This window comes from Micromonospora sp. 067-2 (assembly GCF_046549295.1).
In the GTDB taxonomy this organism is placed as follows: domain Bacteria; phylum Actinomycetota; class Actinomycetes; order Mycobacteriales; family Micromonosporaceae; genus Micromonospora.
Window position 1 is genome coordinate 342,139 of the sequence record NZ_JAJPWB010000006.1, and the last position, 56,561, is coordinate 398,699.

Annotated in this window: 50 protein-coding genes and 5 tRNA genes (1 of these 55 running past the window's edge); 30 read left to right on the forward strand and 25 right to left on the reverse strand. The window is 72.9% G+C overall.

The genetic code is table 11. The annotated features are described in order from the left end of the window. Positions 1-71 precede the first annotated feature (71 nt). From ACLJN9_RS16920 to ACLJN9_RS16930, 3 genes are all read right to left on the reverse strand, one after another. A tRNA-Val gene (locus ACLJN9_RS16920) sits at positions 72-146 on the reverse strand. A 47-nt stretch (positions 147-193) separates the two neighbouring features. Beyond that, a tRNA-Gly gene (locus tag ACLJN9_RS16925) sits at positions 194-266 on the reverse strand. Positions 267-383: 117 nt separating this feature from the next. Continuing rightward, a complete protein-coding gene (locus ACLJN9_RS16930; protein ID WP_410812305.1) occupies positions 384-1,190 on the reverse strand; it encodes an isocitrate lyase/phosphoenolpyruvate mutase family protein in 807 nt (268 codons plus the stop codon). 71 nt (positions 1,191-1,261) lie between these two features. Between ACLJN9_RS16930 and ACLJN9_RS16935 the strand changes: the two genes are divergently transcribed. Next, positions 1,262-2,242, forward strand: coding sequence for a helix-turn-helix domain-containing protein (locus ACLJN9_RS16935; RefSeq protein ID WP_410812306.1), 981 nt, complete (start codon positions 1,262-1,264; stop codon positions 2,240-2,242). 147 nt (positions 2,243-2,389) lie between these two features. On the opposite strand, the gene ACLJN9_RS16940 is transcribed toward ACLJN9_RS16935, so the two are convergent. The 3 genes from ACLJN9_RS16940 to ACLJN9_RS16950 form a co-directional block, all read right to left on the reverse strand. Next, positions 2,390-2,464: transfer RNA gene (locus ACLJN9_RS16940), tRNA-Val, on the reverse strand. A gap of 13 nt (positions 2,465-2,477) precedes the next feature. Beyond that, a tRNA-Cys gene (locus ACLJN9_RS16945) sits at positions 2,478-2,548 on the reverse strand. A 34-nt stretch (positions 2,549-2,582) separates the two neighbouring features. Beyond that, a tRNA-Gly gene (locus tag ACLJN9_RS16950) sits at positions 2,583-2,655 on the reverse strand. 409 nt (positions 2,656-3,064) lie between these two features. Here ACLJN9_RS16950 and ACLJN9_RS16955 point away from each other — a divergent pair. The 3 genes from ACLJN9_RS16955 (at position 3,065) to ACLJN9_RS16965 (ending at position 7,511) form a co-directional block, all read left to right on the forward strand. Then, positions 3,065-3,667 (forward strand): TetR/AcrR family transcriptional regulator, encoded by a 603-nt coding sequence (locus tag ACLJN9_RS16955; protein ID WP_410812307.1) that lies wholly within the window; start codon positions 3,065-3,067, stop codon positions 3,665-3,667. A 78-nt stretch (positions 3,668-3,745) separates the two neighbouring features. Then, positions 3,746-4,327 (forward strand): TIGR03086 family metal-binding protein, encoded by a 582-nt coding sequence (locus tag ACLJN9_RS16960; RefSeq protein WP_410812308.1) that lies wholly within the window; start codon positions 3,746-3,748, stop codon positions 4,325-4,327. A 253-nt stretch (positions 4,328-4,580) separates the two neighbouring features. Then, complete coding sequence (locus ACLJN9_RS16965; RefSeq protein ID WP_410812309.1) at positions 4,581-7,511, forward strand: M36 family metallopeptidase; 2,931 nt, start codon at positions 4,581-4,583, stop codon at positions 7,509-7,511. Between the two features lie 52 nt (positions 7,512-7,563). On the opposite strand, the gene ACLJN9_RS16970 is transcribed toward ACLJN9_RS16965, so the two are convergent. Continuing rightward, positions 7,564-8,382: a hypothetical protein gene (locus ACLJN9_RS16970; RefSeq protein ID WP_410812310.1), complete on the reverse strand. Its 819-nt coding sequence runs from the start codon at positions 8,380-8,382 to the stop codon at positions 7,564-7,566. Between the two features lie 180 nt (positions 8,383-8,562). Between ACLJN9_RS16970 and ACLJN9_RS16975 the strand changes: the two genes are divergently transcribed. The 5 genes from ACLJN9_RS16975 (at position 8,563) to ACLJN9_RS16995 (ending at position 13,114) form a co-directional block, all read left to right on the forward strand. Continuing rightward, positions 8,563-9,231, forward strand: coding sequence for a class I SAM-dependent methyltransferase (locus ACLJN9_RS16975; RefSeq protein ID WP_410812311.1), 669 nt, complete (start codon positions 8,563-8,565; stop codon positions 9,229-9,231). Positions 9,232-9,240: 9 nt separating this feature from the next. After that, entirely contained in the window at positions 9,241-10,419 is a 1,179-nt protein-coding gene (locus ACLJN9_RS16980; RefSeq protein ID WP_410812313.1) for a cytochrome P450, read from the forward strand. 33 nt (positions 10,420-10,452) lie between these two features. Beyond that, on the forward strand, positions 10,453-11,295 hold the full coding sequence (locus ACLJN9_RS16985) for a polysaccharide deacetylase family protein (protein ID WP_410812314.1): 843 nt from the start codon (positions 10,453-10,455) through the stop codon (positions 11,293-11,295). 89 nt (positions 11,296-11,384) lie between these two features. Further along, on the forward strand, positions 11,385-12,317 hold the full coding sequence (locus ACLJN9_RS16990; RefSeq protein ID WP_410812315.1) for an ABC transporter ATP-binding protein: 933 nt from the start codon (positions 11,385-11,387) through the stop codon (positions 12,315-12,317). Further along, positions 12,314-13,114, forward strand: coding sequence for an ABC transporter permease (locus ACLJN9_RS16995; RefSeq protein WP_410812317.1), 801 nt, complete (start codon positions 12,314-12,316; stop codon positions 13,112-13,114). The genes ACLJN9_RS16990 and ACLJN9_RS16995 overlap by 4 nt, the downstream gene beginning before the upstream one ends. Before the next feature lie 30 nt (positions 13,115-13,144). On the opposite strand, the gene ACLJN9_RS17000 is transcribed toward ACLJN9_RS16995, so the two are convergent. From ACLJN9_RS17000 to ACLJN9_RS17015, 4 genes are read right to left on the reverse strand one after another with little or no spacing between them, the layout of a single operon-like run. Beyond that, positions 13,145-13,822, reverse strand: a complete 678-nt coding sequence (locus ACLJN9_RS17000; protein ID WP_410812318.1) for a response regulator — start codon at positions 13,820-13,822, stop codon at positions 13,145-13,147. Next, positions 13,822-15,480: a sensor histidine kinase gene (locus tag ACLJN9_RS17005; RefSeq protein ID WP_410812319.1), complete on the reverse strand. Its 1,659-nt coding sequence runs from the start codon at positions 15,478-15,480 to the stop codon at positions 13,822-13,824. The genes ACLJN9_RS17000 and ACLJN9_RS17005 overlap by 1 nt, the downstream gene beginning before the upstream one ends. A 54-nt stretch (positions 15,481-15,534) precedes the next feature. Then, positions 15,535-16,272 (reverse strand): dethiobiotin synthase, encoded by a 738-nt coding sequence (bioD, locus tag ACLJN9_RS17010; protein WP_410812320.1) that lies wholly within the window; start codon positions 16,270-16,272, stop codon positions 15,535-15,537. Continuing rightward, positions 16,269-17,405, reverse strand: a complete 1,137-nt coding sequence (locus ACLJN9_RS17015) for an 8-amino-7-oxononanoate synthase (protein WP_410812483.1) — start codon at positions 17,403-17,405, stop codon at positions 16,269-16,271. The genes bioD and ACLJN9_RS17015 overlap by 4 nt, the downstream gene beginning before the upstream one ends. Before the next feature lie 327 nt (positions 17,406-17,732). Between ACLJN9_RS17015 and bioB the strand changes: the two genes are divergently transcribed. From bioB to ACLJN9_RS17035, 4 genes are all read left to right on the forward strand, one after another. Then, the gene (bioB, locus tag ACLJN9_RS17020; protein WP_410812321.1) at positions 17,733-18,728 is read left to right on the forward strand and encodes a biotin synthase BioB; all 996 of its coding nucleotides are present in this window, start codon (positions 17,733-17,735) and stop codon (positions 18,726-18,728) included. Between the two features lie 86 nt (positions 18,729-18,814). Next, positions 18,815-19,000, forward strand: coding sequence for a hypothetical protein (locus ACLJN9_RS17025; RefSeq protein ID WP_410812322.1), 186 nt, complete (start codon positions 18,815-18,817; stop codon positions 18,998-19,000). Positions 19,001-19,004: 4 nt separating this feature from the next. Next, positions 19,005-19,511 carry a GNAT family N-acetyltransferase gene (locus ACLJN9_RS17030; protein ID WP_410812323.1) on the forward strand — a complete coding sequence of 169 codons (507 nt, stop codon included), beginning with the start codon at positions 19,005-19,007 and terminating at the stop codon, positions 19,509-19,511. 94 nt (positions 19,512-19,605) lie between these two features. Beyond that, positions 19,606-20,577: a hypothetical protein gene (locus ACLJN9_RS17035; protein ID WP_410812324.1), complete on the forward strand. Its 972-nt coding sequence runs from the start codon at positions 19,606-19,608 to the stop codon at positions 20,575-20,577. Between the two features lie 111 nt (positions 20,578-20,688). Here ACLJN9_RS17035 and ACLJN9_RS17040 read toward each other — a convergent pair whose 3' ends face one another. Beyond that, on the reverse strand, positions 20,689-23,592 hold the full coding sequence (locus ACLJN9_RS17040; protein ID WP_410812325.1) for a glycoside hydrolase family 9 protein: 2,904 nt from the start codon (positions 23,590-23,592) through the stop codon (positions 20,689-20,691). A 437-nt stretch (positions 23,593-24,029) separates the two neighbouring features. Between ACLJN9_RS17040 and ACLJN9_RS17045 the strand changes: the two genes are divergently transcribed. Further along, entirely contained in the window at positions 24,030-25,595 is a 1,566-nt protein-coding gene (locus ACLJN9_RS17045) for an aldehyde dehydrogenase family protein (protein ID WP_410812326.1), read from the forward strand. A 26-nt stretch (positions 25,596-25,621) separates the two neighbouring features. Here ACLJN9_RS17045 and ACLJN9_RS17050 read toward each other — a convergent pair whose 3' ends face one another. Together ACLJN9_RS17050 and ACLJN9_RS17055 are read right to left on the reverse strand one after the other, a co-directional pair. Continuing rightward, the gene (locus ACLJN9_RS17050) at positions 25,622-26,698 is read right to left on the reverse strand and encodes a GNAT family N-acetyltransferase (protein WP_410812327.1); all 1,077 of its coding nucleotides are present in this window, start codon (positions 26,696-26,698) and stop codon (positions 25,622-25,624) included. A 90-nt stretch (positions 26,699-26,788) separates the two neighbouring features. Further along, on the reverse strand, positions 26,789-27,493 hold the full coding sequence (locus ACLJN9_RS17055) for an amino acid-binding protein (protein WP_410812328.1): 705 nt from the start codon (positions 27,491-27,493) through the stop codon (positions 26,789-26,791). A gap of 145 nt (positions 27,494-27,638) precedes the next feature. On the opposite strand from ACLJN9_RS17055, the gene ACLJN9_RS17060 reads away from it, so the two are divergent. Next, on the forward strand, positions 27,639-28,718 hold the full coding sequence (locus ACLJN9_RS17060) for a phosphotransferase family protein (RefSeq protein WP_410812329.1): 1,080 nt from the start codon (positions 27,639-27,641) through the stop codon (positions 28,716-28,718). Further along, entirely contained in the window at positions 28,718-29,938 is a 1,221-nt protein-coding gene (locus ACLJN9_RS17065; protein WP_410812330.1) for an acyl-CoA dehydrogenase family protein, read from the forward strand. The genes ACLJN9_RS17060 and ACLJN9_RS17065 overlap by 1 nt, the downstream gene beginning before the upstream one ends. Before the next feature lie 378 nt (positions 29,939-30,316). Here ACLJN9_RS17065 and ACLJN9_RS17070 read toward each other — a convergent pair whose 3' ends face one another. From ACLJN9_RS17070 to ACLJN9_RS17095, 6 genes are all read right to left on the reverse strand, one after another. Then, positions 30,317-31,363 (reverse strand): LacI family DNA-binding transcriptional regulator, encoded by a 1,047-nt coding sequence (locus ACLJN9_RS17070; RefSeq protein ID WP_410812331.1) that lies wholly within the window; start codon positions 31,361-31,363, stop codon positions 30,317-30,319. Between the two features lie 82 nt (positions 31,364-31,445). Beyond that, positions 31,446-32,879: a GH1 family beta-glucosidase gene (locus ACLJN9_RS17075; RefSeq protein WP_410812332.1), complete on the reverse strand. Its 1,434-nt coding sequence runs from the start codon at positions 32,877-32,879 to the stop codon at positions 31,446-31,448. Positions 32,880-32,934: 55 nt separating this feature from the next. Continuing rightward, positions 32,935-33,777 carry a carbohydrate ABC transporter permease gene (locus ACLJN9_RS17080; protein ID WP_410812333.1) on the reverse strand — a complete coding sequence of 281 codons (843 nt, stop codon included), beginning with the start codon at positions 33,775-33,777 and terminating at the stop codon, positions 32,935-32,937. A gap of 10 nt (positions 33,778-33,787) precedes the next feature. Beyond that, on the reverse strand, positions 33,788-34,759 hold the full coding sequence (locus ACLJN9_RS17085) for a carbohydrate ABC transporter permease (RefSeq protein WP_410812334.1): 972 nt from the start codon (positions 34,757-34,759) through the stop codon (positions 33,788-33,790). A 152-nt stretch (positions 34,760-34,911) separates the two neighbouring features. Continuing rightward, positions 34,912-36,204 carry an ABC transporter substrate-binding protein gene (locus ACLJN9_RS17090; RefSeq protein WP_410812335.1) on the reverse strand — a complete coding sequence of 431 codons (1,293 nt, stop codon included), beginning with the start codon at positions 36,202-36,204 and terminating at the stop codon, positions 34,912-34,914. Between the two features lie 233 nt (positions 36,205-36,437). Continuing rightward, positions 36,438-37,001, reverse strand: coding sequence for a plasmid pRiA4b ORF-3 family protein (locus ACLJN9_RS17095; RefSeq protein ID WP_410812336.1), 564 nt, complete (start codon positions 36,999-37,001; stop codon positions 36,438-36,440). A gap of 151 nt (positions 37,002-37,152) precedes the next feature. On the opposite strand from ACLJN9_RS17095, the gene ACLJN9_RS17100 reads away from it, so the two are divergent. The 10 genes from ACLJN9_RS17100 (at position 37,153) to ACLJN9_RS17145 (ending at position 49,173) form a co-directional block, all read left to right on the forward strand. Then, complete coding sequence (locus tag ACLJN9_RS17100; protein ID WP_410812337.1) at positions 37,153-37,926, forward strand: pyrimidine reductase family protein; 774 nt, start codon at positions 37,153-37,155, stop codon at positions 37,924-37,926. A gap of 272 nt (positions 37,927-38,198) precedes the next feature. Next, a complete protein-coding gene (locus tag ACLJN9_RS17105; RefSeq protein WP_410812338.1) occupies positions 38,199-39,959 on the forward strand; it encodes an ATP-binding protein in 1,761 nt (586 codons plus the stop codon). Positions 39,960-39,990: 31 nt separating this feature from the next. Further along, positions 39,991-41,139 (forward strand): exonuclease SbcCD subunit D, encoded by a 1,149-nt coding sequence (locus ACLJN9_RS17110; protein ID WP_410812340.1) that lies wholly within the window; start codon positions 39,991-39,993, stop codon positions 41,137-41,139. Beyond that, the gene (locus tag ACLJN9_RS17115; RefSeq protein WP_410812341.1) at positions 41,139-43,613 is read left to right on the forward strand and encodes an AAA family ATPase; all 2,475 of its coding nucleotides are present in this window, start codon (positions 41,139-41,141) and stop codon (positions 43,611-43,613) included. Before ACLJN9_RS17110 ends, ACLJN9_RS17115 begins: the two co-directional genes overlap by 1 nt. A gap of 175 nt (positions 43,614-43,788) precedes the next feature. Next, positions 43,789-44,748, forward strand: coding sequence for a hypothetical protein (locus ACLJN9_RS17120; RefSeq protein WP_410812342.1), 960 nt, complete (start codon positions 43,789-43,791; stop codon positions 44,746-44,748). Positions 44,749-44,766: 18 nt separating this feature from the next. Continuing rightward, positions 44,767-45,624: a spermidine synthase gene (locus ACLJN9_RS17125; RefSeq protein WP_410812343.1), complete on the forward strand. Its 858-nt coding sequence runs from the start codon at positions 44,767-44,769 to the stop codon at positions 45,622-45,624. 126 nt (positions 45,625-45,750) lie between these two features. Further along, positions 45,751-46,443 carry a sigma-70 family RNA polymerase sigma factor gene (locus ACLJN9_RS17130; protein ID WP_410812345.1) on the forward strand — a complete coding sequence of 231 codons (693 nt, stop codon included), beginning with the start codon at positions 45,751-45,753 and terminating at the stop codon, positions 46,441-46,443. Continuing rightward, positions 46,440-47,222 (forward strand): anti-sigma factor family protein, encoded by a 783-nt coding sequence (locus ACLJN9_RS17135; protein ID WP_410812346.1) that lies wholly within the window; start codon positions 46,440-46,442, stop codon positions 47,220-47,222. The genes ACLJN9_RS17130 and ACLJN9_RS17135 overlap by 4 nt, the downstream gene beginning before the upstream one ends. Positions 47,223-47,429: 207 nt before the next feature. Then, positions 47,430-48,077 (forward strand): hypothetical protein, encoded by a 648-nt coding sequence (locus ACLJN9_RS17140; protein WP_410812347.1) that lies wholly within the window; start codon positions 47,430-47,432, stop codon positions 48,075-48,077. A gap of 175 nt (positions 48,078-48,252) precedes the next feature. Next, positions 48,253-49,173, forward strand: coding sequence for a DNA-3-methyladenine glycosylase family protein (locus ACLJN9_RS17145; RefSeq protein WP_410812348.1), 921 nt, complete (start codon positions 48,253-48,255; stop codon positions 49,171-49,173). An 11-nt stretch (positions 49,174-49,184) separates the two neighbouring features. Here the strand turns inward: ACLJN9_RS17145 and ACLJN9_RS17150 are convergent, their stop codons facing one another. Next, positions 49,185-49,688 (reverse strand): DUF1990 family protein, encoded by a 504-nt coding sequence (locus ACLJN9_RS17150; protein WP_410812349.1) that lies wholly within the window; start codon positions 49,686-49,688, stop codon positions 49,185-49,187. A gap of 95 nt (positions 49,689-49,783) precedes the next feature. Here ACLJN9_RS17150 and ACLJN9_RS17155 point away from each other — a divergent pair, with 95 nt between their 5' ends. Then, the gene (locus ACLJN9_RS17155; RefSeq protein ID WP_410812350.1) at positions 49,784-50,296 is read left to right on the forward strand and encodes a GNAT family N-acetyltransferase; all 513 of its coding nucleotides are present in this window, start codon (positions 49,784-49,786) and stop codon (positions 50,294-50,296) included. Here the strand turns inward: ACLJN9_RS17155 and ACLJN9_RS17160 are convergent. Further along, complete coding sequence (locus ACLJN9_RS17160) at positions 50,265-50,477, reverse strand: hypothetical protein (RefSeq protein WP_410812351.1); 213 nt, start codon at positions 50,475-50,477, stop codon at positions 50,265-50,267. The two genes, ACLJN9_RS17155 and ACLJN9_RS17160, sit on opposite strands and share 32 nt — an antisense overlap. A gap of 135 nt (positions 50,478-50,612) precedes the next feature. Here ACLJN9_RS17160 and ACLJN9_RS17165 point away from each other — a divergent pair, with 135 nt between their 5' ends. The 3 genes from ACLJN9_RS17165 (at position 50,613) to ACLJN9_RS17175 (ending at position 53,899) form a co-directional block, all read left to right on the forward strand. Beyond that, positions 50,613-51,728 (forward strand): ATP-dependent DNA ligase, encoded by a 1,116-nt coding sequence (locus ACLJN9_RS17165; protein WP_410812353.1) that lies wholly within the window; start codon positions 50,613-50,615, stop codon positions 51,726-51,728. 58 nt (positions 51,729-51,786) lie between these two features. Further along, positions 51,787-53,358 carry an alpha/beta hydrolase gene (locus tag ACLJN9_RS17170; RefSeq protein ID WP_410812485.1) on the forward strand — a complete coding sequence of 524 codons (1,572 nt, stop codon included), beginning with the start codon at positions 51,787-51,789 and terminating at the stop codon, positions 53,356-53,358. 88 nt (positions 53,359-53,446) lie between these two features. Then, a complete protein-coding gene (locus ACLJN9_RS17175; protein WP_410812355.1) occupies positions 53,447-53,899 on the forward strand; it encodes a GNAT family N-acetyltransferase in 453 nt (150 codons plus the stop codon). 850 nt (positions 53,900-54,749) lie between these two features. Here the strand turns inward: ACLJN9_RS17175 and ACLJN9_RS17180 are convergent. The 3 genes in view from ACLJN9_RS17180 to ACLJN9_RS17190 are tightly spaced (at most 11 nt apart) and all read right to left on the reverse strand, a layout consistent with a single transcriptional unit that may run on beyond the window. Continuing rightward, the gene (locus ACLJN9_RS17180; protein WP_410812487.1) at positions 54,750-55,475 is read right to left on the reverse strand and encodes an ABC transporter ATP-binding protein; all 726 of its coding nucleotides are present in this window, start codon (positions 55,473-55,475) and stop codon (positions 54,750-54,752) included. 11 nt (positions 55,476-55,486) lie between these two features. Further along, the gene (locus tag ACLJN9_RS17185) at positions 55,487-56,482 is read right to left on the reverse strand and encodes an ABC transporter ATP-binding protein (protein ID WP_410812356.1); all 996 of its coding nucleotides are present in this window, start codon (positions 56,480-56,482) and stop codon (positions 55,487-55,489) included. A 1-nt stretch (position 56,483) separates the two neighbouring features. Then, positions 56,484-56,561, reverse strand: partial view of a hypothetical protein gene (locus ACLJN9_RS17190; protein ID WP_410812357.1) — the 3' end only. Its footprint extends 2,628 nt past the window's final position; only the last 78 of its 2,706 coding nucleotides appear in the window; the start codon falls outside the window, past its right edge — the gene reads right to left on this strand; it ends in the stop codon at positions 56,484-56,486.

Sequence of the window (56,561 nt, forward strand, 5' to 3'; positions counted from 1 at the left end):
GGCCGCGCTGGGGCTTAGTCACCCAGCAATGGCAAGAGGCCACATCCATCGATGGGATGTGGCCTCTGAGCTGGTGGGCGATACTGGGTTTGAACCAGTGACCTCTTCCGTGTCAGGGAAGCGCGCTCCCACTGCGCCAATCGCCCGTGGTGGCCGCCCGTCCGGGCAGCCAGGCCCCGTGGGGCGGATTGCGAGCGGACGACGGGATTCGAACCCGCGACCCTCACCTTGGCAAGGTGATGCGCTACCAGCTGCGCTACGTCCGCACGCCCCCGGCAAGCGCCGGCGACGGGTGGAACTCTACCCGACGCCAAGATCGCCGAATGCCACACCCCGGGGCGGACGCGATTGCACTGGTCGGCACGTCGTCTGCCCCGTGCGGGTCAGCGCATCAGCGTGTTGAGGGTGCCGTAGTCGAGCGCGCCGGCCAGCGCCTCGTACGTTCCGGAGCGGAACGCCTCGTCGGCCGCGCGCCGGGCCACCGTGTAGGCGGCCTCGGCCACCGCCGAGCCCAGGCTCACGCGGGCCACCCCGAGCCGGGCCAGCTCCGGCACCGGCGGCGACCCCACGCCGGCCAGCACGTTCACCGGCGCCGCGATGGCGTCGACCAGCTTGCCGATGGTGGCCGGGTCGGCCACCCCGGGAACGAACACGCCGTCGGCACCGGCGGCCAGATAGGCCGACGCCCGGGCCACCGTCTCGTCGAGGTCCCCGGCCCCGCGCAGGAAGGTGTCGACGCGGGCGTTGACGAACAGCGGCACGTCGGCGGCGACCGCCGCGGCCCGGACCGCGGCGAGCCGGGCGCACTGGTCCTCGACCGGGCGCAGACCGGAGCCGCCGTCGTGCCGCGCGTCCTCGACGTTCACCCCGACCGCACCGGCCGCGAGCACCGCGCGGACGGTGTCACCCACGTCGGCCGCGGTGGCGCCGTACCCGGATTCGATGTCGGCGGTGACGGGCAGCGGCACCGCGGCGGCGACCCTCCGGATCAGGCCGACGGCGGCGTCGCGGCCCAGCACGTCGCCGTCCGGAGCGCCCAGGCTCCACGCCACGCCGGCGCTCGTGGTGGCCACCGCGCGGGCGCCGGCGGCGGCCACGATTCGGGCGCTCGCCACGTCCCAGGCGTTGACGAGGACCAGCGGCGTGCCGGGGCTGTGCAGGGAACGGAAGAGTTCAGCTTGTTCGGTCACGCGGCAAGTCTCCGCAGTCCGCGTTGTTGGCGATACTGTTTCAGTCCCAGCTGAAATCAACCGGGGGCTGCATGGTCGCCATCGGGCTGTCGTCGGGCGCCGTGGCCCGGATCCGCTTCGCCGTCTCCTGCCTGTGGGAGGTGGCCGCCAGCCTGCGCGTGCTGCGCGACCCCGGCGAGCACGCCGTCCACCTGTCGTGGGCGCGCCGGGTCCGGCCCCGGCTGGCCGAGGCCGGGCTGATCGACACGAATGTCGGGCTGCTCTGGCAGTTGGTGCCCGCGGCACCCGCCTACCTTCCGGACTTCCTCACTCCGCCACCCACCGGCCTCACCCCCGATTTGGCCGGCGAGCTGGCCGCGCTGCGCGCCACCCCGCCGAGCGTGGTTCGGGAGCAGCTCGACCTCGGCCCGGGTCGACACGTCGGTGTGCAGGCCGACCTGTACGCCGACCCCCGGGCCGGGCTGCGCCGGCTTGCCGGGGAGGTCGAGGAGTACTGGCGGATCGCCCTGGCACCGGACTGGCCCCGGATCCGGGTGCTGCTCGACGCCGAGGTGTCGGGCCGGGCCCGCCGGCTCGCCGAGGACGGCGCGGGCGGACTGCTCAACGACCTGCACGAACGGGTCCACTGGGAGGGTGACACGCTGCGGATCGTTCAGCGGCACTGCACCGCGCCCGACATGCCGGACGGCCCCGGCCTCGTGCTGGTGCCGTCGGTCTTCGTCTGGCCGTCGGTGCTGAGCGTCTTCGCCGGAGAGGTGCCACAGCTCGCCTATCCGGCGCGCGGGCTCGGCACGCTCTGGGAACGGGCGGCCGCGACCCCCGACGCGCTCGCGGCGGTCCTCGGGCGGGGTCGCGCCCAGTTGCTGACCGAGCTTGCCGCGCCGGTGAGCACCACCGAGTTGGCACGGCGTACCGGGATGTCCCCGGGTGGGGTGTCCCAGCACCTCACCGCGCTGCGCGCGGCCGGGCTGGTGACGACCCGCCGACAGGGTCGGATGCTGCTCAGCGCACGTACCGATCTGGCCGACGCGTTGGTGTCCGCCGCCGGCTGACGCGCCGTGGGTCGGTGCTGGCCGTGGCGAGCGGAACACCAGGTGTCTCTCGAGCGGTTCGGAGCAGCCACCACGTTCCACTCGTGTGCAACACCTGGCGGTGAAACGACGGAAGGCCCGTCACCCGGAGGTGACGAGCCTTCCTGCTGGTGGGCGATACTGGGTTTGAACCAGTGACCTCTTCCGTGTCAAGGAAGCGCGCTCCCACTGCGCCAATCGCCCGTGCTTGTTACCGAGGTGGGGACGGGATTTGAACCCGCGTACACGGCTTTGCAGGCCGTTGCCTCGCCTCTCGGCCACCCCACCGAGGTTGCCCCCGTCACACGTGGCGGCAGCTCCGAGCGGACGACGGGATTCGAACCCGCGACCCTCACCTTGGCAAGGTGATGCGCTACCAGCTGCGCTACGTCCGCACGCCCCCGGCGTTACCGGGTGACGGATGAGAACTTTAGCCGAGGCGGCGAACGACTGCCAACTCGGGGTCACCTCGGCGCGTCCCCGCCCGCGCCCGGCCGGCGTCGGGGCAACCACCACGACGGGCGGCGGGGTCCACACCACGACCGGCCGGCTTCCTAGGGGGCTGGCCTGGTAGCTCGGCGGCCGTCACACTCCGGCGTCGGCTCGGCGTCCCCGCCGCCCGCTGGCCGCAGCTGCCCGGGGGGCTTCGCGGCGGGTCGACGGGTGCCGACGGACCTCGAACAACACCCCCAGGAGAACGACGAACGCCACCCTCAGGAAGTGTCCGGCTTCCGACTGTCGCATCGCGGATCACACGGTGGCGGTAACTGTTCGTGTTCAGTCGGATGGGCTACGGTAACGGTCGTGACGAGACGTGCGGCCGAGATCCGCCTGGATGCCCTGCTGCGCACCGCCTGTGACGTGATCGTGGAACGCGGTCTGGCCAACACCCGGACGGCGGACGTGGCACAGGCCGCCGGCGTCAGTCAGGCGCTGGTCTTCTACCACTTCGCCACCAAGGAACGGTTGCTGGCGCAGGCGTTCGCGTACGCCGTCGAACAGGATCTGGCCCGGTTGGACGTGGTGACCCGTTCGTCGGCCCCGCCGCTGACCAAGCTCCGCCGGATCCTCAAGCTCTACACCCCGGCCGGGCGGGCCACCTCCTGGTCGATGTGGATCGACGGCTGGTCGGAGTCACTGCGTACCCCTGAACTGGAGAAGGTCTCGCGCCGGCTCGACCTGCGGTGGCGGCAGGACCTGGCCGCGGTCATCTCGGCCGGCGTCGCCGACGGCACCTTCCAGTGCGCCGACCCGGACGGGGCCGCCTGGCGGATCAGCGCGGTGATGGACGGCCTCGCCGTGCAGCTCGCCGTGCACGACCGGGTGATCTCCCGACGGCAGTTCGGCGAGTGGGTCCGGCTCGTCACCACCCGGGAACTCGGCCTGGACCCGAGCGACCTGGACTGACGGCGAGGCTGGCCGGGTCGGGAGGCCGGACGGGGCAAAACGGCTCGGCCCGCCGCGCCGGCCGGAACAATCGTTGCCATGGACCTGCTGGAGGCGTACCGCCGGAGCCTGGCCGAGTTCGTCGACCGGGTTGCCCAGGTCGGACCCGGTCAGTGGTCCGAACCGACGCCCTGCCCTGACTGGGACGTGCGCACGCTGGTCAACCATATGGTGAGCGAGGACCGGTGGAGCGTGCCGCTGCTCGCCGGCCGGACCCTCGACGAGGTCGGCAGCCGGTTCGACGGCGACGTGCTCGGTTCCGACCCGGCCACCGCGGCGCGGGAGGCGGCCGCCCAGGCCGAGATCGCCGCCATCCATCCCGGTGCGGTCGACCGCACCGTGCACCTCTCCGCCGGCGACACCCCGGCCGAGGAGTACCTGCGGCAACTCCTCGCCGAGCACCTGGTGCACGGCTGGGACGTCGCGGTGGCGATCGGGGTCGACCCGCGGCTGGACCCCGACGCGGTGAGCGCCTGCGCCCGATGGTTCGCCGGCCGGGTCGGCGACTACCGGCGCGGCGGCCTCATCCAGCCGCAGATGCGGGTGCCCGCCGACGCCGACGAGCAGGACCACCTGCTGGCGGCCTTCGGTCGCGACCCGGAGTGGGCGCCAGCTAGCTGAGCGTACGGGCGCCGACGGCGCCGTATCTCCCGGCGCGACCGGTCACATCTGGCTGCCCGGTGGCGTGCGAACAGCCGACGGCCGGTCACCGGTGACCGGATCGACCCCCGGCCGGGCTATCTCGATCCGTCGGCGCGTCCGAGGCCCAGGGCCTTGCCGCCACACCGGCCGACTGATATCCACAGATGCGCATGCGTCACCGCGCTGCATCGGTCGGCGGCCGCCGACCATCCCGCTCCCACGAGGAGGTCCCGTGCCACAACCGGAGTGGTCACCCCCGATGAGCCGGCGTCGACGCCGGCTCATCGCCATCCTGGCGACGACCGCGACGGTCGCCGCGCTGCTCCCCACCGGCGCGAGCACCGCGGCCCCGGTCGGCGGCGCCCCGTCCGCCGAACGCCGGTCCGGTCCGTTCGCCGAGGGGCACCAGCACGCCGACGTCGACAACCGCACCGGCACGGCGGCACCGGACGCACGGCAGCGCGGACTCGCCCGCGCAGCCGACCCCGACGTGCGGTGGAACCGGCTCGGCACCCCGCAGGCGCTCGGCCCCGGCCGTACCCCGCTCGCCACCGGGTTGCCCGCCGACCCCGAGGCCGCGGCCCGCGCCTACCTGGCCGCCAACCGCGACCTGTTCGGAATGGACACCGCCGCGGCGGCCAGCCTGGAGCGGGTGCTGGTCCGGCCGATCGGCAGCGGCGCCGTGGTCACCCTTCGGCAGCGCTTCGGTGACCTGCCGGCCGGGCCGGACGGCCTGGTCACCATCGCGGTCTCCGGCGGCGCGGTGCTCTCGGTCAGCTCCTCACTGGCCCGCGACAGCGGCGCACCCGCGCCGGCCACCCGCACCGCCGAGCAGGCGTACGCCTCGGCGCTCGCCGACGCCAAGCTGGACGCCGCCGCGGTGGTCAGTCACAGCGTGCGCGCGGTGGCCGTGCCCACCCCGCTGGACGGGCCGCGGGCCGCCCACGAGGTGACCCTGATCGGCGCCGACAGCGACCACCCGGCCGCGTTCACCACCTACGTGGACGGGATCACCGGGCAGGTGCTGGTCCGCGAGGACCTGGTCGACTTCGACTCGGACAACCCGAGCTGGGCGGTCTTCCCGGCCAGCCCGCCCCGCGACCTCGCCCCCGGGCCGGACCCCCGGGTGCGCTGGTGCGGCGACCCCGCGCCGGGCTGCCAGGCCGCCTTCCGCGACCCGGCCAGCGGCCAGCCGTGGGACGTCGACCTGGCCACCGGCACCCCGACGTTCACCTCGCGCGGCAACTCGGCCAACACGGTGCTCTCCTGGGGCGCGGGCAACCCGATCGTGCCGGCCACTCCCAGCCCGGACCGCCGCTACGAGTACCCGTTCACCGACCAGTGGCACCAGGCCCGGTGCAACCCGGAGGTGTTCACGTCTACGCAGCGCAACGACGCCGACGCCGCCATCGCCAATCTCTTCGCCATGCACAACCGGATGCACGACTGGGCGTACCAGTTGGGCTTCACCGAGTCGGCGTGGAACCTGCAGGCGGTCAACCTCACCCCGGCGGGTCTGGGCGGTGACGCCGAGCAGGGCCGCGCCCAGCAGGGCGCGCTGACCGGCAACCGGAACAACGCCAACCAGGGCACCCCGCGCGACGGGTTGCCGCCGACCACCAACATGTACCTGTGGCAGCCGCAGGCCGGCGGACCGTACCCGCCGTGCGTGGACGGCGACTACGACATGACGGTGATCGGTCACGAGTACACCCACGCCATCAGCAACCGGATGATCGCCGGCCCGGACAGCGGGATCGGCGGCCACCAGGGCGGGGCGATGGGCGAGTCGTGGAGCGATCTGCTCGCCGCCGAGTACCTCTTCCAGAACGGGCTACGGGCCCCCGGCGAGACGCCCTTCGTCATCGGCGGGTACGTCACCGGCAACCAGGTCAGCGGCATCCGCAACTACGACCTGAGCCGCAGCCCGTTGAACTACTCCGACGTCGGCTACAACACCGCTGGCCCCGCCGTGCACTCCGACGGGGAGATCTGGGGCGCCACCAACTTCCGGGTCCGCTCCGCCCTGGTCAAGCGGTACGGCCTCGGCACCCCGCAGCGTCAACTGGAGTGCGCGCAGGGGAAGGTCGCCGCCGACAAATGCCCCGGCAACCGGCGCTGGTCGCAGCTGGTCTTCGACTCGTTCCTCCTCCAGGCGGCCAGCCAGGTCAGCATGCTCGACATGCGGGACAACATGCTCACCGCCGATCTGCTCCGCTTCGGTGGCGCCAACCAGGACCTGATCTGGGCCGAGTTCGCCCGCTCCGGGATGGGCCGGGACGCCGCCACCAACGGCGCCGCCGACACCGACCCGACGCCGAGCTTCGCCTCACCACTCGGCGGCAACGCGACGCTCACCCTGCGCCCGCGAGGGGACAGCGCCGAGGCGCCGATCCGGGTGTACGTCGGCGCGTACGAGGCGCGGGCGACGCCGATCGCGGACACCGACCCGGCGACGCCGATCCCGGACACCGTCGAGCTGGTGGCCGGCACGTACGACCTGCTCGCGGTGGCGCCCGGCTTCGGGCACCAGCGGCTCAGCACGGTCGCCAAGGCCGATCAGGACGGGTACGTGGACCTGCGGTTGAGCCGCAACCTCGCGTCCACGACATCCGGTGCCACCGTCACCGGTGACGGGGTCAACCTGGACCGGGTCGCCGACGACACCGAGGCCACCAACTGGGCCTCGCTGGACGGGGTGACCGGTCGACAGCTCACCGTGGCGTTGCCCGGGGGCACCGCCCAGGTGGTCAAGCGGGTGAATGTCAGCGCCATGCTGCGCCCGGCGATCGTCGGGGACGCCGACACCGGCAGCCAGAACGCGCTCAGCGCGCTGCGCTCGTTCGCGGTGTCGGCCTGCAACGCGACGACCACCGACTGCGCGGACCCGACGCGCTGGCAACGGATCTACACCAGTGCGGGCGACGCGTTCCCCGGTGGGGCGTACCGGGCGTACAGCCGGGACATCAACCTCCGGACGTTCGCGGTGCCCACCACGCTCGCCACCCACCTACGGTTGGAGGTGCTGGCCAGCCAGTGCACCGGCGGCCCGTACTACGCCGGTGAGCAGGACGACGACCCGGCGACGACGACGGACTGCGCGACCGCCAGTCCGGCCCGGGCCCAGGTCAGGATCGCCGAGTTCCAGGCGTTCTCGAAGTGACACCGTCGGGGCCGGCGGTCCTCCGCCGGCCCCGACACCCCCGATTCCCCGATCAGCGGCGGGCCGGTCGCTCCCACAGCCGGTCCACCGGTGGGTCGTCGGCGTCGACGGTCGCGGCCCGGGTCAGGTGCCGCAGCCGCAGCAGCAACCCCATTCCGAGCGAGAGCAGCAGCCCGCCGAGCAGGAACGCGGCCTGCACCGCACCGAATCCACCGGACTGCGAGACCGGGCGGCCGGCCGCCGGCGGCACGGCGTCGATCGGTCGGTCGCCGACCGGCTCCGCGCTCTCGTCGCCGTCAGGCGTGCCGGCCGGGTCGCTGGGCTGCGCCGGTGTTCCGGTCGGCTCCGCGGACCGGCTCGGGGTGCCACCCACCCCCACCACCGAGCGGGTGGCGGTCTGCCGGGCGAGCAGGCGGGAGTTGGCGTCGTACGCCTCGGCGGCGAGAGTGATCCGTCCCTGGCCGACGTTGTCGGCGAAGGCCAACCGGTACCGGGCCGTGACCGTGCGGTCCGGGCAGAGCGTGCCCGGGTCGAGCTGCCGGTCGGTCAGCCGGGCGACGTCGCCGCCGGTCCGGATCTCCAGAGGGAAGTCCCCGCTGTCCTCCACCCGATCCATCTTCACCTGGTCGAGCTGGATGCCCTGCACGCTGAGCACCATCGACCAGCGCACCTTCACGCACCCGCCGCGCCGGTCGGTCCGGGAGACCACGGCGGACAGCGTGCGCGCCTGGTCGCCGGCGGTGAACCGGGCCGGCAGCCCGCTCAGCTCGGTGGTGAACGCCGCCTGAGCCGGACCGGCCATCGCCAGCTCCACCCCGCTCAGACAGGCCAGCACCACCCCTACCCGCAGCGCATACCGCCACACCGTCATCACCGCCGCCCTCCGTTCGGTCGCCTCCAGGCCACAACGCTAGGAGCGGGGCGTCGGCCCGACCAGACGGGTGTGTTCGCACCGGACAGCAAGGACAGGGCCGGTTTTCACCGACGGTGGTGAACCGGTCACCGCTCCCCCGCGACACGCCGGAAGTCGGCCGCTGGGACAATCAGTGCCGTGTCCGAGCTATCCAGTACGTTCGTCCGGCTGCACGCCCGGCTGGCCCCGGTCGCCTTCGTACCCGAGGTTCAGCTGCACCAGGCCGACGAACCGATCGGGCTGTGGGAGCTGACCGAGGGCGAGTTCTCCACCGACCGGCCGCCGCCGTTCTGGGCGTTCGCCTGGGCCGGCGGGCAGGCGCTCGCCCGCTACGTGACCGACCACCCGGAGCTGGTCGCCGGCCGCCGGGTGCTCGACCTCGCCTCCGGTTCCGGCCTGGTGGCCATCGCCGCCGCCCGCGCCGGCGCGGAGTCGGTCCGGGCCGTCGAGGTGGACGAGCTGGCGGTCGCGGCGGTCGCGCTCAACGCCGAGGCCAACGGGGTACGCGTCGACGCCGAGTTCGGCGACATCCTCGACGGCGACGCCGGGGACGCTGAGGTGGTGCTCGCCGGGGACGTCTTCTACAGCGAGGCGATGGCCCGCCGGGTCCTGCGGTTCCTGCTCCGCGCCGCCCGGGCCGGCGCACCGGCCCTGGTCGGTGACCCCGGCCGGGCGTTCCTGCCCCGGGACCGCTTCGACGAGATGGCGGCCTACGACGTGCCGGTGCCGGAGGCGCTGGAGAGCGTCCGGGTGAAGCGCACCACCGTCTGGAGGTTGCGGGCGGGGCTGCCGGGGGCCTCCAGCTAGCGTGTCCGGGTGCTGTTCCGCAGCTGGGCGCAGGTGGCCGACCCCGCATGGCCGGACGTGGCCCGGGTGCCGGACCACGTCGGCGGCACCCACCTGGTCGTCACCCGGCACGCGCTGGTCCGTCAGGTCCTCGCCGACCCGCTCACCTACCGGCCGGACAACGCGCTGGACGCGGTGACACCGATGCCGGTGACCGCGCTGCGGGTGCTCGCCGGGCACCGGTTCCGACTGCCACCGACCCTGGCCAACAACTCGGGCGCCAGCCATCCGCAGATCCGGGCGATCGTCGCGGACGCGTTGCACCCCGCCCGGGTCGCCGCGCAGCGGCCCTGGCTCACCGCGCTGGTCCGGGAACGGGTCGCCCGGCTCGGCGCCACGCTCGACGCCGGGAAACCGGTCGACCTGTACGCGGACCTCACCGCCGACCTGCCGCTGCTGGTGCTGGCCCGGCTGGTCGAGCTGCCGGACGCGCTCGTCGGAACGGTCAAGGAGTTCGCCCGCGCCGCGCTGGAGTTGTTCTGGGCACCGCTGGACGCTGACCGGCAGCTGGCACTGGCCGCCGAGGTGGGCCGGTTCCACCGCGTACTGCGCGACGTCGCGGCCAGCGGCGGCGGGCTGGCCGCCGACCTGCGCGCGGCCGGGCACGCGCCGGACGTGGTGGTCGGCGCGCTCTTCTTCCTGCTGGTGGCCGGGCAGGAGACGACCTCGCAGTTCCTCACCCTGCTGCTGCACCGGTTGGCCGGCGAGCCGGCGGTGCTTGCCGGCCTGCGCACCGGCGACGTCGCGGTGGCCGACGTGGTGGAGGAGGGACTGCGGCTGGAGCCGCCCATCGTGACCTGGCGGCGGGTCGCGGCGACGGACAGCACGCTGGGCGCAACCGTGGTGCCGGCGGGCACCAGCCTCGTGTTGTGGCTGGGCCGTGCCGGGCGGGACCCGGCGGTCGTCGAGGCGCCCGACGAGTTCCGCCCGGGCCAGCGCGGATCGCGTCGGCACCTGGCGTTCGGGGCGGGCGCCCACCGCTGCGTCGGCGATGTGCTGGCCCGGATGGAGGCGGCCGTGGTGGTGGCCGAGGCCACGCCGCTGCTGGACGGGGTGCGGGTGATCCGCCCGCCCTGGTGCCCGGACAATCTGACCTTCCGGATGCCGGACGCGTTCGTCGTCCGCCGTCATTCGGGAGCAGGGGGCTGACCAAACTGACCGCACCTCGGTAGGTTTCCGGGCGTGTCAGCGACCCCTACGCGTCGGATCCTCGCCGTCGTCCCACTTCTGGCCCTGCTCGCGCTGAGTGCCTGCACAGTCGGTCCCGCGTTGCACGCCCGACGGATCACCACGGACCAGCCGATTCCGTACGTCCCGTTCCCCACGCCGTCGACCTCGCCGTCCGCGACGGCGAGGCCCGCCCCCGGAAGCCTGGAGTGGTACCTGTCCCAGGTGCCGACCTTCCCCGACGCGCCACCGCCACAACCGGTGCACCTGCCGGCCACCGGTACGGCCGCGTTCTGGCACCGCCTGCCGACCGACCAGAAGGTCGCCTTCATCACCATCGACGACGGTGGGCTGGCCCGCCCGCCCGCGGTGATCGACTTCATCTGGGAGGCGCGCATCCCGGTCACGATGTTCCTGAACTCGCCAGCGGCGCAGGAGCACCCCGACTACTTCCGGCAGATCGAGGCGGTCGGCGGGATCGTCGAGAACCACACGATCACGCACACCTCGTTGGCCGGCCGGTCGTACGCCTACCAGAGGCAGGAGATCTGTGGCGCGGCCGACAGGCTGGAGGCGCTGTTCGGCAAGCGACCGACGCTGTTCCGCCCCCCGTTCGGCGACCATGACACCACCACGCTGCAGGCCGCACACGACTGCGGCTCGAAGGCGGTCCTGCACTGGTCCGAGACCGTCCACGAGGGCGTGGTGCGCTACCAGACCCCGGAGAAGGTGGTACGCCCCGGCGACGTGCTGCTCATGCACTTCCGGCCGGCGCTCATGGACGACCTGCTCGCGGCGCTGAAGGCGATCCACCGGGCCGGGCTCACCCCGGCACTGCTCACCGACTACATAAGGTGATCGCCCTGCCGCCGGCATGACGAAAGTCAGGGTCGGTCGGTGCCGTTCGGGCGCGGCGCAGCAATGAGCCGCGCGCCTAGCGTCAGCACATGATCACATTACGTGGGTTGACGAAACGGTTCGGGGCGACCGTCGCGGTCGACGCCCTGACCGTCGACGTCGCGCCCGGCCGGGTCACCGGCTTCCTCGGCCCGAACGGCGCCGGCAAGTCCACCACCATGCGCATGATCCTCGGCCTGGACCGGCCCACAGCCGGTCAGGCGCTCGTCGGCGGTCGGGCGTACCGGGAGCTGCGGCGGCCGCTGTACGAGGTGGGCGCACTACTCGACGCGCGGGCCATCCACCCCGCCCGGTCCGGCCGGGCGCACCTGCTCGCCATGGCCCGCAGCAACGGCATTCCGGCCCGCCGGGTGGACGAGGTGCTCGACAGCGTCGGCCTGGACGGGCGCGCAGCGGCCAAGCCCGGCCGGACCCTCTCCCTCGGCATGGGTCAGCGGCTCGGCATCGCCGGCGCGCTGCTCGGCGACCCGCCGGTGCTGATGTTCGACGAACCCGTCAACGGCCTCGACCCGGACGGGGTGCGCTGGGTCCGGCAGCTGATGCGCTCACTCGCCGAGCAGGGCCGGACCGTCTTCGTCTCCAGCCATCTGATGAGCGAGATGCAGCTCACCGCCGACCAACTCGTGGTGATCGGCCGCGGACGGCTGCTCGCCGACGCGCCGATCGACGACGTGATCGCCGGCAGCACGGTCGCCGTCCGGGTCCGCAGTCCGCACCCGGAGGGGCTGGCCGCCCTCGCCGCGCGCCTCGCCGCGACCGGCGCCACCGTCGAACCGGCCGGCCCCGACGAGCTGACCGTGACCGGGAGCACCGCGGATCGGATCGGCGACCTGGCGTACGAGTCGGGTCTCCGGTTGCACGAGCTGAGCCCGCACGCCGCGTCGCTGGAGAAGGCGTTCATGGAGTTGACCGCCGGCAGCGTCGAGTACGCCAGCGGCCCGAACGGGAGTGGAGCACGATGAGCACCGACACCAGACCGGACACCCGTCCCGCCCCGGCCGCCCTGCGCGGCGCGGTGGCCGCCGAGTGGACCAAACTGTTCTCGGTGCGTACCACCTGGTGGACGGCACTGGCCGCGCTGCTGCTGATGGTCGCGAGCGCCGGCCAGCTCGCCATCTACGCGGCCAACGACAACACCAACGACGACCCACTCGACGACCGCGGAATCGTCACCGTCGGCAGCGTGCTGATCGGCTCGGTCGAGCTGACCCAGTACGCCGTACTGGCGCTGGGCCTGTTGGCCATCACCGCGGAGTTCACCAGCGGCACCATCCGTACGACCCTGCAGTGCACCCCGTCGCGCGGTCGGGCGCTGCTGGCCAAGGCCGCGGTGGCCGGTGCCGTCACCTTCGCCCTCGGGCTGCTGCTCGGCACCGTCGGCGCCCTGGTCGCGCGGCCCGTGCTCGGCGAGTGGGGCAGCGCGCCCATCGCCGGCACGATCGGCGACATCGCAGCGGTGGCGACCTACCTGGCGCTGGTCGGTGTGTTCGCGCTGGGCCTCGGCACGGCACTACGCAGTGCGGTGCTCACCCTCACCGTGCTCTTCGCCACCCTGATGATCGTGCCGTTGTCGCTTCAGCAGCCGGACATCGCCGTGCTGAACCGGATCGCCGACGTGTTCCCCGGCGTGGCCGGTGGGCACTTCCTGGCCGGCGACACCGAGCCGTACCCGGGCGCGGTCGGGCTGCTGCTGCTCGCCGGCTGGGCCGGCGCGGCACTGCTGCTGGGCCGGGCCGCGCTCCGCCGCCGGGACGCCTGAGGAGGTCAGCGGGGGCCGACCGGCCCCCGCTCACCCCTCGACCAGCCCCGCCTCGTAGGCGATGATCGCCGCCTGCACCCGGTTACGCACGTCCAACCGGGTGAAGATGCTGGTCAGGTAGCTCTTCACGGTGCCCTCCACGAGGTGCAGCCGGCGAGCGATCTCGGCGTTGGACAGCCCCGCCCCGACCAGCGCCAGCACCTCCCGTTCCCGCTCGGTCAGCCCCGCCGCCCGGTCGCGTGCGGCGGGCCGGCGGGACAACCGCCCGGCACCCAGCTCGATCACCCGGCGGGCCACCCGCGGCGACAGGTACGCCCCACCGTCGGCGACCGCGTGCACCCCGGCGATCAGCTCGCGCGGATCGCCGGCCTTCAGCAGGAACCCGCTGGCGCCGTGACCGAGCGCCCGGACCACGTGGTCGTCCTCGCCGAAGGTCGTCAGCATGACCGTCGCCGTCTCCGGCGCCACCCCGCGGATCTCGGCGGCGGCGGCCAACCCGTCCAGCCGAGGCATCCGGATGTCCAGCAACGCCACCCGGGGGCGGTGCGCGCGGACCAGCTCCACCGCTGCCCGCCCGTCGCCGGCCTCGGCGACCACCTCGATGCCCGGGTCGGCGGCGAGGATGGCCCGGACGCCGGCCCGGATCATCGCCTCGTCGTCGGCGAGGACCACCCGGATCGGCGCGGCTGCCGAGGTGTGCGTGTCCATCAGGTGATCCGATCCTTGTCGACCAGTCGGCCGTCGGTGAAGCACAGCCGCCAGGTCGGCTGGGCGAGCGGGAAGTTGCCGTCGGTGTAGAACTCGCAGCCGGGCTCCTCCGCGCCGGTCGGCGGGGCGACCTGTCGGCGGGGTAACCCCGCCAGGTCGGCGCGCGCCGTGCCGGGCCGCATCCGATCGAACGCCTGCTCGTCCAGCACCGTGCCGGCCGTGGCGAACGGGTAGTAGACCAGCGACAGGGCCAGCGCCAGCCCGACCGGTGCGGCGAGCGCGGTCAGCAGGCTACGTCGTACCCGACGCCGGGCAGCACTCAACCGCCGCTCGGCATCGGCCGGCCACCCCACCGCGCCGCCGTCCGTGCCGTGGCCGAACGGATCGCCGCCGGTCACCTCGCCGGCGGCGGCGGACGCGGCCGGCCACGGCCCGGCGGCCGCTCCAGCGGCCGGCCACCGCCCGGCGACGGCTCCAGCGGCCGGCCACGGCCCGGCGGTGGCTCCGGCGGCCGGATCGGTCGCCAGCGGCAACCGGGCCCGTACCGCGAAGCCGCCGTCCGGGCGCGGGCCGGCGTCCAGGACGCCACCGGCCAGCCGGACCCGCTCGGCGAGGGCGAGCAGACCACTGCCGGAGGACGGCTTGCTGGGCAGCGGTCCGGCCGGTGGTGGTCCGTTGCGCACCTTCACCTCGACCCCGCCCTCGGAGGCAGCGAGGGTGACGGTGACCGGGGCGCCGGGGGCGTACCGGGCAGCATTGGTGAGCGCTTCGCGGACCACCCGGTGCGCGGCTGGGCCGGTCATGCCGGGCAGGTCGACGACACCGGGCGGCGCGTCCATCCGGATCGTCATGCCGGCCTCCCGAGCACCGTCCACGAGGTCGGCGACGGACTCCCCGGTCGGCCGCAACCCGGCGGAGCCACCCTCCTCCCGGAGCACACCGATGATGGCGTGCAGCCGTTCGGTGGCACCGGCCACGCTGGCCCGCAGCTCCCCCACCGCCGCCCGGTGCCTCGGGTCGAGGTCGTCGGCGAGCTCCAGCGCGGCGGCGCGCAACGCGATCAGACTGAGGTCGTGGCCGAGCGAGTCGTGCATCTCCTCGGCTATCCGGGCGCGCTCGCGCAGCCGGATCCGCGCGGCGGCACCGCGTTGCTCGCGCGCCAGCGCGTCGGCGTGCCGGCGACCGGCTTCGGCCAGATCCCGCTGCTGTCGGCGGTACCGGCCGACCAGCCACGGGAACACCCCGGCGAAGAGCAGCACCGAGGCGAGCAGGAACCAGGTGGCCGCTCCGGTGCCGAGCAGCCAGAGGTTCAGCACCGTGCCACCGACCGCGATCACGCCGAACAGGACGGCCGCCGGGGCTGCCCTGACGCTGCGCCGCCCGCTCAGGTAGCTGAACACCGGAATGGCGAAGACGAAGTTGCCGTCGACCAGCGACCCCAGCACCACCAGCGACAGGCCGACCAGCGGACGACGCCGGCCCAGCGCCACCGCCACCGCCAGCAGTACCAGTCCACCGAGCAGCAACGCCAGGCTGCGCCCGGAGTACGGCGGGGTCAGCTTCGCGAACCCGATCGGAGCAGCGAGCGCCGCCCAGAGCAGCGCGTCCGCCAGCACCGTCGGCCGCGTCACGCCCGACGGCCACCTCGGGATCCCCACGGCGGCCAGGCTACCCACGCCCGACGTGGTCGGACACCGACGAAAGTCAGGTGGTCAGGCGATCTCCTCGGCCCAGGCCCGCCAGTCGTCGAGCACCCCGTGCAGGGCCGGGGTGAGCCAGCCGGGGGCCGAGCGCCGGAACACGCCCGGGTCCATCGCACCCGCGCCGTCCGGCACGGCGCCGAGCAGGTTCGGCACCAGGTCGGTGAGGTTGGTCCAGTGCACCAGCTCCGGCGTCGACGGCCAGGCTCCGATCACCACGCCGGCCGGCACCGCCCGCCGGTCCAGCGCCTCCAGGGTCAACGCCGTGTGGTTGAGCGTGCCCAACCCGGCGCGCGCGACCACCACCGCGGGAGCGCCGAGCGACACCGCCAGATCGGCCAACGTCCACGGCTCGCCGGACGGGCGCAGCCCCATCGGGACCAGCAGCCCACCGGCGCCCTCGACCAGCACCAGGTCGTGCTTGTCGGTCTCGTCGCGGACGGCGTCCACGGCGGCGTACAGCTCCAACGGCGGCAGGTCGGCGACCCGGGCGGCGGCGAGCGGGGCGAGCGGGTCCGGGTAACTCGCCAGCGTGCGGCCGGTGAGCGGCGCGGCCAGCCGGGTGATCGCGTCCACGTCGCCGGGTTCACCGCTGGCCGTACCCGTCTGGCCGGGTTTGACCACGGCCACCCGCAGACCGGCGGCCTGCGCGGCGGCGGCGATCGCCGCGGTGACGACCGTCTTGCCAACCTCGGTGTCGGTGCCGGTCACGAGCACCGCGCCGCGCCACGCGCCGGTAACCGCGCTCATGGTGCGCACTCCACGATGACGTCCAGCGCCCGCTCGAAATCCGCCCGGGGCACCCCTGCGCCGACGGTGAGGCGCAGCCGGGAGCGGCTGTCCGGGGTGGACGGCGGCCGGAAGCAACCCACCGCGACGCCCCGGTCCCGGCAGTCGGCGGCCCAGGTGGTCGCCGCCTCGGGCCCGGGGGCGGTCACCGAGATCACTGCCGCGTCCGGCGCGGAGACGGTCAACCCGGCGGTACGCAACCGCGCGACCGCCAGCGCCACCCGGTCGGCCAGGTCGGCGCGCAGATGGTCGCCGGTCCGGGCCAGCCGCAGCGCGGCGTGCACGCCGGCGGCGACCGCCGGCGGCAGCGCGGTGTCGAAGATGAACGTGCGCCCGGTCTCGACCAGGTGCCGGACGAACTCGGCCGGGCCGGCGACCACCCCGCCCGCGCCGCCGAGCGCCTTGGACAGGGTGGCGGTGACGACCACGTCCGGTTCGCCGGCCAGCCCGGCGGCGGCCACCGCGCCGGCGCCGGCGGGACCGGTCACGCCGAGCGCGTGCGCGTCGTCGACCAGCAGGAGTGCGCCGTGGCGGCGGGCCACCGCGTGCACCTCGGCCAGCGGGGCGAGGTCGCCGTCGACCGAGAACACCGACTCGGTGACCACCACCGCCGGGCGGCCCGGGGCCTTGGCAAGGGCCGCGGCAACCGCGGTCACGTCCGCGTGCGGCGTCACCACGGTCTCGGCGCCGGAGATCCGGCAGCCGTCGATCAGGGACGCGTGGTTGTGCGCGTCGGAGACGAGCAGCGTCCGGGGCTGGACGACGGCCCGCAGCGCTCCGAGGTTGGCGAGGTAGCCGGAGGAGAAGACGAGGGACCTGTCGGTGCCCAGCCACTGCGCCAGCTCGACCTCTAGCGCGTCGTGGGCGTCGGTGGAGCCGCGCACCAGCCGCGAACCGGTGGCCCCCAGGCCGTACGCCGACAATGCCGCCGCGGCCGCGCCGACGACGTCCGGGTGCGTGGCCAGGCCCAGGTAGTCGTTGCCGGCCAGGTCGGTCATCCCGTCACCGGCGGGACGCGGGCGCAGCCGTCGGGTCAGCCCGGCCTTCGCCCGCAGCTCCGCGCGGCGGTCGAGCGCCGCCAGCCAGTCCGCCACCGTCACCCCTTCGCCGCCGTCCGGGCCGGTCACCCCGACACCCGCCGGGCGAAATTACCACCTGCCACCACCGGCCCGACGAGTCCATCCGGTGGCGCGCTTGACGTGAACCGCGCTTCAGCTTCGAGGCTGGCCCGATGCGACGACTGCTGCGTACCTTTCGAGCCCGGCGTGGTCGGGCGGTCACGCCCGACTGGCGGGCGGCTGCCCTGCTGCTCGCCGCCGCCGACCCGGCCCGACCACCCGGCGAGCGAACATTGCTCGCGGCGGAGTCGGCCGGCCGGCAGGCCGTTTCGGCTGACCGGGGGGCCTTGTAGGGTACGAGCCATGCCAGAGATCCTCGACCAGGCCCGAACCCAGGTCCTGGGTGACGGCGTCGGCCTCGACCAGGCCGGTGTCCTCGCCGTGCTGAATCTGCCCGACGAGCACCTGCCCGCCGCCCTGCAACTCGCCCACGACGTACGGATGCGGTGGTGCGGCCCGGAGGTCGAGGTCGAGGGCATCGTCTCGCTGAAGACCGGCGGCTGCCCGGAGGACTGCCACTTCTGCTCGCAGTCCGGCCTGTTCACCTCCCCGGTGCGCTCGGTCTTCCTGGACATCCCGTCGCTGGTCGAGGCGGCCAAGCAGACCGCGAAGACCGGAGCGACCGAGTTCTGCATCGTGGCCGCGGTCCGCGGCCCGGACGCCCGGCTCATGAAGCAGATGCGCGAGGGCGTCGCCGCCATCAGGGCCGAGGTCGACATCCAGGTCGCCGCGTCGCTGGGCATGCTCTCGCAGGAGCAGGTCGACGATCTCGTCGACATGGGCGTGCACCGCTACAACCACAACCTGGAGACCTGCCGGTCGTACTTCCCCAACGTGGTCACCACGCACTCCTGGGAGGAGCGCTGGGAGACGCTGCGGATGGTCCGCGACTCCGGCATGGAGGTGTGCTGCGGCGGCATCCTCGGCCTCGGCGAGACCGTCGAGCAGCGGGCGGAGTTCGCCGCGCAGCTCGCCGAGCTGAACCCGCACGAGGTGCCCCTGAACTTCCTCAACCCCCGACCCGGCACGCCCTTGGGCGACCGCCCGGTCGTGGAGGGCAAGGACGCGCTGCGGGCCATCGCCGCGTTCCGGCTGGCCATGCCGCGCACGATCCTGCGGTACGCGGGCGGTCGGGAGATCACCCTCGGTGACCTGGGCACGCGCGAGGGTCTGCTCGGTGGCATCAACGCGGTGATCGTCGGCAACTACCTGACCACGCTGGGTCGACCGGCGACCGCCGACCTGGACCTGCTCGACGAGCTGAAGATGCCGGTCAAGGCACTCTCTGCGACCCTGTGAGGCCGACGGTGACCGAACCGACACGGGTCGTTAGCGACGATCCCCCGGCCACTGTTTCGGCGGCGACCGCGGCGGACGGGTCGGGCGTGGCGACGCCCTGGTGCGATCGGTGCGGCGAGTCCGTCATCGACGGTCCGCACGCGCAGTGCGGGGCGGCACGGTCGCTGGAGCCGCCGCGCTACTGCGCGTCCTGCCGGCGCCGGTTGAAGGTGCAGGTGCTGCCGGTCGGCTGGTCGGCGGTCTGCGTCGAGCACGGTGAGACGCTAGGCTGAGCCGGTGCTGCGAGGGCGAGCGGTGACGTTGCGACCGGCGACGGATGCGGACGTGCCGGCCCTCGCGGCGATCCGGTCGCAACCCGAGGTCCGTCGGTGGTGGCGCGGCGGCGACGACCTTGCCGAGGCCGTCCGTGCCGATCTCGCCGACGACGAGACGAGGGTGTACGCCATCGAGCACGAAGGCCGGGTGGCCGGCGCGATCCAGTGGTACGACGAACCGGACCCGGACTACCGGCACGCCAGCCTCGACGTCTTTCTCGACCCGGCCGTACGCGGCGTCGGGCTCGGCGGGGACGCCATCCGCACCCTGACCCGGCATCTGATCGACGAGTACGGCCACCACCGGTTCACGATCGACCCGGCGGCCGCGAACACCGCCGCGATCCGCGCGTACGCGAAGGTGGGCTTCCGCCCGGTGGGCGTGCTGCGCCGTTACGAACGCGGCACGGACGGCCGCTGGCACGACGGCCTGCTGATGGACCTGCTCGCCGACGAACTCGCCGACTGATCCAGCCAGATCTTGGACAGTTGTCGTTCCGCGATGACGCCAACTGTCCAAGATCTGGCGGCGCGGTGCCGATTCGGCGAGAACACTTCCCAGGATGCTGCCCGCCGACGACGCCGACGCGTTCGAGTGGCTCGCCTTCGAGCAGTCGGGCGTGCTCACGACCCCACAGGCCACCCGCCTGCTCACCGAGGGGGTGGTCCGTGGCCGGATCCACTCCGGTCGGTGGCGGTCGATCTGCCGAGGAGTCCTGCTCACCGGCAACGGCCGACTCACCCGTGACCAACAGCTGTGGGTGGCGGTGCTGGCCGCCGGCCCGGACGCCGTGTTGGCCGGGGTCACCGCCGCTGCCGAGGCCGGGGTACGGGGACTGCGCCACGAGCCGCTGCACGTCCTGGTGCCGGCCGCCCGTCGTGCGGCGCGGACCAGCCTGCGTCGGCTGCCGATCGACATGCCGGCGGTCCTGGTGCACCGAACGACGATCCTGCCCGGGGCCCATCGTCAACTCGGCCGGCCGCCGCGCACCACGACGGCACGGGCCCTCGTGGACGCGGCGGGTTGGGCGACCGGCGTGGACGAGGCGCAGGGGTTGCTGGCCGCCGGTTGCCAGCAGCGTCGGGTGCTGCCCCAGGAACTGGACGCGGTGCTCGACGTCCTGCCCCGGGCATCCCGTCGACAGCTGATCCGGCAGACCGCCGGTGACATCGCGGGCGGTGCGCACGCGCTCTCTGAGATCGACTTTCTGCGGCTGTGTCGCCAGCACCGGCTGCCCGCTCCGGACCTGCAGGAGCATCGGGTCGACGCGGCGGGCCGGAACCGCTGGCTGGACGCGTACTGGCGGAAGTGGCGGGTACAGGCGGAGATCGACGGTGCGCACCACATGGACGCACGGCAGTGGGCAGCCGACATGCGCCGGCAGAACGACGTCTGGACCAGCGGAGACCGGATCCTGCGCTTCCCGGCCTGGCTGGTCCGCGCCCGTCCCGACGAGGTCGCCGAAACGGTCCGCAGAGCCCTGACCGCCGCCGGCTGGACCCCGCCCCCGCCCCGTCCTCGTCAGCCACGATGAATCTTGGACAGTTACCGTCCGCCGAAGACGGTAACTGTCCAAGATCTCGGCGCGGGACGCCGCAGCGGCGCGGACAGCGCGGCGCGGACAGCGATGCGGGGCAGGATCGGGTCAGGTGACGGTGCAGGGGGTGCTGTTGAGGGTGAAGGCGGCGGGTTTCGGGTTGCTGCCCGTGTGGGTGCCGTTGAAGCCGAAGCTCACCGACGCCCCCGGCGCGAGCGTGCCGTTGTAGGACAGGTTGGTCGCGGTGACCGCCGCGCCGGTCTGGCTGACCGTCGCCGACCAGCCCTGGCTGACGGTCTGTCCGGCGGGGAGGGTGAACCGCAGCGTCCAGCCGTCGACCGCGGTGGCGCCGGTGTTCGTGATCGTCACGGCGGCGGTGAAGCCGGTGCTCCAGTCGCTGGTGACGTACCCCACCGAGCACGTGCCGCCGACCGGCGGAGGCGCGGTGGTCACCGTGACCGGCGCGGACGCCGCGGAGGTGTTGCCGGCGGCGTCCACGGCCACCACGAAGAACTGGTACGCGGTGGACGCGGTCAGCCCGGACACCGCGAGCGTGGTGCCGGTCGGCGAGCCGACCAGCACGTCGGTGGCGCCGGCCTCCCGGTAGACGCGGTAGGAGGTGACGCCGACGTTGTCGGTCGACGCCGCCCAGGTCAGGGTGAGCCCGGTGGCGGTGGTCACCGACGCGACCGGTGTGCCGGGTGTGCCCGGCGCGGTGGTGTCGGCGGCACCGGCCGGCGGTGTGGTCACCGAGAGCATCGGTGAGGCCGCCGAGGTGTTGCCGGCGCCGTCGCGGGCCACGACGGTGAACTGGTACGTCCGCTCGGGCAGCAGCGGCGAGACGGTCAGCGATGTCCCGGTGACGGGCCGGATCACCACCACGTCGTTGCCGACCAGAAACTCGCGGACCTCGTAGCCGGCGAGTCCACTGCCGCCGCTGTCGGTGGATGCCGCCCAGGACAGGGTGACCGAGCGTGGCGTCAGGCCGGATGCGACGGGCCGGCCGGGCACGGTCGGCGCGGTGGTGTCCGGTACGGCCGGCCCCGGCTCGACACCCCAGACCCGGGTGCCGCCCGAGTACAGCGGTACGCGCGGGTTAGGCCCGGCGGTGGCCTGGTACGACGGGTCGTTGGTGGGATCCCAGGTGCCGCCCTCCGGCACCCCGATCTTGAACTGGACCTCCATCCGGTGCTGGGACTGCCCGGCCGGGGCGATGGTGTGGCCGGTGCAGTCCACCTCGACGTACCAGATGTCGCCGCTGAACTGCCGGGCGGTGGTCGGGGACGGGCAGCCCTGGGTGTAGCCGGGCGTGACCTGCACCGGTCCGGCCCCGTCGGGGCGGAAGTAGTAGCGGAACTTCGCGGTGGTCAGCGCCCGGGCCGGGAAGGCCGACCTGTTGTAGATGACGGCCTTCAGCCCGGTGGCCCGGGGCTCGGCCTGCATCACCGTGGTCTCCACGGTCAGCTCGTCGATGTCGGGCCGCTCGGCGACCGGGAAGCCGGCGAGCGGTGTGCCGCCGTACTCGGAGACCAGCCGGACCAGCGCGGACGTGAAGCCCGCGTTGTAGTCGGTGGCGACCTCGTTCATCACGTAGTCGCCCCGGCTGTCGGTGTACGCGTCGTTGGCCGCGGACGGCCCGCCGACGAGCGCGCCGTAGAGGGTGTGCCGGGTCTCCACGGGCACGGTCTGGCTGTCCCACCAGGAGCCGTGCGCGGTGCGGTGGTGCGGGTTGCGCGGGGAGTTGGCGCCGAACCCGATGACGTAGCTGGAGTGGCGCGGGTTGTCGCCGAGCGCGTAGTTGATCTGTCGGACGGCGAAGTCGTGGTAGCGCGCCTTGCGGGTGGCGTCGGTGGTCCTGTCGCTGTAGACCAGTGCGGCGAAGGAGGTGTTGGCGGCGTACCGCAGCGCACCCCAGGAGTCGAGCACCGCCATCCCGCCCGGCGAGTACGGCACCCGCTGCCCGTTCACGCCGACGGTCCAGTAGTCCAGCCAGCGGTTGGCGTCGTCGACGTACTTCTGCTTGCCGGTCAGGTTGGCCAGCAGCACGTACGCGCCGAACTGCTTGTTGTCCCAGGCGATGGTCCACCTGTAGGAGCGGGTGGTGGACTGGTTCTCGGTGCCCAGCTTGTCGTACTCGCTCTCGGCCCTGGCCAGGTAGCTGGCCTCGCCGGTGGCCCGGTGCAGCCAGATCGCGCCCCAGACCAGCTCGTCCTGCCAGCCGCTCCACGAGCGGTAGAAGCTGGTCGCGTCGGGAATGCACTCGTGGTACGCCTTCCGCACCGTGTCGGCGAAGGTGTAGAGCTGCCGTGCGTGGCCGAGCAGCCGGTCGGCGTAGGCCGCGTCGGTGGGCCGGAACACCATCGAGGAGGCGGCCATCGCGGCCGCCGTCTCCCCCGCCAGGTCCGCGCCGCCACAGCTCGCATCGATCTTGTACGCGGGCCGCGCCATCGGCAGCACCTCGGCCGGGCCCCACCACTTGTGGTCGTCGTCGCCCTTGCCGACCTGTCCGTAGAGGACGTTCGGCGCGGGGTGCGCCTTGATGAGGTAGTCGTTGACGAAGCGCAGGTTGTTCAGCAGGTGCGGCAGTTGCCCGGAGGCGGCGTAACCGCTGCGGTACTCGACCGCCCCCCAGGCGAGCATGGTGGCGCTGAACGCCATCGGGAAGCCGAACTTGACGTGGTCTCCGGCGTCGTACCAGCCGCCGGTGAGGTCCAGGCCCGCGTCGGCGCCGTCGGTGAGCGCACTGTCGCCGCGCCAGGAGACCCGGTTCCAGTCGGGTAGTCGGCCGGACTGCTGCGCCTCGTAGAAGAGCAACGACTTCTGCAGTGCCTCGGCGTAGTTGAAGGCCGGCGCGGCGGACGCGGGCCCGGACGGCGGGGCGGTGACCGCGAGGGACAGCCCGGTGAGCAGGGCGACGCCGGCGGTCAGCAGCCGGCGCGGCCAGGGCTGGTCGGCGACCAGTGACCTCCACCGGCGGGGGTGGCCGTGCGACGGCCGGGTCAGGTGACGCATGGCGGGCTCCTGTCGGAGGCGCCGCCGGCGGTCGCACCGACGCGGGACGGCGTCGGGCGGCACGGCCACCGGCGACAGTGGTGGCGGTGAGGGACCACGGCAGCCGTGGAAGCGCTCCCATGGATAGTCGCCAATGTAGTGCGGTGGCTTGCGATTGGGAAGTCCGGCAGGCCGACCAGATCGGTGGGTGTCCGCTCGCCGGATCGTGCGTCAGCCCGGCGGAGCTACATCACATCATCGACTGCCTTCAATTAATGACCGTTGGCGGCCGCAGCCCAGGCACGTCGACACCTGATCGACAACCGCCCGCTGGTGACCCGCCGACGGCCAGCCAGACAAACGTACTGTTGCTGACCCGCTACCCGGCGCGGGACAGTACCGATCATCAGTGGTGCCATCGACGCCACCGCTCCCCGGTCAACCCTGAGGAGAACGCGATGGCACTACGACTCGCCGAGGGCACCGCCTGGTCCGACGTCCTGGCCCGTGCGGTGGCCGCCACCCCGGAGGCGTTCGGCACCGAGGTCGACGGCGTCACCACCCTGCACAACCTGGTCGAGGCAGACTGGCGGGCCGTCGGCCGCCCCAGCCCGGTCCGTACCCCGGTGGACAACACCGTCGTGATCAACCTGCCCCGGCTCGACGCCGACACCGCCCGCTCCGCCGTGGCCCACGCCGCCGCCGCGCACCGGGCCTGGGCCCAGACCCCGCTCACCGAGCGCAGGGCCCGCGTCACCGACGCGCTGGACGCGCTCACCGCCCACCGCGACCTGCTCGCCCTGCTGCTGGTCTGGGAGATCGGCAAGCCGTGGCGGCTGGCCTGCGCCGACGTGGACCGGGCGTTGGACGGCGTGCGCTGGTACGCCGGCGAGATCGACCGGATGCTCGCCGACGGCCGCGAGCCATTGGCCGGACCGGTCAGCAACATCGCGTCCTGGAACTACCCGATGAGCGTGCTGGTGCACGCCGAACTGGTGCAGCTGCTGGCCGGCAACGCCGTCATCGCCAAGACCCCGTCCCAGGGCGGTGCGGTGTGCCTGACCGTCGCCCACGCGCTCATGCGCCGGGCCGGGCTGCCCGCCACGCTGGTCTCCGGCGGTGGCGAGGAACTGTCCGAGGTGCTGGTACGGGCACCGGAGATCGGCGCGGTGGCCTTCGTTGGCGGGCGCTCCAACGGCGGCAAGGTGGCCGCCGCGCTGCTCGACAGCGACAAGCGGCACTTCATCGAGCAGGAGGGCCTCAACGCCTGGGGCATCTGGAACTTCTCCCAGTGGGACCTGCTCGCCGCGCACCTGCGCAAGGGCTTCGAGTACGGCAAGCAGCGCTGCACCGCGTACCCCCGGTTCGTGGTGCAGCGTGACCTGGTCGACGAGTTCCTCGACATGTACCTGCCGGTCGTCCGGTCGGTCCGATTCGGACACCCGTTGGCCGTCGGCGAGAACTGGGCCGCCGGCGACCCGCTGCCCGAGCTGGACTTCGGGCCGCTGATCAGCGCCGCCAAGGCCGACGAGCTGCGCCGCAAGGTCGACGAGGCCGTCCGCGGCGGCGCGGTGCCACTGCACCGGGGCAAGCTGACCGGGGCACCGTTCCTGAACGGCCAGGACACCTCGGCGTACGTGGCGCCGTCGGTGCTGCTCGCCCCGCCCGGCCGGTCCCGGCTCATGCACGCCGAACCGTTCGGGCCGGTCGACACGATCGTCGTGGTGGACACCACCGACGAGCTGCTGGCCGCGATGAACGCCTCCAACGGCGCCCTTGTCGCGTCGCTGGCCTGCGACGACACCGACGAGGCCGGCAAGCTGGCGGTGGATCTCCAGGCGTTCAAGGTGGGCATCAACAAGCCGCGCTCCCGGGGCGACCGGGACGAGGCGTTCGGCGGCCGGGGCGCCTCCTGGAAGGGCGCGTTCGTGGGCGGTGACCTGCTGGTGCACGCGGTCACCGTCGGCGGCGACCGCCGGCTCTACGGCAACTTCCCCGACTACAGCAGCTACCCCACCACCTGAGCAGCGGCGACAGGGAAGGGCACCCGCTACGCACCAGGCGTCAGGGAGGTGCCCTTCCTCTCCGCCACCGCGGCCACGGCGAGCGGGACGGTGAGGGTGAGCAGGGCGCCGTCGCGTTCCGCGACATTGGGCCGGTCAAGCCGTCGCAGGGCACGCAGCATCGGGGTGTTCTCGGCCTGGACGTGCAGGACCAGCGCCCCGTAGCCGGCGCGTTCGGCGTGCCGGGCCAGCCGGCGCAGCAGCGCCGAGCCGAGCCCCCGCCGCTGCCAGTCGTCGCGCACCAGTAGCGCCACCTCGGCCTCGTCGCCCTCCCCGAGCAGGTTCGCCATTGCCACCACCGGCTCCCCGGCCGGGCTCGGGACGGTGCTCGTGGCGATCAGGGTCAACCCTCGGCTCGGCTCCAGCAGCCGGCGCAACCGGGCCGGCGGCGGCGTCGCCGCCCCGCCCAGGTAGCGCCGGTGACGGCTGCGCGCCGAGCATTCCTCGTGCAGCTCCTGCACCCCCGGCAGGTCGTCCGCGCAGGCCGGACGGACGGCCACCTCGGCACCGTCGGGCAACACCAGGGTGACCTGTTCCGCGGCCCGGCGGGCGACCGTGGCGGCCACCTCGGCCAGGGCCTGCGCCCGGGCGTACTCCGCCGGAGTGAAGGCCGGCGCGGCCCGCCGCAACGCGAACGAGCCGCCCGCCGGGTCGGCGAGCAGCATGCCGGCGCCGACGATCCCCCGATCGACGCCGACCGACGCGGGCCGCCAGCTGACCGAATCCGCGCCCAACAGGGTACGCAGCACCTCGCCGGTCGCGTCCGGGTCGCGCACCAGCCGGTTGGCCAACCCGAGCACCCGGGTCGGCTGGTCGGCCAGGCCGCGCGCCTCGCTGCGCGCCACCCAGCAGTCCCGGCCCCGACCCCGCTCGACGGCGGCGATGAGCTCGGCCTCGTCGAGCGCGTCCGGCGCGTCGACCAGGAAGTCGTCCACCGCGCCCTGCTCGGTCGGCTGCACCTGCACGGTGAGGATGTTGACCCCGCGCAGTGCGAGGCTCGCCGTGAGAACCGACAGGTAACCCGGCCGGTCGTCCACGGTGGCCCTGATCCGCCACAACGTCATGGTTTGCTCCCTTCCCCACCTACGAGCCTCGCTCCCGGCTGTTGCCGCCCGGTTGCTCGCCCGTGACGGCTCGGGAACTCCTCGGCCGTTTCAGGGGCCGGCGATCACCGGAGGCGCGCCGACCAGGTCCAGCCGGTCACCGAGGATCACCGCGCTGGCCCGGACGAGCTGGGTGAGCCGGTCCACCTCGGTGCTGTGGAACGCGGCGGCGGAGAGGGTCTCGCTGCGCTCCCGGGCCACCACCAGCACCAGGCCCGCCCGGCCGAACGGAGCGATGGCGTGGTGGGTGCCGTCGGGCGTGGTCATCGACCGGCCGCGCAGCGGAGTCACCTCCGGCAACTGCGGCGGTACGGGAGCACGCCAGCTGGCGTGCCCGACCGTCGCCCCGCCGGTGCCGCCGCCCCGGGAGGCCCAGTCCAGCGGCACCACGGCGCCGACGGCCCAGTCGGCCGCCAGCAACCCGGGCACCGCGTCGACGAGGGTGGCCAGCCCGTCGGCCGGGTTCGCCGCGACCTGAGCCAGCAGCTCCGCGTCCTGACCGGTGGTGGTGGGCGCGCCGATCGCCCGCCACACACCGTCCACCCGCACGCCCGGAATCGCCGCGAGGCCCGCCAGCAGCCGCTCCACCCGGGCCGCGCCCGGCCAGACCACCGTGAAGTCGTCCACCGCGCGGCCGCCGAGCCGCTCCAGGACGACCACCTGGACGATGTCCGCACCGGACACGCCCAGCGTGCGGGCGACCTGGCCGAGGGTGCCCGGACGGTCCGGCAGGGTGACCCGAACTCGCAGCAACATGTCTGTCCCTCCGCTCGGCGGGCCGGCATCGGCCGGCAGGCTGTCCCCAGCCTGGTCGTTGACCATTTCGTCCCTGTTGCAGAGCCATGTCCCGAGGGGAAAATCTGACCTTGACAACGGAAGCGGGCTGCCATCAACTAGTCGGATGACCGATCCGGCCGACGATGCGCTCCGGCCGGAGTCAGATCCGGCCTCCCCCGTCGGGCTGGACCTCGGCCGGCTCTCCGACTACCTGACCGCACACCAGCCCGCCCTGGCGGCCGGCCCGCTGCGAGCCCAGCTGATCGCGGGCGGCAAGTCCAACCTCACCTACCTGCTGCGTCTCGGCGACCGCGAGGTGGTGCTGCGCCGGCCTCCGCTGGGGCACGTCCTGGCCACCGCCCACGACATGGCACGCGAGTTCCGGGTCATCTCGGCGCTGGCGCCCACCGAGGTTCCGGTGCCCGGCGCGCTGCTGCTCTGCGCCGACCCGGAGGTGATCGGCGCGCCGTTCTACCTGATGGAACGCATGCCCGGCGAGGTGTTCCGCAGCCGTCAGCAGACCGACCCGCTGGGCGACGAGCGACGCCGGGCTCTCGCCATGGCGATGATGGACACCCTCGCCGCGCTGCACACCGTCGAGCCGGCCGCCGTCGGCCTGGGCGACTTCGGCCGCCCCGAGGGTTACCTGGCCCGGCAGGTCCGCCGCTGGGCCGGGCAGCTCGACCGCTCCCGCAGCCGCACCCTGCCCGGCATCGACGAGCTGCGTGACCTGCTCGCGGCCACCGCGCCGGAGGGCGCGAACGCCGGCCGGATCGTGCACGGCGACTACCGGCTCGACAACCTCCTCGCCTCGGCCGACCCGGTTGCCGTGCACGCCGTGCTCGACTGGGAAATGGCCACCCTCGGCGATCCCCTCGCGGACCTGGGGCTGCTGCTCACGTACTGGGACGTGCTGGGCGACAGCGAGACGGCCGCCGGCAACCCCGTCGCCGACGGGCTCGGCCCCCGCGCCGGCTTTCCCACCGGCGCCGAGCTGATCGACCGGTACGCCGGGCGCAGCGACATCGACGTCGGGCCGTTGCACTGGCACGTGGCGCTCGGCTGCTTCAAGCTCGCGGTGATCTGCGAGGGGATCCACTACCGCCACACGCTCGGGCAGACGCTCGGCGAGGGCTTCGACCGGATCGGCGAGATGGTGGCACCGCTGGTCGCGCACGGGCTGACCGCCGCCGGGGAGCGGTGATGGACTTCTCGTACGACACCCGGACCGAGGAGCTGCGCGCCGAGCTGACCCGGTTCCTGACCGAGCACGTCCACCCCGCCGAAGCGGTGCACACCGAGCAGGTGGCGGCAGGCGACCCGTGGTCGCGTACCCCCGTGATGGCCGAGCTGAAGGCGGAGGCCCGCAAGCGCGGCCTGTGGAACCTCTTCCTGCCCGACCCGCGCTACGGCGCCGGGCTGACCAACCTGCAGTACGCCCCGCTCGCCGAGCTGACCGGGCGTAGCCCACACCTGGCGCCGGAGGCGGTCAACTGCGCCGCGCCCGACACCGGCAACATGGAGCTGCTGGCCGAGTTCGGCTCGGACGCGCAGCGGGAGCGCTGGCTGATGCCGCTGCTGGAGGGCGAGATCCGCTCGGCGTTCTGCATGACCGAGCCGGACGTCGCATCCTCCGACGCCACCAACATCGCCACCCGGATCACCCGCGACGGCGACGAGTACGTGATCAACGGGCGCAAGTGGTGGTCGTCCGGTGCCATGGACCCGCGCTGCGAGATCTTCATCGTGATGGGCAAGACCGACCCGGGCGCCGACCGGCACCGCCAGCAGAGCATGGTGCTGGTCCCCCGGGACACCCCCGGCGTGACCGTGCGCCGGGGCATGACCGTCTTCGGCTACACCGACGGTACGCACGGCGGGCACGCCGAGATCGACTTCGTCGACGTCCGGGTGCCGGCCGACAACCTGATCGGTGCCGAGGGCAACGGTTTCGCGATCGCCCAGGCCCGGCTCGGCCCGGGCCGGATCCACCACTGCATGCGGCTGATCGGGATGGCCGAGCGGGCGCTGGAGCTGCTCTGCCGGCGCGCCAACGAGCGGATCGCGTTCGGCCGGCCCCTCGCGGAACAGGGCGTCGTCCGGGAGTGGATCGCCGAGTCGCGGGTCCGCATCGAGCAGGCCCGCCTGCTGGTGCTCAAGACTGCCTGGCTGATGGACACCGTCGGCAACAAGGGCGCGCACACCGAGATCCAGGCCATCAAGATCGGAACGCCGGCGATGGCCGAGTGGGTGATCGACAAGGCCATCCAGGGGTACGGCGGCGCCGGCGTCAGCCAGGACACTCCCCTGGCCGCCCTCTGGGCGCAGACCCGCACGCTACGTTTGGCCGACGGCCCCGACGAGGTCCACCGAGCCTCCCTCGCCAAACGCGAACTCCGCCGCTGGACCCAAACCCCCACCTGACCCCCGCGCAGGCCCACCTCCGGGCCCCTGCCGCCCGCCCGCGCACGCCCGCCTCCGCGCGCACGCCCGCCTCCGCGCGCACGCCCGCCTCCGCGCGCACGCCCGCCTCCGCGCGCACGCCCGCCTCCGCGCGGCGCGGCCCTGCGCAGCGCAGCGCCACGCCACGCCGCGCCGCGCCGCGCCGCGCAAGATCGTGCAACTTCCTGGTTGTAGTGGCCTCCACCTCGCGCGATGACCACTACAACCAGGATCGAGCGTGATCTTGCCCGTCGAGCGCAAACGATCACGAGCTTGGCCGCGTGGTTCGCCCGCTTTGTCCAGAGCAACCCCATGATCATGAGCTGGGGCGGGGCGGCACCGGTGCGAAAGGGGCGGTGGTCAGGCGGAGGTGCGGTGGACCAGCTGGGTGTCCAGGAGGATGTGCGGGGCGGGGAGGTCGTCGCCGCGGATCCGGGCGACCAGCAGCCGGGCCATCTGCCGGCCCATCTCCTCGACCGGCTGGAAGACCGTGGTCAGCGGCGGGTCCGCCTGTCGGGCGATCGGCGCGTCGTCGAAGCCGATCACCGCGACGTCCTCGGGCACCCGTCGGCCGGCCTCGCGCAGGGTCCGTAGCGCGCCGAACGCCATCAGGTCGGACGCGACGAAGACCGCGTCCAGGTCCGGGCAGGCGTCCAGCAGTCGGCGCATGCCGGCCGCGCCGCTGCCCTCGCTGAAGTCGCCGTACGTGATCAGGTCGGGGTTGACGCCGACTCCGGTGGTCTTGACGGCCTCGGTGTAGCCCTCCAACCGGGCCAGGCCGGCGCCCATGTCCTGGGGCCCGGCGATGGTGGCGATCCGACGTCGCCCACGGCCGGCGAGGTACTCCACGGCCTGCCGGGCGCCGCCGACGTTGTCCACGTCGACGAACCAGGCGGGCTGGGCGCCGGGTTGCAGCATCCGGGCGGGCCGGCCGCCGAGCACGGCGGGCAGGCCGCGCTCCTCCAGCAGGGTCGGCAGCGGGTCGGAGTCGTGCAACGACAGCAGCAGTACGCCGTCGACGTGCTGGTTGGTCAGATGGTGCTCGACGCGCTCCCGCTCCACCGGCGACTGGGCCATGGCCAGCCACAGCTGCATCGGCGTCTCCAGCAGCCCGGAGCTGATGCCCCGCACGATGCCGGCGAAGAACGGCTCGGTGAAGACCCGTTCACCGGATTCGGACACGACGAGCGCGACAGAGTCGGTCCGCTGGGTGACCAGCGCGCGGGCCGCGCGGTTGGGCACGTACCCCAGCTCTGCGATGGCCTGTTGGACCGCGGCCCGGGCCTCCGGGCTGACCTGGGGCGAGCCGTTGACCACGCGGGAGACCGTGCCCCGGCCGACGCCGGCGCGGGCCGCGACCGCATCGAGGGTCGGGCGCCCGAGCGACCGGGTGCGCTGCGTTGTCATCGTCTGCTCCTCCGACGGCGGGCGGACCTGGTGCCACCCGCCGGGGGTGGACACCAGGACCGTCCTGATGGCTGGCCCGAGCCTATTGTGCGGCCAGACCGTTGCGTCGGATCACCGAGGCGTACCACCTGGCGCTGGACTTGGGGATGCGGACCTGACTGTCGTAGTCGACGTGGATCATGCCGAATCGCTTGGTGTAACCCCAGGCCCACTCGAAATTATCCATCAGCGACCAGGCGAAGTATCCGCGCAGGGGCACCCCCGCGGTGATCGCCTCGTGCGCGGCGCGCAGGTGGGCGTCGAAGTAGGCCAGCCGGTCGACGTCGTCGACCTGCCCGTCGACCACGGTGTCGAGAAACGCGGAGCCGTTCTCGGTGACGTAGAGCGGCAGGTCGGTGTAGTCGTCGTGCACGCGGCGCAGGGTCTCGGTCAGGCCCGGGGCGTCGATCTCCCAGTTCATGTCGGTGACGGGGACGCCGCGCGTCACGAAGCGGACGTCCTCGCTGCCCGGCCAGCAGGAGGGCGCACGCCAGTACGGCTCCGGCTCGACGCCCTCGACGCCGGCGGCGACCACGTGCCGGCTGTAGTAGTTGACCCCCACCATGTCCAGGGGCGTGGAGATGGTCGCCAGGTCGCCGTCGCGCACGTGCGCGAAGTCGGTCACCGCGCTCAGGTCGGCCATCAGGTCGGCCGGGTACGAGCCGCGCAGCAGTGGGTCGAGGAAGAACCGGTTGGCCAGCGCGTCGATCCGCCGGGCGGCGTCGGCGTCGGCGGGGGCGTCGCTGGCCGGGTCGACCGGGTACAGGTTGACCGTCACGCCCACCTCGGCGCCGGGCCGGGCGGCCCGCAACGCCTGCACGGCCAGGCCGTGCCCGAGCATCAGGTGGTGTCCGGCGCGGACCGCGTCGGCACCGTCGGATCGGCCGGGTGCGTGCACGCCGGAGCCGTAGCCGAGGAACGCGGAGCACCACGGTTCGTTCAGTGTGGTCCAGTAGCGCACCCGGTCGCCGAGCGCGTCGGCCATCAGAGTCGTGTAGTCGGCGAAACGGGCGGCGGTGTCCCGCGCGGGCCAGCCGCCGGCGTCCTCCAACTCCTGGGGCAGGTCCCAGTGGTAGAGGGTGAGCCACGGCTCGATGCCGTTGGCCAGCAGCTCGTCGACCAGCCGTCGGTAGAAGTCCAGGCCCTGTGGGTTGGCGGCACCGCTGCCGCCGGGCTGCACCCGGGGCCAGGAGACCGAGAAACGGTACGACTTCAGGCCCAGCTCCGCCATCAGCGCGACGTCGCCGCCGAGCCGGTGGTAGTGGTCGCAGGCCACGTCGCCGGTGTGCCCGGCGACCACCCGGCCGTCGGTGTGGCTGAAGGTGTCCCAGATCGACGGCGTACGGCCGTCCTCGGCCGCGGCCCCCTCGATCTGGTACGCCGCGGTCGCGGCCCCCCAGAGGAAGCCGGGCGGAAAGGTCAGCCCGGGGCGCTCGTCGAGGACGTCGACGGCGGGCGGGCTGGCGGGGTTGCTCATTGGGCCATCCTTGTTCGCGACTGCGGGGCTCGCAAAACCGGCTCACTCCTCGCGCTCACGACTTGACGGCACCTTCCATGATCCCGCCGATGATCTGGCGGCCGAACACGATGAACACGATGACCAGCGGTACGGTACCGATGGCTGTCGCGGCGAACACCTGGGAGTAGTCGGTGTAGTAGGCGTACGACAGGAACGCCAGCGAGACCTGCAGGGTGGGGTTCTCCGGGGTGAGCACCGCGTAGGGCCACAGGTAGGAGTTCCACGTCTCCATGAAGGTGAGCAGGCCGAGCACGGCGGCGGCGGGCCGCAGCGCGGGCAGCACGATGTTCCAGTAGATCCGGAACGTGTTGGCGCCGTCGACCCGGCCGGCCTCGATGAGCTCGTCGGAGACCGCCTGGCTGGCGTACTGCCGCATCATGAAGACACCGAACGCGCTGACCAGGAACGGAACGGTCACCGCGTAGAGGGTGTCGTACCAGCCGAGGTCCTGGATCATTCCCCAGAGCGGGATGAGGCCGAGCTGGGTGGGGATCATCATGGTCACGATGATCGACAGCAGCAGCACGTTGCGACCCCGGAAGCGCAGCTTGGCGAACGCGAAGCCGGCCAGCGACCCGGTGATCACCACGGAGAGGGTGACCACCGAGGAGACGATCACGGAGTTGATCAGGCCGGTGACGAAGTTCGCCGCGTCGTTGTCGAGCACCCGGCCGAAGTTGTCACCGAACGCGCCGCCGGGTGTCATCGGCGGCGGTACGTCGTTGATGGCGTCCAGGCTGCGGGTGGCGATGACGACCATGTAGTAGAAGGGGTAGATCGAGAAGAGCACCGCGAGCACGAGTGCGCAGTAGGTCAGCGGGCTGGTGCGCCAGAGGCGCTGGGAGGCGGAGTTCACGGCTGTCTCCTCACTTCACCGTGCGGCGGACGAGCACGAAGTTGAGCAGCGAGACCAGTGCGATCATGATGAACATCGCCCAGGCCACGGCGGCGCCGTACCCCGCGGTGTTCAGGTTCTCGATGCCGAGCTCGTACATGTACATGGCGAGGGTCTGGAACTCCCGCTGGTCGCCACCGGTGATGTTGCCGTTGGCAAAGACCAGCGGCTCGGTGAAGAGCTGCAGCCCGCCGATGGTGGACAGGATCACCACGAAGACGAAGGTCGGGGTGAGCATCGGCAGGGTGATCCGCCAGAACTGCCTCCACTGGTTGGCCCCGTCGATCGACGCGGCCTCGTACAGGTCACGCGGGATGGCCTGCATGCCGGCCAGCAGGATCAGCGTGTTGTAGCCGGTCCAGCGCCAGTTGACCATCGACGCGACGGCGGTCCAGGAGCTCCACCGGTGCGCGTCCCAGTCGACCGGGTCGACGCCGACCATGCCGAGCAGCCAGTTGAACACGCCGAAGTCGCGCTGGAACAGCATCCCGAACACGATCGCCACCGCGGCGACCGAGACCACGTTCGGCATGAAGATCGCCATCCGGAACACCGTCCGGGCGCGCAGGAAGGTCCGGTTCAGCAGGTTCGCCAGGAACAGGGCGAGCAGCAACTGCGGGACGGTGGAGAGCAGGAAGATGCCGAAGGTGTTGACCGTGGCGTTCCAGAAGTACTCATCGGTGACCAGTGCGGTGTAGTTGTCGAACCCGATGAAGGTGTGGTCGCCGACCAGGTTCCAGTCGTGCAGCGACATCCAGGCGGTCCGTGCCATCGGGTAGAACCCGAAGACGCCGAAGACCACGAAGAACGGCGCGATGTAGAGGTAGGGCGAGAACGTCAGGTCCAGGCGGGTCAGGGAGTGCCCGCGGGACCGGCGCGGGGTGGACAGGTCATCCGGCGGCGCCGCGGGAGGCGGCGGCGCCGTCGTTGCCGACAGGCTCATGGGGTTTCCTTCGTTGGCGACGCAGGTCGCGAACCTGCGGGCCGAGTCCGACGCCGGGAGGCCGGCGCTGCGGGGTGGCACGCGGAACAGGACGCCACCGGTGGCGTCCGGACGGCTGCCCGGACGCCACCGTTGTGGAGAGGATCAACAGGTCAGAAGGCGCCCTGGGTCTTGGCGTCCTTGGCGAACTGTTCCCAGGCCTTGTCCTGTTTGGCCTGCCCGCCCTCGTACGACCGCAGGGCCGGCTCGAAGGCGTTCTCCTTGATGCCCTGGTGCTTCGGGCCGAGGTGCAGCGGCTGGATCTTCGCCACGCTCTCCCCGAAGATCTTGCCGGTCGGGGCGTTGTTGAAGTAGTCGTTCGTGTAGGCGAGGAAGTCCGCGTTCTTCAGCGCCTCGAGGTTGGTCGGCAGTGGGCCCTTGAGCTTGAACGCCGCCACCTGGCTCTGGGCGTTGGTGAGATACTCGGCGAGCTTCGCCGCCTCCTTCGGGTACCTGCTCTGCTCCGGCACGGCGAGCCAGGAGCCACCCCAGTTGCCCGCGCCGCCGGGGACAGCCGCCACGTCCCACTTGCCCTTGTTCTCCGGGCCGGAGTTCTCCTGCACGATGCCGAGCATCCAGGACGGGCAGAAGGTCGCCGCGAACGTGCCCTGCTTGAACCCGGCCGACCACTCCGGCGACCAGGTCGCCGTCTTCGCGGTGATGTTGGCGTCGGCCATGGCGACACCGGTGTCCCACGCCGCCTTCACGGACGCGCTGGTCTCGGCGACGACGTTGTCCTCCTTGTCGTAGAACAGGTCACCGCCCTTCTGGAACATGACGGCGCTGGAGGCGGTGGTGACCGAGTCGAGCAGCCCCTTGCCGGTGGCCGCGCGGTACTTCTTGCCGGTCTCGATGAAGCCGTTCCAGTCCGGCCAGAGCGCGGCGACCTGGTCCCGCTCGGTGGGCAGCTTGGCGGCCTCGAACAGGTCGCGGCGGTAGCAGACCGCGAGGCTGCCGACGTCGGTGGGCAGGCCGATCAGCCGGCCGTCCGGTGCCTTGCCCAGCTCGTACTTCCAGGGCAGGTAGTCCTTGCTGTGGTCGGCGACCAGTGGCTTGAGGTCGGTCCAGTTGGCCGGGTTGGCCTTGAACTCGTTGAGGATGCCCTCTTCGAGCGCGATCACGTCGGACGCGCCCTTGCCGGTGGCGAGCGCCCGGACGATCTTCGGGCGGTACTCGTTGAGCTGGGCCGTCTTGCGCAGCTCGACCTTGATACCGGTGTCCTTCTCGTACTGCTTGATGATCTCGTCGTAGCCGAACTCGCCGAAGGTGTCGACGACCAGCTTGGCCGGCTTCTCGCCGGCCGCCGGCTTGTCGTCGTCGTTGCCGCAGGCTGCGAGACCGCCGATTGCGGTGATCGCGGCCAGGGCAGCGGCCGCCAGGCGGGTACGCCGCGTGGTGACGCTCATTCGCTGACCCCTCTTTCCGGTGGTGAGGCTGGGTGTGTGGTGGGGGGTGTTGGCCGCGCCGGTCCGAGGAGCGCGGGTGACCCACACCACTCTCGGGAGCGCTCCCATGAGATTGCCGGCGGGTAACGAGGGTGTCAATAGGACGTTGGGAGCGTTCCCAGATCGTTACCGCCATCGACAGGGAGCACAGTCGTGCCCGCCGGAGCGGTGCAGCGGAGCCCGGTGGTGCGGAGTCAGCAGAAGCGGCGCAGGAGGGTGTCGGTGCGGCCCGCGTCGAACTCGAACGGGTCGAAAGTGGAGCCCACCCAGTCGCGCAGCTGCACGTGTCGCGGGTCGACGCGGTCCGCCGGAGCGCCCTGCTCGGCCAGCGCGACCAACAGCGCCTGGTAACCCGAAGGCCCGCCGATGCCCTCCGGCGGGCAGGCCCGCTCGCCGTCCAGACACACCGGGTACCGCTCGTCGACGTCGGCGGTCACCGCGTCCTCGACCACCAGGTCGTGCTCCCACCAGTCGCCGAAGTCGTAGATGTAGGAGAACCGGCTGCCCTTGCCGAGCACCGCGTCCAGCCGGACGTCCAGCTCGTCGTGCAACGCCAACTCCCCGTCCGGCTCGGGCTCCCCGTACGGCATCCCGTCGATCTCGAACGAGTGCAGGTGGCAGTCCCGCCAACCCATCGCGTGCTGCACCACCCGGTGCAGACGGTCCAGCGTGTAGCCAGCCGGGACGAGCACCCGACGCCACACCGGCGGGCGTACCCCGGTGAGGGACATCTTCAGCTGGAAGATCTGACGCGGCATGCTGTCCCTGTCCTCCCGCGGCTTAGGCTGCCAGCATGATCTGCCGAGCGTGCCGGGCCCGGCGGCACGACGACTGCCCGGGCCGGAACTGGTGCGACTGCCAGCACCGTACCGCCCGACCGACCCCTCCGGTCACTGGTCCGGCCAGCGAATGACCGTCGGAATTCCGATCCGGCGGCTCTGGCCCGAGCCGTCTGAGCTGCCGCTGGACGATGCCGCGCTGACCGCGCTCTACGGTCGCGCCGCGCGTCCCCGTCTGCGCGTCAACTTCGTCGCCAGCCTGGACGGCGCGGTCACCGTCGACGGCTACTCCGCCGGCCTGTCCAGCGAGCCGGACAAGCGGGTGTTCGGCCTGCTGCGGATGCTCTGCGACGCCCTCGTCGTGGCCGCCGGGACGCTGCGCCACGAGGGCTACCGGGCGGTCCGGCTCGACGAGCGGCGCCGCGCCTGGCGCCGCGAGCACGGGCTGGCCGAGTGTCCCACGCTGGTGGTCGTCTCCCGGTCGCTCGACCTGGACCCGGCGCAGGCCGCGTTCGCCGACGCGCCGGTCCGGCCGATCGTGCTCACCGGTGCCGGCGCCGACCCGCCGCACGGTCTGACCGACGTCGCCGAGGTGGTGCGCTGCGGCACCGACCGGGTCGACCTGGCGGCCGGGCTCGCCGAACTGCGTCGGCGTGGGTTGTCCCAACTGCTCTGCGAGGGCGGCCCGAAGCTGTTCGGCGCGCTCACCGCCGCCGACCTGGTCGACGAGCTGTGCCTCACCGTCGCGCCACTGCTCACCGGCCCCGGACCGGGCCGGATCACCGCGGGCGAGGCCACGCCGCCCCGACAGTTGCCGCTGCGGCACGTGCTCGCCGCCGACGACGGCGTCCTCATGCTGCGCCACGCGCGCGACGTCGCGGCACCGGGTGGGCTCACCCGGTGAGAACCGCCCCGGGAGACCGCGTCCGGTAGCTGGGCGACCCGGCGTCGGTGCTCCATGTTCGGGTAACGCGACAGCCGCCTCGAGAGTTGAGTGGTCGGCGCGGGGTTTCGCCGACCTGGCCACACACCGAAAGTGTCCGGATGGACACGGTGGGACAGGTGCCCGACGGAACGAGTGTCGTCCGCCGCGTCGCGTGGCGACCTGTCGTACTCCTCGGGCAGGATGCACCTCATGCGCGCCGACCGTGATGCCCGACCGACCCGAGCCGCCCGATGACCGACGCCGGCCCCGACGGCCTCGAGAGCCCGGGCGCGCCGGTCGGCCGGGTGCTGGGCACCGCCGACGCCACCCCGTTGCAGTTCTGGACGGCCGTGGCGCCGGGCAGTTACCTCCAGCTCGACGACGTGGTGGTCACGCGGCGTGAGCTGCCCAACCGGGAACCGGTGACGATCGCCGGGGTGGTCACCCAGGTCCGCGCCCGGCACGAGGGCGCCCAGTTCGACTCCGACGTCTTCGCCATCGCCGACGGCACGCTCCCCGCCCAGGTGCAGGAGGCTGCCGAGATCACCACCACCCGGGTCGACCCGGAGCTCTACGTGCCGCCGACGCCCGGGGCGGTGGTGCACCGGGCCGAGGGCGACGCCCGGGCGCGGGCGCTGCACTTTGACCGGATGGAACGGCGGATCCCGATGGGGATGGGTCGCGACGGGGTGCCGGTCTACCTCAACGCCGACTTCCTCGACGGCAGCCGGGGCGCGCACGTCTCCATCTCCGGCATCTCCGGCGTGGCCACCAAGACCAGCTTCGCCACCTTCCTGCTCTACTCGGTCTTCCGCTCCGGGGTGCTGGGCGGCGACGCGGTCAACGCCAAGGCGCTGATCTTCAACGTCAAGGGCGAGGACCTGCTCTTCCTCGATCACCCCAACACCCGGCTCGACGAGCCCACCCGCGCGGCGTACGCGAAGCTCGGGTTGACCGCCGGCGCCTTCCCCGACGTGCGGGTGTACGCCCCGCCCAGGGTCGGCGACGCGGCCGGCACGCCCGACGTGAGCAGCCGGCTCACCGGCGTCGACGCCTTCTACTGGACGTTGAGCGAGTTCTGCGCCGACCGCCTCCTGCCGTACGTCTTCGCCGACGCCGACGACGAGCGCCAGCAGTACACGATGGTGGTCCACTCGGTGGCCGCGCACCTGGCCCGTTACGCCCAGCCAGCCGACGGCGGGGTGAGCATCGACGGTGTCCGGCTCGGCTCCTACGGCGACCTGGTCGACCACATCGTCGACCAGCTCAACGACGACGAGACCCGCTCGGACTGGGCCGGCAGCGCCGTCGGCCTGGGCACGGTCAACGCGTTCGCCCGGCGGCTGATCGGCAGCAAGAAGGACCTCGGCCGGCTGATTCGCGGCGACCTGGCCACCCGCCGCCCGCACTCGATCAACACCAGCGAGTCCGCGCAGGTCACCGTGGTCGACCTGCACAACCTCCCGGACCGCGCCCAGCGCTTCGTGGTCGGTGTGACGCTCAAGAGCGAATTCGAGCGCAAGGAGAAGTCCGGCACCGCCAAGCCGTTGCTCTTCGTCGTCCTCGACGAGCTCAACAAGTACGCCCCCCGGGAGGGCTCCTCGCCCATCAAGGAGGTCCTTCTGGACATCGCCGAGCGGGGCCGCTCACTCGGGGTGATCCTGATCGGCGCCCAGCAGACGGCGAGCGAGGTGGAGCGGCGGATCGTCACCAACTCGGCGATCCGGGTGGTCGGCCGACTCGACCCGGCCGAGGCGTCCCGCCCGGAGTACGGCTTCCTGCCGCCCGCTCAGCGGCAGCGGGCACTGCTGGCCAAGCCGGGCACCATGTTCGTCAACCAACCGGACATCCCGGTGCCACTCTGCCTGGAGTTCCCGTTCCCGGCGTGGGCCACCCGGGTCTCCGAGGCGGGTCGGGCACCATCGGAGACGCTGCGTTCGATCACCCAGTCCGCCGACCCGTTCGCCGTGGTGGGCTCCGGCGGCGGCACCGACGACGACATCCCGTTCTGAGGGCCACCGTGACCGAAGGACCGGCACAGTCATGAAGATCCTGCACACCTCGGACTGGCACGTCGGCAAGGTGCTCAAGGGGCAGTCCCGGGCCGAGGAACACACTGCCGTGCTGGCCGGCGTGATCGACATCGCCCGCGCCGAGCAGCCGGATCTGGTGATCGTCGCCGGCGACCTCTACGACACCGCCGCGCCCACCTCGGAGGCGACCCGGCTGGTCACCCGGGCGCTCACCGCGCTGCGTCGCACCGGCGCGGACGTGGTAGCGATCGGCGGCAACCACGACAACGGCCCGGCACTGGACGCGCTGCGACCCTGGGCGGAGGCCGCCGGCATCACGCTGCGTGGCGGCGTACGGGAAAACCCGGACGAGCACGTGATCGACGGCGTGACGGCCAGCGGCGAGCGGTGGCAGCTTGCCGCGCTGCCGTTCCTCTCCCAGCGGTACGCGGTACGCGCGTTGGAGATGTACGAGCTGACCGCCGCGGAGGCCAACCAGACCTACGCCGATCACCTGGGCCGGGTGCTGGGCCGGCTCACCGAGGGTTTCACCGAGCCGGACCGGGTGCACCTGGTCACCGCGCACGTGACCGTGACCGGCGCCTCCACCGGTGGCGGTGAGCGGGACGCGCACACCGTGCTCGGCTACGCCGTGCCGGCGACCGTCTTCCCGGCCACCGCGCACTACGTGGCGCTGGGCCACCTGCACCGGGCACAGCGGGTGATCGGCCCCTGCCCGGTGCGCTACAGCGGCAGCCCGCTCGCGGTCGACTTCGGCGAGCAGGAGAACGTCCCCTCGGTGACGATCGTCGAGGTGAGCGCCAGCACCGCCGCCCGGGTCCGGGAGGTGCCCGTCACGGCGGCGAGTGCGCTGCGCACCGTGCGGGGCACCCTGGCGCAGCTCGCCGAGGTCGAGGCACCGGACGCCTGGCTGCGCGTATTCGTACGGGAGCAACCCCGCGCCGGCCTGCGCGAGGAGGTCCAGGATCTGCTCCCCCGGGCGCTGGAGATCCGGATCGACCCGGAGTTGCTCGCCGCGCCGGGCAACGGCGCGCGCATCGCGCAGCGGTCGGGGCGCTCGCCGCGCGAGTTGTTCGCCGACTACCTGGACAGCCGAGGGCACGCCGACGAGGGCGTCCGGGACCTCTTCGACGAACTCTTCGAGGAGATCGATCACTGATGCGTCCGATGCGCTTGGACATGGCCGGCTTCACGGTCTTCCGGGACGACACCACCGTCGACTTCACCGACGCCGACTTCTTCGCCCTGATCGGCCCGACCGGCTCCGGTAAGTCCACGGTGCTGGACGCCATCTGCTTCGCCCTCTACGGCATGGTGCCCCGGTGGGGTGGCCCTCGGGGGCTGGCCAACGCCCTCGCGCCGTCGGCGACCGAGGCCCGTGTGCGGCTGGTGTTCGAGTCCGGCGGCGCCCGCTACGTGGCGACCCGGGTGGTCCGTCGGGACGGTCGGGGCAACGTCAAGACCGCGAACGCCGGGTTGCAGCTCATGCCGGCCGGGTTCGACGTGTCGAAGCTGGACACCGGGTTGAGCCCGGACGATCTCGGTGAGGTGGTGGCTGGCACCCCCGCCGAGATGGAGCAGGCGGTGCTGGAGGCGGTCGGGCTGCCGTACGAGCAGTTCACCAGTTGCGTGGTGCTGCCGCAGGGGCAGTTCGCCGACTTCCTGCACGCCAAGCCGGCGACCCGCCAGCAGATCCTGGTCAACCTGCTCGGCCTCGGCGTCTACGAGGACGTGCAGAAACGGGCGACGGCACGTGCCGCGCAGGCCGAGGCGCGTCTGGACGCGGTCGACCAGCTGTTGGCCGGGCTGACCGGCGTGGACGACGAGGCACTGGCCGAGGCCGACGCCCGGGTCGACCGGATGGCCGAGCTGGCCGCCGCGGTGACCGCCGCCGTGCCGGAGCTGGCGGCGGCCCGAGCCACCGCGGGGCAGGCTGCGGGCGCGCTGACCGCGCTCGACGACGAGCTGACCGTGTTGACCGGGGTGCGGGCTCCGCGTGGCGTGGCAGAGGTGGCCCGTGCGGTGACCGCGGCGCGGGCCGAGGCCGAGGCGGCTGCCACCGGCGTGTCGCTGGCCGAGGAGCGCGAGGAGAAGCTCCGTGGCGAGCTGACCGCTGCCGGGGACGAGAGCGCGCTGCGACTGCTGCTGCGGGCGTACGACGATCGGGACCGCCTGACCGGCGAGGCCGGGACGGTCCGCGCGACGGTGGGTGCGGCGAACGACGAGCACAGCGCGGCGATGGCCGCGCTGACCGCCGCCCGCGCGGATGCCGAGAGGGCCGACGTCGAGCTGCAGGCGGCCGTGCGGGCCTACGAGGAGGCGAAGACCCTCGACCTGGCCGTCAGCCTGCGGGTGCACCTGCACCCCGGCGCCGCCTGCCCGGTCTGCGAGCAGCCGGTGGACGAGGTGCCGGCGGTGCCGGCCGACTCGGCGGTGGCCGCCGCCACGGCGGCCGGCAAGGCGGCCCGCGCCGCCACCGAGGCCGCCCAGACGGTCGTGCAGCAGCGGGACGCGGCGGCGCGGAACCTGGAACGGCTGCTGGTGCAGGCCCGGGCACGGCAGGAGCAGATGGACGCCCGGCTCGCCGACCTCGACGGGCAGCTCGTGGGCGCGGGCGAGCCGGCCGTGCTCCGCCGGGAGTTGGCCGAGCACGCCCGGCTGCGGCGCGCACTGGACGAGGCGGCGACGGCCGTCCGGGCCGGCCGGGACAAGGCCCGCCACACCCGTGCCGGGGTGGACGCCGCCGAGGATCGGCTGCGGGCGACCTGGCGGGGCTTCGACACCGCTCGTGACGGGCTGGCCCGGTTCGGCCCGCCCGCGACGGACCGGGACGACGTCGCCACGGCGTGGACGGCGCTGACCGGCTGGGCGAGCGCCGAGGCGGAACGCCGCCGTGCCGACCGGGCCGACCGGGCTGTGGTCGTCGCCCGGGCCGAGGCGGCGGCCGACGCCGTGCAGCAGCACATCGCGGGCACCTTCGCCGCCGCCGACGTGCCGGTCGGGGACGACCCGGTCCACGCCGCGACGGTGGCCCTCGAGCGGGCCGACGCCGACCGACGCCGGCTGCGGGAGCGCCGTGAGCAGGCCGGGACGCTGCGCGAGCAACGCGCCGGGCACGAGCGGGACGTGCAGGTGGCCCGCGCGCTCGCCGGGCACCTGCGGGCCAACAACTTCGAGCGGTGGCTGCTGGCCGAGGCGTTGGATCTGCTGGTCGACGGCGCGTCGGGGATCCTGCGGGAGCTGTCCTCCGGGCAGTACGAGCTGGTGCACGACAAGGGCGAGTTCTTCGTGGTCGACCACCACGACGCCGGCCTGCGCCGGGGCGTGCGCACCCTCTCCGGCGGGGAGACGTTCCAGGCGTCGCTGGCATTGGCGCTGGCGCTCTCCGAGCAGCTGGCCGGGATGTCGACCACGGCGGCGAGCCTGGAGTCGATCGTCCTGGACGAGGGCTTCGGCACGCTGGACGCCGCCACCCTGGACACGGTGGCCGCGACCCTGGAAAACCTGGCCGCCCGGGGTGACCGGATGGTCGGCGTCGTGACGCACGTGCCGGCGCTGGCCGAGCGGATCCCGGTCCGCTTCGAGGTCCGCAAGGACGCCCGCTCGGCGCGCGTCGAACGGACCGGCCGGTGAGCGCGAGGAGTGCAGCGCAGCGGAGCCCCGCAGTCGCGAACGGAAGGCAGGCACCGGTGAGCGCGAGGAGTGCAGCGCAGCGGAGCCCCGCAGTCGCGAACGGAAGGCAGGCACCGGTGAGCGCGAGGAGTGCAGCGCAGCGGAGCCCCGCAGTCGCGAACGGAAGGTCAGGCCGGTGAGCGACGCGGCGTTCTTCGTCGACTCGTGGGATCCGGCGTACGGGGCGTCGTTCGAGGCGTCCGCCGCCGGGCCGGCCGCGCCGAGCAGCGCCCAGGTCGACGCGGACGTGGAGCTGCCCGCCGTCGACTGGCGGGCGATCGGGGTACGGCCGGGAGTGCGGGCGCCCGACGTGGTGCTGCTCGTCGACGGGGTGCGGCGGATCGACGCGAGCATCTGGACGGCCGAGGCCGACGGCGGGTCGTTTCCGGGGCTGGCCGCCTCGTACGCGGCGGGGGTGGTGCGCTGCGACCTGGGTCGGGGTGCCGCGCAGTTGGCCGGTACCCGGGTCGGTCGGGGGCTGTTCACCGCGAGCCCGTCGGCGCAGGACGTGGTGGCGGAGGCGATCCGCTACCCGGTGCACCGGGTGGGCGGCACGGGTGAGCTGGCCAAGTTGCCGGCCGCCGTGCAGGGGCCGCTGACCGCGCTGGAGGTGGCGGTCTCCGACGCCGCCCGGGTCGACGGCGATCTGCTGGTGGTGGACGGCCCGTTGCGTAGCCGCCGTCAGTTGCCTCGCACGCTCGGCTACATCAAGACCCAGCACAGTCAGTACCTCGACGCCCGGTTGACCGCCGTGGTGACCGGCCTGGCGTCCGGAGAGCGTTCGCCGGTGTTCCGGCTCGGTACGGCCTGGGGTGGCTGGTCGTGGTATCTGCGGCTGCCGGTGGCCCTGGGTGCGCCGTGGGCGGGCATCGTGCGGGTGGAGTGTTCCGCCGATCTGCCCGTCGAGGCGGCGATCGAGCTGGCGGACCTGTCGCTGGCGACCCTTCCCCGGTTCGCCTCGACGCCATACAAGGATCCGCGCGCCCCGCAGAACCTGGTTCCGATCGCGGGTCTGGAGCGTCGGCTGCGGGCGCTGCTCGGCGACTCACGGTTGCTGCACCGGGCACTGACCTCCGCGGCCCGTGCCGCCCGCTGAGCGCGGATACTGGTCGCGATGGGACGCAAACGGGCGGGCGACCGGGTGGTCGAGCAGGTGGACACCGGGCAGGCCGAGCTGGTGCCCGCATCGGACCGGCCGGGCTCGTGGACGCTGCTGCTGGACGGCGCGCCGCAGTCGCACGTCGACCTGACCGACCCCACCCACCTGGAGTTCGAGTACGTCCGGCGGCTGGCCGCCGCACTGGACCTGATCGCGCCCGCCGGCGAGCCGCTGCGGGTGTTGCACCTCGGCGGCGGCGCGCTGACCCTGCCCCGATACGTCTCCGCCACCCGGCCCGGCTCCACCCAGCGCGTGTCGGAGGTGGACGGCGCGTTGGTGGAGCTGGTCCGCCGGGTGCTGCCCTGGCCGGCCGACGCCCGACTGCGGGTCCGGGTCGAGGACGCCCGGGCCGTGCTGGCCGCCACCCGGGACGCCAGCTACGACGTGGTGGTCGCTGACGTCTTCGCCGGCGCGCGTACGCCGGCCCACCTCACGTCGGTGGAGTACGCCGCCGAGGTGGCCCGGGTGCTGCGCCCGGAGGGCTGGTACCTGGCGAACCTGGCCGATGGTCCGCCGCTGCGGCACGCCCGCGGGCAGGTGGCGACGGTCCGCGCGGTGCTGCCGCAGGCGTGCCTGGTGGGGGACGCGGCGGTGCTGCGTGGCCGGCGGTACGGCAACCTGGTGCTGGTGGCGGGCCGGATCACGCCCCCGGTGCCCGAGCTGACCAGGCGGTCGGCCGGCGACTGGTTTCCTGGTCGCGTGGTGGCCGGCGACGACCTGGATCGCTTCGTCGGCGGCGTGCCGGTGGTGCGGGACGCCGACGCCACGGGCTCCGACCCGCCGCCGCCGGGGCTGTTCTCCGTACGCCGCTGACCGGTCCGTCCGACGGGCTGGCGGAACTTTTTTCGCGGTTTGTTGATCCGCCCGGGGTGGCGCTGCGTACCACCGGGCGGCCCACCTCGTGGGCCTGCGTTGGGAACGGACACCCCGGAGGTCTGCATGCATGCGGTGGCGGCCGGTTGGCACGGCGATGCGGTTCGCGCGGACTGGTTGTCCTCGCGGTCATCGTCGAGGCCGACGACGTCTGCCCGCGGGGTCGACGCCATGACGACGTCTCGCCAGAATGGTCCGGTGACGCCGCGACCGGCGCCCGGACGCCATCAGGCGACGTCAACCGAGGCGAGCCACTCCGACCAGTTGATCCGCCTGCTCTACGCCGAGCACGCCGGTCCGCTGCTGATGTTCGTCATGCGGCTCACCGGGGGGGACCGGCAGCGCGCGGAGGACATCGTCCAGGAGACGCTGTTGCGGGCCTGGCGCAACGCGCACCGCCTGGGTGTGCAGGGGCAGGGTTCGTTGCGGCCGTGGCTGGTCACGGTGGCCCGCCGCATCGCCATCGACGAGCATCGCAGCCAGGAGGCCCGGCCGCCGGAGACGTACGACCGGGACCTGACCGCGTTCGCCGAGGCGGACAGCACCGACCGGGTGCTGCGCACGATGACGGTTGCGGACGCGCTGCGTACGCTGAGCCAGTCGCACCGCGAGATCCTGATCTCGACGTACTTCCGGGGGCGGACGGTGCCGGAGGCCGCCGAGGAGCTGGGGCTTCCACTGGGCACCGCCAAGTCGCGGGTCTACTACGCGCTGCGCGCGCTTCGCACGGCTCTGCAGGAGCGGGGGGTGACAGAATGAGCCGGCCAGATCACATGGACGTCGCCGCGTACGCGCTCGGCGTACTCGATGAGCAGGACACCGAGCGTTTCGAGGAGCATCTCGCGACCTGCTGGGCGTGCGCGGCCGAGCTGGAGACGATGGTGCCGGTCGTCGGGCTGCTCTCCGGCATCGACGGCGAGACGATGATGGCGTTGGAGCAGACCGCCACCGATCCCGCACTGCTGGACCGGACGCTGGTCGCGGTTCGGGCGGACCGGCGGCGCACCCGGTTTCGCCAGCTGCTCGCCACGGCGGCGGCGGTGGTGGTGTTCGGTGGCCTGACCGGGTTCGGCTTCGTCAGCGTGACCGACGACGGTTCGCCCGGGGTACTCGCCGAGTCGACGCCGAGCGCGCCGGCGATCGACCCGCCGACGAGTGTGCCGACTGCGGCGCCGACCGGCCCCGGGGTCGGCGGCAACGAGGAGGAGGGCGACCAACGCGACGCCACCGACCCGACCACCGGCGTGCAGACGACGATGTTCATGGTCAACCGGGACTACGGCACCCGGATCAACTTCAACCTGCGGAAGCTGCCCGGACCGCGGATCTGCCGGCTGCTGGTGGTGCGTAAGAACGGCTCCACCGAGGTGATCTCGACCTGGTCGGTGCCGCCGGGCGGTTACGGCACCAACACCCGGCCGCAGGGTCTCGAGCTGAGCGCCTCGACGTCGGCCCTGGTGGGCGACATCAAGCAGCTCCAGGTGCAGTCGGTGGACGGCAACGGGGTGGCCAGCCCGCTGGTCACCGTGCCGATGTAAGAATCGTCCCCCGCGTCGGCGCCGACCATTGTCACAATGGCCGGCGCCGATCTGTCGTGGTATCGAATTTCCTTCCGTGCTGTGCCCTACGGACAGGCACCCGGATCGGTTCAACCAACTCAAGTGAAATTGACCACTGTTACTACTTCAACCTTGACAGCCTGCCCGCCGTACCTATGGGTGAACTGCCAAGAATGAGGAGGGCACGTGGCACAGATGAAGCGGACCGTCATCGTCGCGAGCGCGATGGTCGCACTTACGGCCTGCGCTCCCGCGGGTTACGACGGGGCGAACTCGAGCGCGGCCGAGCCGGTCGCCGTCGCCGCGGCCGAGCCCACCGCGTCGGCTGAACCCGAGGCCTCGGCGTCCGCGGAGGCTCCGGTCGCCGATGCGCCGGCAGCGGACGCCGACCTGACCGAGCAGTTGATCAGCAAGAAGGTCGCCCGGATGGGCAACGTGGTCACCGACCAGGACGGCTGGATCCTGTACCGCTTCGACAAGGACACCGCCGACCCGTCCGCGTCGAACTGCGTCGACAAGTGCGCCCAGGTGTGGCCGCCGGCGCTGACCGACGGCAATGCGCAGCTGACCAACCTCTCCGACGACAAGGTCGGCAGTGTGACCCGGCAGGACGGTACCCGCCAGCTCACCATCGGCGGTTGGCCGGTCTACCGCTACATCGGCGACAAGAAGCCCGGCCAGTGGAAGGGCCAGGCCGTCGGCGGCACCTGGTTCGTGGTCGACCAGAACGGCAAGAAGAACCTGACCTGCCTGCCGACCAGCACGCCGAAGGCGGTCGCACCACCGGCGGACAGCGGCTCGAACGACGCCGGCGGCTCGGGTTACTCGTACTGAGCTCCGCTCGTCACGAAAGCACGGTGGTCGGTCGCAGCCGGGGAGGGCGCGACCGGCCACCGCCGTACGCGGGACGTCGGCACACCGGTGGTGCCGGCGTCCCGCCCCTGGCCAGGGCAGGGATGGCGGTACGGCGGACACCGGCTGCACCGGGGCACCTGGCAGAGTGGCAGGGGTGACCAACACCGAGCCCGCCGCGACCCGGGTGCTGCACCCGCCGGCCGGCTACCGGCTGGCCGCGTCGGTCCGCGCGCTGACGTTCAGCCCGTACGACCCGTGCGCCCGCATCGCCGCGGGCGCCTTCTGGTGGGCCACCCGCACCCCGGACGGGCCCGCCACACTGGCGCTGCGGCCGGCCGGCGGTGACCTGGTCGCCGAGGGCTACGGGCCGGGGGCCGCGCACGTGCTGGCCCGGGCGGACGGGATCGCCGGGCTCCGCGACGACCTGACCGGGTTCACCGAGTTGGCCGCGGCGCATCCTCTGGTCGCCCGGCTGGCCCGGGAGCACCGGGGCCTGCGGATGCCGGCCACCGGGCAGGTTTTTCCCCGGCTGCTGCGGGCGGTCTTCGAACAGAAGGTCACCGGCAAGGAGGCGTACCGGGCGTACGCGGCGATGGTGCGACACTTCCGCGAGCCGGCACCCGGTCCACTGCAGCCGCTGCTGCTACCGCCCGAGGCCGCCGCTATCGCCGCCACCCCGTACTGGGTGTTCCACCCGTTCGGGGTGGAACAGCGCCGGGCCGACACGTTGTGCCGCGTCGCCGCGCTCGCCGACCGGTTGGACCGCTGCACCGATGCCACCGAGGCCACCCGCCGGCTGACCGCTGTCGCCGGCATCGGGCCGTGGACCGCCGCCGAGGTGGTCCGGATCGCCTTCGGGGACCCGGACGCGGTCAGCGTCGGCGACTTCCACATTCCGAACACCGTGGCCTGGGCCCTCGCCGGCGAGCCGCGGGGCGACGACGCCCGGATGCTGGCCCTGCTGGAGCCGTTCCGGGGCCACCGCGGGCGGGTCTGTCTGCTGTTGGAGGCCGCCGGCATCCAGGCGCCGAAGTACGGCCCCCGAGCGCCGATCCGCTCGTTCGCCCGGTTCTGAGCGGCCGGGAGTCAGCGGCCGGCGCAGAGCCGGCGCAGGGTGCGGCCGAGCCACCAGGCGTACGCGTGCTGCACGACCCGGACGGCGGGCCCGCCGGCTCGGGTGAACCAGCGGTCCGGGCGGCTGAACGCGCGTACCTCGAACCAGACCGCGCCGGTGTCGTCGCGGCCGACCACGAACGCCTCCTCGCCCCGCTCCGGGTGACCGGGCAACGTCCCGTAGCCGAAGCCGGCGAGCCCCGGCGACTCCTCGCTCCAGACCACCCGGCAGGGCCCCCAGAGGCGGGCCGCCCCGATCCCCAGCCCGGCGGTCACCAGCACACCCTCGGTGGCCCGTGCGGCGTCGGTGCGTATCCGGACCCCGGCGGCGCGGTGCAGACGCCAGCTCAGCACCGCCTCGGCCGCGGTGTCGAAACAGCCGGCCGGCAGCGGGTACCGGTGTCGCAGGTGGTGGTACCCGCCGGGCAGCGGTCCGTGCCGGGTCCGGCCCACCTCCGGGTACGTCAGCTCGGCCACTGCTTCCCCTCCCCCTCGTGCGGACAGGGCCAGGGTACGGCCGCCACGGCCGGGCCGCCGGGCGACGACGGCGGCGGCTGTGATGTGCTGCAGTGATGAGCGTCGAGGCGAGCATCGTTCCGGCCGGCGTCGCGGACGCTGGCGAGATCCTCACCGTGCAGCGCGCCGCCTACCTGACCGAGGCGCAGCACTACAGCGATCCGTTCCTGCCGCCGTTGACCGAGACGCTGGACGAGCTGCGGGCGGTGCTGACCGGCCCGACCACCGTGCTGGCCGCTCGGCTGGGGCACCGGCTGGTCGGCTCGGTGCGCGCCCAGCTGGACGGCGACGTCGCGCACGTGGGGCGGCTCTCGGTCGCCCCGGACCAGCAGGGGCGGGGCGTCGGGGGACGGCTGCTCGCCGCGATCGAGGCGGCCTGCGCCGGCCGGGCGGCCCGCTTCACCCTGTTCACCGGCGCCGACAGCGTCGCAAACCTGCGGTTGTACCAGCGGCACGGCTACCAGATCGTCGCGCACCGGCCGGATGGGCACGGCATCCGGCTGGCGGTCCTGGAGAAGGCGGCGGAGGCCGCCCGAATCAGGCGGCTTCGCGCAGGTCGGCCAGGCTGAGCGGGGTACGCCGACGCAGCAGCTCGGCCAGCTCGGGCACCGACCCGACCTCGCCCAGCACGTTCTTTCCGCCGCCGAACCGCTCGGGATAGCGGCGGATCAGGCGGTACCGGTAGCGGCCCCGGATCAGCTCGACGCTGACCCGCCACCGCCCGCAGCAGTCACAGACCCACTCGGACATCTCGCGAAACTAGCTCTGACCTGCGGTTGTCTGATTCGCCCGCTCAGGACGAGCGGCGCGCCGGCGGACACGCAGCCCCGGCACCGACGGTGATCTGCCTCACGACTGTCGGCACCGTCTGGTTGACTGGTCGCCGTGGACCTGCCGATCAACCCTCCGGTCGAGCCGATGTTGGCAAAGAGCGTCCCCAAGCTGCCCACCACGCCCGGGGTGACCTACGAGCCCAAGTGGGACGGGTTCCGGTGCATCGTGTTCCGCGACGGCGACGAGGTCGAGCTGGCCAGCCGGGGCGGCAAGTCGATGACCCGCTACTTCCCCGAGGTGGTCGAGCAGGCCCGCCGGCAGCTGCCCGAGCGGTGCGCGGTCGACGGGGAGCTCATCGTGATCCGGCGGGACGGGCCGAGCGGGCAACCGCGGCTGGATTTCGAGCTGCTGGCGCAGCGCATCCACCCGGCCGCCTCCCGCGTGAAGCTGCTGGCCGAGACCACTCCGGCCGACTTCGTGGCCTTCGACCTGCTGGCCGTCGGCGACGAGGCCCTGGTCGACAAGCCCTACCCGCACCGCCGGGAGCGCCTGGTCGAGGCCCTGGCCGGGGTGCGGCCGCCCGTGCACGTCACCCAGGTCACCACCGACCCCGAGACCGCGCGCCGCTGGTTCGACGTCTTCGAGGGCGCCGGGCTGGACGGGTTGATCGTCAAGCCGGCGGACCTGCCCTACGAGCCGGGCAAGCGGCTGATGTTCAAGGTCAAGCACGCGCGCACCGCGGACGCGGTGGTCGCCGGCTTCCGCTGGCACAAGTCCGGCCCGGTGGTCGGCTCGCTGCTGCTGGGCCTCTACGACGACGCGGGTGTGCTGCACCACGTGGGCGTGAGCGCCTCGTTCAGCATGACCCGGCGGGCCGAGCTGCTCGACGAGCTGGCGCCGTATCGGGACACCGGCGGCGAGCACCCGTGGGTGCACGGCGACCATGAGCGCGGCCAACGCATCCCGGGCGGGGTGAGCCGGTGGACCGGCACCAAGAACCTGGAGTGGGAGCCGCTGCGCCCGGAGCTGGTCGTCGAGGTGGGCTACGACGCGATGGAGGGCGAACGTTTCCGGCACACCGCCCAGTTCGTCCGGTGGCGGCCCGACCGCGATCCCCGTTCCTGCGGCTACGACCAGCTCGACCGTCCGATCCGCTTCGACGTGGACCAGGTGCTGCGGGGCGACCCGGCGGCCACCGTGGTCCGGGACTCCACCGGCCCGGCGTAGCCTGGCCGTCGACCCGACTCCGGAGGACCACGTGACCCGCACCGCCGACCAACCTCGGATGGCGACCAGTCGCCGGGTCCGTCGTACGATCGTCGCCTTCGCCGTGGCCGCGCTGCTCACCGCGGGCTGCACTCTGCCGGCGTTCGCCCCACGCACCGAAGTGGAGGGTGCGGCGGCGCCGACCGGCAGCTCGCCGACCTGGCGGGCCTGCCCGGAGGTGGCTGACGAACTGGTCGGGCGGAGCGCACCGGACATGCGCTACGAGTGCGCCAAGATCGCCGTGCCGCGCGACTGGGGCACCGGTGGCGGGGCGACCGCCGGCCCGGGCGCGGGGCAGACCTTCGAGATCGCCCTGCTGCGGGCCCGGTCCACCAAACAGCGGGACCGGCTCGGCTCGCTGGTCGTCAACCCGGGCGGCCCCGGCGGCTCCGGCGTCGACACCGCCGTCTACCTCTCCTTCGGTTCCCAGTTCGGCGGGCTGCCCGCCGCGATCACGCAACGCTTCGACATCGTCGGCTTCGACCCGCGCGGCGTGTCCCGGTCCAGCCCGGTCAGGTGCATCTCCGACGCCGACCTGGATGCCAGCTTCGGCTACGACCCGGATCCGACCAGCCAGTCGGGGTTCGACGGCTTCGTGGGGCTGAGTCAGCGGATCGGGCGCGGCTGCGGCGACCGGTACGGCGACCAGTTGCCGCTCTACGCGACCGAGCAGGCCGCTCGGGACATGGACGCGGTCCGCGCCGCCGTCGGCGACGACAAGCTCACCTACCTGGGCTACTCGTACGGCACCCTGCTCGGCGCCACCTACGCCCAGCTCTATCCGCAGCGGGTGCGGGCGCTGGTGCTCGACGGCGCGGTCGATCCGAAGCAGGGGCTGGTGGCCGGCTCGGAGAGCCAGGCCCGCGGCTTCGAGCGGGCCTTCGACAACTTCACCCGCTGGTGCGCCGCGACCGCCGACCGCTGCCCGATCGCACCGGACGCGCGCGCGGCCGTCACCACGGCCATCGACAAGGCCAAGGTCTCCCCGGTACGCGGCGCGAACGGGCGGGAGGCGACCGCCGGCTGGATCTTCTACGCGGTCATTTCGTCGCTCTACACCGAGTCCGGCTGGCAGGAGCTGGCCGGTGCGATCGACCGGCTGGCCGACGGCGACCCGAAGGACGTGTTCCGGCTCGCCGACGCGTACGCCGGCCGGGAGAGCGACGGGCACTACTCGAACCTGTTCGACGCCAACCTCGCCATCAACTGTGCTGACGAGACCGAGAAGCCGAGCCGGGCGCAGATCCGCCAGTTGCAGTCGCAGTGGCGCACGAAATATCCCCTGTTCGGGCCGGCGCTGGCGGTCGGCCTGCTGAGTTGCGTCGAGTGGCCGGGCGCACGGGACCCGTACCCGACCGGTCAGGCCAACGGCGCGCCGCCGATCGTGGTGGTGGGCACCACCGGCGACCCGGCGACTCCGTACGAGCAGACCCCGCGGCTCGCCTCGATGCTGGGCGTCGGCCGGGTGCTCACCTGGGAGGGCGAGGGGCACACCGCGTACCCGCAGACCTCCTGCATCACCGTCGCGGTCGACGCCTACCTGATCGACCTGACCGTTCCCAGGGAGGGGCTCCGCTGCCCGGCCAAGTGACCGGCCGGGTCGGCGGCAGCGGCTAGCAGCTCGATTCCCTGCCGTGGCACCGACCCATGCGTGGCAGTCGCTGTGCCACGCTCACCGAATGACCGATGTGATCTACCGGGAGGCGGCCCGGCAGGACCTGCCTGCCCTTCTCGCCCTGCTCGCCGACGACGTCCTGGGCAAGGCCCGCGATGTCACCGAGGTTGACGATGCCTACGAGAGGGCGTTCGCGGCCATCACCGCCGATCCGCGCAACCAGCTGATCGTGGCCGAGCAGGACGACGAACTGGTCGGTTGCCTACAGATCACCTACATCCCGGGCCTCGGTCGGCACGGCTCCGAGCGGTCTCTGATCGAGTCGGTCCGGGTCCGCTCCGACCGACGCGGCCAGGGGCTGGGCCGGGACCTGATGACCTGGGCCATCGAACAGGCCCGGCAGCGCGGCTGCGCATTGGTGCAGCTCACCACCGACAAGTCCCGCCACGACGCCCACCGCTTCTACCTGGGCCTCGGCTTCGTGGCCAGCCACGAGGGAATGAAGCTCCCGCTCTGACCGCCAGCGGCCGAAGAATGAACGCTGACTCCGACGTTGGGCGGCACCGTCCCACCACTGCTCAGGCGCCCCGGGGCGAATGTCGCCAACGAGCCGGCGGTCGAGCGGGACCATTCCGCTAACCCATTCTGGAGCTGGAGTCGTCGACGAGCCGGCCCGCGGGCGGCACCATGCCACCACTGTTCGGACGCTGTGGAGCTGATGTCGTAGACGATTCAACGCCGCGCCCCACCCGCCCCGACGCCGGTCATCGCACCGACGTCAAGCGCCCGACGCTCGGAGCCCAACGCCCCACGCCCCACGCCCGGCCCAGCGAGGTCGTCAGCGGCTGACCGAACGCCCAACACCCGACGTCCAACGCCCAACGCCCGCGACCAACGCCCTCCCCGACCGACGCCCGCGCCCAACGCCCTCCCCGACCGACGCCCGCGACCAACGAGCAGCAACAGCAACAGCAACAGCAACAGCAACAGCAACACGCTCGCACACTGGCACGCGGCAGGGCAAAGACCGATCCGTTTACGACATCAGTTCCAAAGCATGCGCGCACCACCCCGCCACCCTCGCCGCCCCGCCACCCCGCTAACCCGGCAGCCGCGCAGCCGCCGCGCAGCCGCGACGAACAACGGCCCGCTCACGTAGGCAGACCCGCTGGGCAAGCAGACCCGGGCAGCGCACACCCGGGCAGCGCACACCCGGGCAGCGCACACCCGGGTGGAGCAGAACCGGGCGGAGCAGAACCGGGCAGAGCAGAACCGGGCGGAGCAGAACCGGGCGACGCAGACCTAGGAGGAGCAGACCTAAGGCGGGCAGCGGCCATTCAGCGATCGGAGAACAGGTCCGGCGGTGGTCAGGCGTCGACCAGGCGGCCGTCGCGCAGGGTGAGCACCCGGTCGGCGAGGTCGATCAGGGCCGGGTCGTGCGTGGCCACCAGCGCCGTCATGCCGCGGGCGTGCACCACCGCGCGCAGTAGGTCCATGATGGACCGTCCCGTCTCGAAGTCGAGCTGACCGGTGGGCTCGTCGGCGATGAGCAGGTCCGGTTCGTTGGCCAGCGCACGGGCCACCGCGACCCGCTGCTGCTGCCCGCCGGAGAGTTCGTACGGGCGCTGGGCCGCGTGCCCACCGAGGCCGACCAGCTCCAGCAGCACCGCAACCCGCTGCTCCCGTTCGGCGGCGGGCACCTGGGCCAGGCGCAGTGGGACGCCCACGTTCTCGGCGGCGGAAAGGATCGGCACCAGCCCGAACGTCTGGAACACGAACCCCACGGTGCCCCGGCGCAGCCGCAGCAGCTCCGCCTCGCCAGCCGTTGTCACCTCGTGCCCGGCGACCACCACCTGCCCGCTGCTCGGTCGATCCAGCCCGCCGATCACGTTCAACAGGGTGGTCTTGCCGGCACCGGAACGACCTCGTACGGCGACCAGCTCGCCCCGGTCGGCGCTGAACGAGACGTCCCGTACGGCGTGCACGGCGTGCTCGCCCCGGCCGAAGGTCCGGCTCACACCGCTGACCCGGACCACCTCGGCAGGGTCGGCCGCGGACACACCACCGAGCCCGGTCGTGCCGCTCACCACCATGTTCCGACGGCTCATTCCCCTGCCTCCCGTTCGTGCGAGGCCCGGTCACCGGGCCGTACCTGCACATGGTCGGGCTCCAGATCGAGCCGAACCCGCTCCTTCAACGAGAGCGCGTCGACGAACGCGGCCGGCAGTTGCATCCGACCGTTGCGGTCGAGCACCGCGTACTCCTCGCTGATCAACTCGGTGTTGCCGTCGGCGCCGACCCGCGCGGTCCGGCGTACCTCCGAGGCGGTCCGGCCGTCGCGGATCGCGACGGTCCGGCGGACCTGCGTGGCCACGGCCTGGTCGTGGGTGACCACGACGATGGTCACGCCCAGCTCGGCGTTGATGGTGCGCAGCGCCCCGAAGACCTCGGCGCCGGTAGCCTCGTCCAGCTCGCCGGTCGGCTCGTCGGCGAAGAGCACCTCCGGGTCGTTGGCGACCGCCACCGCCACGGCGCACCGCTGCTGCTCGCCGCCGCTGAGCTGCCCCGGCCGCCGATCCGCGCAGTAGCCCACGCCGACCATGTCGAGCAGCTCCCGGGCCCGCTCCCGACGGGCCTTGCGGCCACGTTTTCCGGCCAACTGCATCGGCAGTTCGACGTTCTCCAACGCGCTCAGGTACGGCAGCAGGTTGCGGCCGGTCTGCTGCCAGACGAACCCGACCAGCTCGCGCCGGTAGCTCAACCGCCGCTTCGCCGACAGCGAGAGCAGGTCGTAGTCGGCCACCCGGGCGATGCCGGCGGTCGGGGTATCCAGGCCGGAGAGGATGTTGAGCAGAGTCGACTTTCCCGAGCCGGAGGCACCGACGATCGCGACCAGCTCCCCCCGGTCGATGACCAGGTCGAGCCCCTGCAGGGCGACCACCTCCACCCCCTCGGTCTTGAAGATGCGCACCAGGCCGTCGCAGACGATGTGCCCGCGCAGGCGGTCCTGACCGCCGGCCCGCTCGGCGGCCCGTTGCGCGGCCCGCTGTTGCAGACCGGCCAGGTCGGGCGCCAGTGGAGTCTGGGTGGTAGCGGTCATCTCAGCTCTCCTCTCCGAGCCGGAGCACCTCGCCGAGGCGCAACCGGCGGTTGTTCAGGGCCTCGACGGCGACCGCGAA

Excerpts from the sequence above, each read along its gene's own strand:
- ACLJN9_RS17170 (WP_410812485.1), top strand. The coding sequence starts at position 51,787 with ATGGCGACCAGTCGCCGGGTCCGTCGTACGATCGTCGCCTTCGCCGTG.
- ACLJN9_RS17075 (WP_410812332.1), bottom strand. The coding sequence starts at position 32,879 with ATGAGCAACCCCGCCAGCCCGCCCGCCGTCGACGTCCTCGACGAGCGC.
- ACLJN9_RS17070 (WP_410812331.1), bottom strand. The coding sequence starts at position 31,363 with ATGACAACGCAGCGCACCCGGTCGCTCGGGCGCCCGACCCTCGATGCG.
- ACLJN9_RS17125 (WP_410812343.1), top strand. The coding sequence starts at position 44,767 with ATGGGACGCAAACGGGCGGGCGACCGGGTGGTCGAGCAGGTGGACACC.
- ACLJN9_RS17115 (WP_410812341.1), top strand. The coding sequence starts at position 41,139 with ATGCGTCCGATGCGCTTGGACATGGCCGGCTTCACGGTCTTCCGGGAC.
- ACLJN9_RS17035 (WP_410812324.1), top strand. The coding sequence starts at position 19,606 with ATGCTGCCCGCCGACGACGCCGACGCGTTCGAGTGGCTCGCCTTCGAG.
- ACLJN9_RS17160 (WP_410812351.1), bottom strand. The coding sequence starts at position 50,477 with ATGTCCGAGTGGGTCTGTGACTGCTGCGGGCGGTGGCGGGTCAGCGTC.
- ACLJN9_RS17110 (WP_410812340.1), top strand. The coding sequence starts at position 39,991 with ATGAAGATCCTGCACACCTCGGACTGGCACGTCGGCAAGGTGCTCAAG.
- ACLJN9_RS17135 (WP_410812346.1), top strand. The coding sequence starts at position 46,440 with ATGAGCCGGCCAGATCACATGGACGTCGCCGCGTACGCGCTCGGCGTA.
- ACLJN9_RS16995 (WP_410812317.1), top strand. The coding sequence starts at position 12,314 with ATGAGCACCGACACCAGACCGGACACCCGTCCCGCCCCGGCCGCCCTG.
- ACLJN9_RS17085 (WP_410812334.1), bottom strand. The coding sequence starts at position 34,759 with ATGAGCCTGTCGGCAACGACGGCGCCGCCGCCTCCCGCGGCGCCGCCG.
- ACLJN9_RS17185 (WP_410812356.1), bottom strand. The coding sequence starts at position 56,482 with ATGACCGCTACCACCCAGACTCCACTGGCGCCCGACCTGGCCGGTCTG.
- bioB (WP_410812321.1), top strand. The coding sequence starts at position 17,733 with ATGCCAGAGATCCTCGACCAGGCCCGAACCCAGGTCCTGGGTGACGGC.
- ACLJN9_RS16970 (WP_410812310.1), bottom strand. The coding sequence starts at position 8,382 with ATGACGGTGTGGCGGTATGCGCTGCGGGTAGGGGTGGTGCTGGCCTGT.
- ACLJN9_RS17000 (WP_410812318.1), bottom strand. The coding sequence starts at position 13,822 with ATGGACACGCACACCTCGGCAGCCGCGCCGATCCGGGTGGTCCTCGCC.
- ACLJN9_RS17040 (WP_410812325.1), bottom strand. The coding sequence starts at position 23,592 with ATGCGTCACCTGACCCGGCCGTCGCACGGCCACCCCCGCCGGTGGAGG.
- ACLJN9_RS17055 (WP_410812328.1), bottom strand. The coding sequence starts at position 27,493 with ATGTTGCTGCGAGTTCGGGTCACCCTGCCGGACCGTCCGGGCACCCTC.
- ACLJN9_RS17130 (WP_410812345.1), top strand. The coding sequence starts at position 45,751 with ATGCATGCGGTGGCGGCCGGTTGGCACGGCGATGCGGTTCGCGCGGAC.
- ACLJN9_RS17155 (WP_410812350.1), top strand. The coding sequence starts at position 49,784 with ATGAGCGTCGAGGCGAGCATCGTTCCGGCCGGCGTCGCGGACGCTGGC.
- bioD (WP_410812320.1), bottom strand. The coding sequence starts at position 16,272 with ATGAGCGCGGTTACCGGCGCGTGGCGCGGCGCGGTGCTCGTGACCGGC.
- ACLJN9_RS17175 (WP_410812355.1), top strand. The coding sequence starts at position 53,447 with ATGACCGATGTGATCTACCGGGAGGCGGCCCGGCAGGACCTGCCTGCC.
- ACLJN9_RS17180 (WP_410812487.1), bottom strand. The coding sequence starts at position 55,475 with ATGGTGGTGAGCGGCACGACCGGGCTCGGTGGTGTGTCCGCGGCCGAC.
- ACLJN9_RS17100 (WP_410812337.1), top strand. The coding sequence starts at position 37,153 with ATGACCGTCGGAATTCCGATCCGGCGGCTCTGGCCCGAGCCGTCTGAG.
- ACLJN9_RS16935 (WP_410812306.1), top strand. The coding sequence starts at position 1,262 with ATGGTCGCCATCGGGCTGTCGTCGGGCGCCGTGGCCCGGATCCGCTTC.
- ACLJN9_RS17045 (WP_410812326.1), top strand. The coding sequence starts at position 24,030 with ATGGCACTACGACTCGCCGAGGGCACCGCCTGGTCCGACGTCCTGGCC.
- ACLJN9_RS17090 (WP_410812335.1), bottom strand. The coding sequence starts at position 36,204 with ATGAGCGTCACCACGCGGCGTACCCGCCTGGCGGCCGCTGCCCTGGCC.
- ACLJN9_RS17065 (WP_410812330.1), top strand. The coding sequence starts at position 28,718 with ATGGACTTCTCGTACGACACCCGGACCGAGGAGCTGCGCGCCGAGCTG.
- ACLJN9_RS17050 (WP_410812327.1), bottom strand. The coding sequence starts at position 26,698 with ATGACGTTGTGGCGGATCAGGGCCACCGTGGACGACCGGCCGGGTTAC.
- ACLJN9_RS16990 (WP_410812315.1), top strand. The coding sequence starts at position 11,385 with ATGATCACATTACGTGGGTTGACGAAACGGTTCGGGGCGACCGTCGCG.
- ACLJN9_RS16960 (WP_410812308.1), top strand. The coding sequence starts at position 3,746 with ATGGACCTGCTGGAGGCGTACCGCCGGAGCCTGGCCGAGTTCGTCGAC.
- ACLJN9_RS17060 (WP_410812329.1), top strand. The coding sequence starts at position 27,639 with ATGACCGATCCGGCCGACGATGCGCTCCGGCCGGAGTCAGATCCGGCC.
- ACLJN9_RS17105 (WP_410812338.1), top strand. The coding sequence starts at position 38,199 with ATGACCGACGCCGGCCCCGACGGCCTCGAGAGCCCGGGCGCGCCGGTC.
- ACLJN9_RS17095 (WP_410812336.1), bottom strand. The coding sequence starts at position 37,001 with ATGCCGCGTCAGATCTTCCAGCTGAAGATGTCCCTCACCGGGGTACGC.